Source organism: Streptomyces afghaniensis (genome assembly GCF_044327915.1).
Classification (GTDB): Bacteria; Actinomycetota; Actinomycetes; order Streptomycetales; family Streptomycetaceae; genus Streptomyces; species Streptomyces afghaniensis.
Window position 1 is genome coordinate 825189 of the sequence record NZ_JBIRGJ010000002.1, and the last position, 55781, is coordinate 880969.

54 protein-coding genes and 1 tRNA gene (1 of these 55 only partly in view) are annotated in these 55781 nt (G+C 71.1%); 18 read left to right on the forward strand and 37 right to left on the reverse strand.

Annotated elements, in window-relative coordinates; translation table 11 throughout:
• Window positions 1-142: 142 nt before the first annotated feature.
• Window positions 143-592, reverse strand: coding sequence for a hypothetical protein (locus ACH4G3_RS09925; RefSeq protein WP_397623985.1), 450 nt, complete (start codon window positions 590-592; stop codon window positions 143-145).
• Window positions 593-1052: 460 nt separating this feature from the next.
• Between ACH4G3_RS09925 and ACH4G3_RS09930 the strand changes: the two genes are divergently transcribed.
• A tRNA-Leu gene (locus ACH4G3_RS09930) sits at window positions 1053-1127 on the forward strand.
• A 47-nt stretch (window positions 1128-1174) separates the two neighbouring features.
• On the opposite strand, the gene rdgB is transcribed toward ACH4G3_RS09930, so the two are convergent.
• From rdgB to ACH4G3_RS09950, 4 genes are all read right to left on the reverse strand, one after another.
• Window positions 1175-1777: an RdgB/HAM1 family non-canonical purine NTP pyrophosphatase gene (gene rdgB, locus ACH4G3_RS09935; protein ID WP_397623986.1), complete on the reverse strand. Its 603-nt coding sequence runs from the start codon at window positions 1775-1777 to the stop codon at window positions 1175-1177.
• An 81-nt stretch (window positions 1778-1858) separates the two neighbouring features.
• A complete protein-coding gene (locus tag ACH4G3_RS09940) occupies window positions 1859-2257 on the reverse strand; it encodes a hypothetical protein (RefSeq protein WP_010039997.1) in 399 nt (132 codons plus the stop codon).
• A 142-nt stretch (window positions 2258-2399) separates the two neighbouring features.
• On the reverse strand, window positions 2400-3137 hold the full coding sequence (rph, locus tag ACH4G3_RS09945; RefSeq protein WP_020272543.1) for a ribonuclease PH: 738 nt from the start codon (window positions 3135-3137) through the stop codon (window positions 2400-2402).
• A 113-nt stretch (window positions 3138-3250) separates the two neighbouring features.
• Window positions 3251-3484 (reverse strand): PTS sugar transporter subunit IIB, encoded by a 234-nt coding sequence (locus tag ACH4G3_RS09950; RefSeq protein WP_020270294.1) that lies wholly within the window; start codon window positions 3482-3484, stop codon window positions 3251-3253.
• 284 nt (window positions 3485-3768) lie between these two features.
• On the opposite strand from ACH4G3_RS09950, the gene ACH4G3_RS09955 reads away from it, so the two are divergent.
• Window positions 3769-5031: a PTS transporter subunit EIIC gene (locus ACH4G3_RS09955; protein ID WP_397623987.1), complete on the forward strand. Its 1263-nt coding sequence runs from the start codon at window positions 3769-3771 to the stop codon at window positions 5029-5031.
• A 61-nt stretch (window positions 5032-5092) separates the two neighbouring features.
• Here ACH4G3_RS09955 and ACH4G3_RS09960 read toward each other — a convergent pair whose 3' ends face one another.
• On the reverse strand, window positions 5093-5845 hold the full coding sequence (locus ACH4G3_RS09960; RefSeq protein ID WP_010039988.1) for an MBL fold metallo-hydrolase: 753 nt from the start codon (window positions 5843-5845) through the stop codon (window positions 5093-5095).
• 212 nt (window positions 5846-6057) lie between these two features.
• On the opposite strand from ACH4G3_RS09960, the gene ACH4G3_RS09965 reads away from it, so the two are divergent.
• On the forward strand, window positions 6058-6501 hold the full coding sequence (locus tag ACH4G3_RS09965; protein ID WP_397617660.1) for a type II toxin-antitoxin system PemK/MazF family toxin: 444 nt from the start codon (window positions 6058-6060) through the stop codon (window positions 6499-6501).
• Between the two features lie 89 nt (window positions 6502-6590).
• Here ACH4G3_RS09965 and ACH4G3_RS09970 read toward each other — a convergent pair whose 3' ends face one another.
• From ACH4G3_RS09970 to clpS, 7 genes are all read right to left on the reverse strand, one after another.
• Entirely contained in the window at window positions 6591-7541 is a 951-nt protein-coding gene (locus ACH4G3_RS09970; protein WP_397617659.1) for a PLP-dependent cysteine synthase family protein, read from the reverse strand.
• Window positions 7542-7547: 6 nt separating this feature from the next.
• Window positions 7548-7826, reverse strand: a complete 279-nt coding sequence (locus ACH4G3_RS09975; RefSeq protein ID WP_010039982.1) for a MoaD/ThiS family protein — start codon at window positions 7824-7826, stop codon at window positions 7548-7550.
• 114 nt (window positions 7827-7940) lie between these two features.
• The gene (locus ACH4G3_RS09980; RefSeq protein WP_317926516.1) at window positions 7941-8036 is read right to left on the reverse strand and encodes a putative leader peptide; all 96 of its coding nucleotides are present in this window, start codon (window positions 8034-8036) and stop codon (window positions 7941-7943) included.
• A 107-nt stretch (window positions 8037-8143) separates the two neighbouring features.
• Window positions 8144-8566, reverse strand: a complete 423-nt coding sequence (locus ACH4G3_RS09985) for a M67 family metallopeptidase (RefSeq protein WP_397623988.1) — start codon at window positions 8564-8566, stop codon at window positions 8144-8146.
• 134 nt (window positions 8567-8700) lie between these two features.
• A complete protein-coding gene (locus tag ACH4G3_RS09990) occupies window positions 8701-10125 on the reverse strand; it encodes an amino acid permease (RefSeq protein WP_397623989.1) in 1425 nt (474 codons plus the stop codon).
• A gap of 341 nt (window positions 10126-10466) precedes the next feature.
• Window positions 10467-11075, reverse strand: a complete 609-nt coding sequence (locus tag ACH4G3_RS09995) for a DUF2017 domain-containing protein (protein WP_397623990.1) — start codon at window positions 11073-11075, stop codon at window positions 10467-10469.
• Window positions 11076-11107: 32 nt separating this feature from the next.
• A complete protein-coding gene (gene clpS / locus ACH4G3_RS10000; protein ID WP_338779420.1) occupies window positions 11108-11425 on the reverse strand; it encodes an ATP-dependent Clp protease adapter ClpS in 318 nt (105 codons plus the stop codon).
• Between the two features lie 97 nt (window positions 11426-11522).
• On the opposite strand from clpS, the gene ACH4G3_RS10005 reads away from it, so the two are divergent.
• Window positions 11523-12869, forward strand: coding sequence for a nicotinate phosphoribosyltransferase (locus ACH4G3_RS10005; protein WP_397623991.1), 1347 nt, complete (start codon window positions 11523-11525; stop codon window positions 12867-12869).
• A 115-nt stretch (window positions 12870-12984) separates the two neighbouring features.
• A complete protein-coding gene (locus tag ACH4G3_RS10010; RefSeq protein WP_397623992.1) occupies window positions 12985-13575 on the forward strand; it encodes an isochorismatase family protein in 591 nt (196 codons plus the stop codon).
• Between the two features lie 18 nt (window positions 13576-13593).
• On the opposite strand, the gene ACH4G3_RS10015 is transcribed toward ACH4G3_RS10010, so the two are convergent.
• A complete protein-coding gene (locus ACH4G3_RS10015; protein WP_397623993.1) occupies window positions 13594-13938 on the reverse strand; it encodes a hypothetical protein in 345 nt (114 codons plus the stop codon).
• Window positions 13939-14072: 134 nt separating this feature from the next.
• A complete protein-coding gene (locus tag ACH4G3_RS10020) occupies window positions 14073-16430 on the reverse strand; it encodes an immune inhibitor A domain-containing protein (RefSeq protein ID WP_397623994.1) in 2358 nt (785 codons plus the stop codon).
• Between the two features lie 437 nt (window positions 16431-16867).
• Here ACH4G3_RS10020 and ACH4G3_RS10025 point away from each other — a divergent pair, with 437 nt between their 5' ends.
• Window positions 16868-17146, forward strand: coding sequence for a hypothetical protein (locus ACH4G3_RS10025; protein WP_391090275.1), 279 nt, complete (start codon window positions 16868-16870; stop codon window positions 17144-17146).
• Between the two features lie 40 nt (window positions 17147-17186).
• Here the strand turns inward: ACH4G3_RS10025 and ACH4G3_RS10030 are convergent, their stop codons facing one another.
• Window positions 17187-17912 (reverse strand): RDD family protein, encoded by a 726-nt coding sequence (locus ACH4G3_RS10030; RefSeq protein ID WP_397623995.1) that lies wholly within the window; start codon window positions 17910-17912, stop codon window positions 17187-17189.
• A 123-nt stretch (window positions 17913-18035) separates the two neighbouring features.
• Window positions 18036-19736, reverse strand: coding sequence for an RDD family protein (locus tag ACH4G3_RS10035; protein ID WP_397623996.1), 1701 nt, complete (start codon window positions 19734-19736; stop codon window positions 18036-18038).
• 244 nt (window positions 19737-19980) lie between these two features.
• Here ACH4G3_RS10035 and ACH4G3_RS10040 point away from each other — a divergent pair, with 244 nt between their 5' ends.
• Window positions 19981-20391, forward strand: coding sequence for an SsgA family sporulation/cell division regulator (locus ACH4G3_RS10040; protein WP_020277690.1), 411 nt, complete (start codon window positions 19981-19983; stop codon window positions 20389-20391).
• A gap of 13 nt (window positions 20392-20404) precedes the next feature.
• Here the strand turns inward: ACH4G3_RS10040 and ACH4G3_RS10045 are convergent, their stop codons facing one another.
• Window positions 20405-21811, reverse strand: a complete 1407-nt coding sequence (locus ACH4G3_RS10045) for an FAD-binding oxidoreductase (RefSeq protein WP_397623997.1) — start codon at window positions 21809-21811, stop codon at window positions 20405-20407.
• 92 nt (window positions 21812-21903) lie between these two features.
• Here ACH4G3_RS10045 and ACH4G3_RS10050 point away from each other — a divergent pair, with 92 nt between their 5' ends.
• Complete coding sequence (locus ACH4G3_RS10050; protein WP_397623998.1) at window positions 21904-23319, forward strand: tetratricopeptide repeat protein; 1416 nt, start codon at window positions 21904-21906, stop codon at window positions 23317-23319.
• 33 nt (window positions 23320-23352) lie between these two features.
• On the opposite strand, the gene ACH4G3_RS10055 is transcribed toward ACH4G3_RS10050, so the two are convergent.
• Entirely contained in the window at window positions 23353-24012 is a 660-nt protein-coding gene (locus ACH4G3_RS10055; protein ID WP_397623999.1) for a class I SAM-dependent methyltransferase, read from the reverse strand.
• 130 nt (window positions 24013-24142) lie between these two features.
• Window positions 24143-25288 carry a 4-hydroxyphenylpyruvate dioxygenase gene (gene hppD / locus ACH4G3_RS10060; RefSeq protein ID WP_397624000.1) on the reverse strand — a complete coding sequence of 382 codons (1146 nt, stop codon included), beginning with the start codon at window positions 25286-25288 and terminating at the stop codon, window positions 24143-24145.
• Window positions 25289-25411: 123 nt separating this feature from the next.
• Here hppD and ACH4G3_RS10065 point away from each other — a divergent pair, with 123 nt between their 5' ends.
• The 7 genes from ACH4G3_RS10065 to ACH4G3_RS10095 all read left to right on the forward strand — a co-directional run bounded on the left by ACH4G3_RS10065 (window position 25412) and on the right by ACH4G3_RS10095 (window position 30427).
• Window positions 25412-25882: an Lrp/AsnC family transcriptional regulator gene (locus ACH4G3_RS10065; RefSeq protein ID WP_020277695.1), complete on the forward strand. Its 471-nt coding sequence runs from the start codon at window positions 25412-25414 to the stop codon at window positions 25880-25882.
• A gap of 19 nt (window positions 25883-25901) precedes the next feature.
• A complete protein-coding gene (locus tag ACH4G3_RS10070) occupies window positions 25902-26549 on the forward strand; it encodes an ABC transporter permease (RefSeq protein WP_397617648.1) in 648 nt (215 codons plus the stop codon).
• Window positions 26542-27801, forward strand: coding sequence for a betaine/proline/choline family ABC transporter ATP-binding protein (locus ACH4G3_RS10075; protein WP_397624001.1), 1260 nt, complete (start codon window positions 26542-26544; stop codon window positions 27799-27801). The genes ACH4G3_RS10070 and ACH4G3_RS10075 overlap by 8 nt, the downstream gene beginning before the upstream one ends.
• Window positions 27798-28619: an ABC transporter permease gene (locus ACH4G3_RS10080; protein WP_397624002.1), complete on the forward strand. Its 822-nt coding sequence runs from the start codon at window positions 27798-27800 to the stop codon at window positions 28617-28619. Before ACH4G3_RS10075 ends, ACH4G3_RS10080 begins: the two co-directional genes overlap by 4 nt.
• Window positions 28616-29590 (forward strand): glycine betaine ABC transporter substrate-binding protein, encoded by a 975-nt coding sequence (locus ACH4G3_RS10085; RefSeq protein ID WP_397624003.1) that lies wholly within the window; start codon window positions 28616-28618, stop codon window positions 29588-29590. The genes ACH4G3_RS10080 and ACH4G3_RS10085 overlap by 4 nt, the downstream gene beginning before the upstream one ends.
• 68 nt (window positions 29591-29658) lie before the next feature.
• A complete protein-coding gene (locus tag ACH4G3_RS10090) occupies window positions 29659-30243 on the forward strand; it encodes an ArsR/SmtB family transcription factor (protein WP_397624004.1) in 585 nt (194 codons plus the stop codon).
• A gap of 1 nt (window position 30244) precedes the next feature.
• Entirely contained in the window at window positions 30245-30427 is a 183-nt protein-coding gene (locus ACH4G3_RS10095) for a hypothetical protein (protein WP_397624005.1), read from the forward strand.
• On the opposite strand, the gene ACH4G3_RS10100 is transcribed toward ACH4G3_RS10095, so the two are convergent.
• From ACH4G3_RS10100 to ACH4G3_RS10115, 4 genes are all read right to left on the reverse strand, one after another.
• The gene (locus ACH4G3_RS10100; RefSeq protein WP_397624006.1) at window positions 30424-31215 is read right to left on the reverse strand and encodes a S16 family serine protease; all 792 of its coding nucleotides are present in this window, start codon (window positions 31213-31215) and stop codon (window positions 30424-30426) included. The genes ACH4G3_RS10095 and ACH4G3_RS10100 overlap by 4 nt on opposite strands.
• 76 nt (window positions 31216-31291) lie before the next feature.
• A complete protein-coding gene (locus ACH4G3_RS10105; protein WP_354736468.1) occupies window positions 31292-31933 on the reverse strand; it encodes an IclR family transcriptional regulator in 642 nt (213 codons plus the stop codon).
• Between the two features lie 278 nt (window positions 31934-32211).
• A complete protein-coding gene (locus tag ACH4G3_RS10110) occupies window positions 32212-34011 on the reverse strand; it encodes a DEAD/DEAH box helicase (RefSeq protein WP_397624007.1) in 1800 nt (599 codons plus the stop codon).
• A 227-nt stretch (window positions 34012-34238) separates the two neighbouring features.
• Complete coding sequence (locus ACH4G3_RS10115; protein WP_397624008.1) at window positions 34239-35702, reverse strand: MFS transporter; 1464 nt, start codon at window positions 35700-35702, stop codon at window positions 34239-34241.
• Window positions 35703-35855: 153 nt separating this feature from the next.
• Here ACH4G3_RS10115 and ACH4G3_RS10120 point away from each other — a divergent pair, with 153 nt between their 5' ends.
• Window positions 35856-36476 (forward strand): dihydrofolate reductase family protein, encoded by a 621-nt coding sequence (locus tag ACH4G3_RS10120; protein WP_397624009.1) that lies wholly within the window; start codon window positions 35856-35858, stop codon window positions 36474-36476.
• Window positions 36477-36495: 19 nt separating this feature from the next.
• Here ACH4G3_RS10120 and ACH4G3_RS10125 read toward each other — a convergent pair whose 3' ends face one another.
• Window positions 36496-36984: a DUF6083 domain-containing protein gene (locus tag ACH4G3_RS10125; RefSeq protein ID WP_397624010.1), complete on the reverse strand. Its 489-nt coding sequence runs from the start codon at window positions 36982-36984 to the stop codon at window positions 36496-36498.
• Between the two features lie 209 nt (window positions 36985-37193).
• Here ACH4G3_RS10125 and ACH4G3_RS10130 point away from each other — a divergent pair, with 209 nt between their 5' ends.
• On the forward strand, window positions 37194-38429 hold the full coding sequence (locus tag ACH4G3_RS10130) for an LAETG motif-containing sortase-dependent surface protein (protein ID WP_397624011.1): 1236 nt from the start codon (window positions 37194-37196) through the stop codon (window positions 38427-38429).
• 11 nt (window positions 38430-38440) lie between these two features.
• Here the strand turns inward: ACH4G3_RS10130 and ACH4G3_RS10135 are convergent, their stop codons facing one another.
• The 10 genes from ACH4G3_RS10135 to ACH4G3_RS10180 all read right to left on the reverse strand — a co-directional run bounded on the left by ACH4G3_RS10135 (window position 38441) and on the right by ACH4G3_RS10180 (window position 52141).
• Complete coding sequence (locus ACH4G3_RS10135; protein WP_397624012.1) at window positions 38441-39607, reverse strand: SUKH-4 family immunity protein; 1167 nt, start codon at window positions 39605-39607, stop codon at window positions 38441-38443.
• Between the two features lie 291 nt (window positions 39608-39898).
• Window positions 39899-42217 carry a xanthine dehydrogenase family protein molybdopterin-binding subunit gene (locus tag ACH4G3_RS10140; RefSeq protein WP_397624013.1) on the reverse strand — a complete coding sequence of 773 codons (2319 nt, stop codon included), beginning with the start codon at window positions 42215-42217 and terminating at the stop codon, window positions 39899-39901.
• Complete coding sequence (locus ACH4G3_RS10145; protein ID WP_397624014.1) at window positions 42214-45117, reverse strand: 2Fe-2S iron-sulfur cluster-binding protein; 2904 nt, start codon at window positions 45115-45117, stop codon at window positions 42214-42216. The genes ACH4G3_RS10140 and ACH4G3_RS10145 overlap by 4 nt, the downstream gene beginning before the upstream one ends.
• Window positions 45114-46007 (reverse strand): FAD binding domain-containing protein, encoded by an 894-nt coding sequence (locus ACH4G3_RS10150; RefSeq protein WP_354736491.1) that lies wholly within the window; start codon window positions 46005-46007, stop codon window positions 45114-45116. Before ACH4G3_RS10150 ends, ACH4G3_RS10145 begins: the two co-directional genes overlap by 4 nt.
• A 259-nt stretch (window positions 46008-46266) precedes the next feature.
• Window positions 46267-47877 carry a beta-N-acetylhexosaminidase gene (locus ACH4G3_RS10155; protein WP_397624015.1) on the reverse strand — a complete coding sequence of 537 codons (1611 nt, stop codon included), beginning with the start codon at window positions 47875-47877 and terminating at the stop codon, window positions 46267-46269.
• A 15-nt stretch (window positions 47878-47892) separates the two neighbouring features.
• Complete coding sequence (locus tag ACH4G3_RS10160) at window positions 47893-48738, reverse strand: carbohydrate ABC transporter permease (protein ID WP_397624016.1); 846 nt, start codon at window positions 48736-48738, stop codon at window positions 47893-47895.
• Complete coding sequence (locus tag ACH4G3_RS10165; protein WP_397624017.1) at window positions 48735-49733, reverse strand: carbohydrate ABC transporter permease; 999 nt, start codon at window positions 49731-49733, stop codon at window positions 48735-48737. Before ACH4G3_RS10165 ends, ACH4G3_RS10160 begins: the two co-directional genes overlap by 4 nt.
• A gap of 5 nt (window positions 49734-49738) precedes the next feature.
• Window positions 49739-51046, reverse strand: coding sequence for an extracellular solute-binding protein (locus ACH4G3_RS10170; RefSeq protein ID WP_397624018.1), 1308 nt, complete (start codon window positions 51044-51046; stop codon window positions 49739-49741).
• 211 nt (window positions 51047-51257) lie between these two features.
• Window positions 51258-51539: a DUF3039 domain-containing protein gene (locus ACH4G3_RS10175; RefSeq protein WP_010039914.1), complete on the reverse strand. Its 282-nt coding sequence runs from the start codon at window positions 51537-51539 to the stop codon at window positions 51258-51260.
• Window positions 51540-51568: 29 nt separating this feature from the next.
• Complete coding sequence (locus ACH4G3_RS10180; protein ID WP_010039913.1) at window positions 51569-52141, reverse strand: YqgE/AlgH family protein; 573 nt, start codon at window positions 52139-52141, stop codon at window positions 51569-51571.
• Between the two features lie 252 nt (window positions 52142-52393).
• On the opposite strand from ACH4G3_RS10180, the gene murA reads away from it, so the two are divergent.
• Complete coding sequence (gene murA / locus ACH4G3_RS10185; RefSeq protein WP_020274546.1) at window positions 52394-53734, forward strand: UDP-N-acetylglucosamine 1-carboxyvinyltransferase; 1341 nt, start codon at window positions 52394-52396, stop codon at window positions 53732-53734.
• Window positions 53735-53836: 102 nt separating this feature from the next.
• On the opposite strand, the gene ACH4G3_RS10190 is transcribed toward murA, so the two are convergent.
• Both ACH4G3_RS10190 and ACH4G3_RS10195 read right to left on the reverse strand, forming a co-directional pair.
• Window positions 53837-54118: an HU family DNA-binding protein gene (locus ACH4G3_RS10190; protein ID WP_003990598.1), complete on the reverse strand. Its 282-nt coding sequence runs from the start codon at window positions 54116-54118 to the stop codon at window positions 53837-53839.
• Between the two features lie 311 nt (window positions 54119-54429).
• Window positions 54430-55781: the 3' portion of an NAD-dependent malic enzyme gene (locus ACH4G3_RS10195; RefSeq protein WP_397624019.1), read on the reverse strand. 79 nt of this gene lie beyond the right edge of the window; the window shows 1352 of its 1431 coding nt (coding positions 80-1431); its start codon lies off the right edge, out of view — the gene reads right to left on this strand; it ends in the stop codon at window positions 54430-54432.

Here is a 55781-nt window from a genome sequence, read left to right on the forward strand (position 1 = left end):
TGCGGGGGGCGCGGGGCGCCCCCGCGGGGGGGGGGGGGGGGGGGGGGGGGGGGGGGGGGGGGGGGGGGGGGGGGGGGGGGGGGGGCCCCGGGGGGGGGGGGGGCCCCCCCGGCGGGCCCCCCACCACGCTGCAGATCACTGATCAGGAATCGGCGAGAGAGGTGTCGACTCCCGCGTAGGTCGCCCACAGCAGGCAGCACGCGTTGCTTCCGCCGCCGACGTTGTCGAGCTGGAAGAAGTAGTCCGACTCCTGGGGCAGGCCGTTGTACTCGCCCCGGCTCGCGTAGGTCGAGCCGTTGAAGCAGTTGGTGAACGTCTTCTCACCGTAGAAGTCGTTGGACGACAGCGCGTCGTAGTCCCACAGCTCGACCCCGGTGGTCTTGCTGCCACCCTGCACGGTGCAACCCTTGAAGATGATCTCCGAGTAGCTCTCGTCCGCCCAGTAGCGGGACTGGCCGTTGCTGCCGCCGCCGTCCGTCCACGAGTTGATGCTGCTCGACCAGTTGGCCCAGGCACCAGAGGACAACGCGAGGGTGAAGGCTGACGCCATGGCGATCACGGCGGACGCGCGCTTGGAGGATCTGCCCGACATGCGGGAACTCCGAATCTCCCACCCGATGCGGCCCCCCATGAGGCCTGTCCACATCAGGCGAGGCGTGGAAGCTATCGAACAGATGATCTTTAAGTCAATGTGGCGTAAAAATCTTGTGCCTCTCGCCGCCGGTCCGGGAAGGCCAGGTGAAGGGTATGGCCGGCCTGCGCGAATGGGGTGATCCGCGTGGTCGCGCACAGCGGTTCGCGAAGGAATCGCCAGGTCCCGCGGGTGGCGACGGCGGTCCGGCATCGCGGTCGCAGCGGCCGGCCGCACGATGATCCGGCTCGGACAGTGACGGAGTGGCAGGTGATCCAGACCTCCTGAAGCACCGGCTCCGGCGAGGCCGACCGCAGCATTTCGGCCTCTCCCGGTTTTTCGCGAACTTCCAGCTGTGGTAAGGGAGTTCAGTCCCCCAGCGCTCGCCAAGCAGGGCTGCTAGTAGAGTAGGCAGCGCTGTGGGCCCGTACCCCAGCTGGCAAGAGGGCGCCGGTTTAGGTCCGGTGTGTCGTGGGTTCGAGTCCCACCGGGCTCATTCAGGAAGGGCGCACCACTCTTGGTGGGGCGCCCTTCGCCATGCCGTCAGCCGAGCAGTTCCCGCACCACCGGCACCAGCGCCCGGAACGCCTGTCCCCGGTGGCTGATCGCGTTCTTCTCCTGGGGGGTCAGTTCCGCACAGGTCCGCGTCTCCCCCTCCGGCTGGAGGATCGGGTCGTAACCGAAGCCCCCCGAGCCCGTGGGCTCGTGGCGCAGGACGCCCCGCAGCCGGCCTTCCACCACCCGCTCCGTGCCATCCGGCAGGGCCAGCGCCGCCGCGCAGGCGAAGTGGGCGCCGCGGTGTTCGTCGGCGATGTCCGAGAGCTGGGCGAGGAGCAGGTCGAGGTTGGCCTTGTCGTCGCCGTGGTGGCCGGACCAGCGGGCGGAGAAGATGCCGGGGGCGCCGTTCAGAACGTCGACGCAGAGGCCGGAGTCGTCGGCGACGGCCGGGAGCCCCGTCGCCCGGGCCAGGGCGTGGGCCTTCAGCAGCGCGTTCTCCGCGAAGGTGACGCCGGTTTCCTTGACGTCGGGGATGTCCGGGTAGGCGTCGGCGCCGACGAGTTCGTGGGGAAGGCCGGCTTCGGCGAGGATCGCGCGGAGCTCGGTGATCTTTCCGGCGTTACGGGTGGCGAGGATCAGGCGGGTCATGGACCCAACAGTATTCGGCGCCCCGAAAGGGGCGCGGGGAACTGCGCGAGCAACCACGACACACCCGCAGCCGGCGCGGCGCTACGGCGTGCAGACCTTGGTCAGTTCTCCCGCCGCGTCCGTGACCGGGCTGATGTCGGGCGTCTCGTCGCCGTTCTTGACCGCCGTACGGACGTTGCCGACAGCCTGGTTGAGGTCGTCGACGGCCTTGTTGACATCCGCGTTGTCGGTCTTGTCGCCGATCTTGTCCAGGTTCTTGTCGATGGAGTCGAGGGACTCGTCGAGCTGCGTCGGGTCGTTCGCGGCGTTGTCCACGGCCTGCTGGAGTTCCGTGACGCTGTCGGCGATGGCGTCGGCGGTCTGGACGCAGTCCAGCGCCTTGTCGACGGCGGCGCAGCCGGTGGTGAGTCCGGCGGTCAGCGCGACGGCCGCCAGAGTGGCGGCGACGGCTGCGGTGCGGCGTCGGCGGCTCGCGGCCATGGAACGGTCCCTCTCGTCGGTCGGGCCGGGCGGCCCGTGTGGCTGGCCGGACGCACAGGGATGAGCCGTGCGCCCGTACTCCTTCAGACGCGAGTGTGCTCGGCACGGTTGCCCGTGCCGAGCACCTGTCTTGGCGCGCCCTTTACTTTTCGAGGACGGTATCAAGCGCCGTGCGCTGGTGGGCGGCGAGTTCCGTGCAGCCTGCGACGGCGAGGTCCAGGAGGGCGTTGAGTTCGTCGCGGGCGAAGGGTTCGGCCTCGGCGGTGCCCTGGACCTCGACGAAGCGGCCGTCGCCGGTGCAGACGACGTTCATGTCGGTGTCGGCCTTGACGTCCTCCTCGTAGCAGAGGTCGAGGAGGGGGACGCCGCCGACGATGCCGACGGAGACGGCGCTGACGGTGCCGGTCAGGGGCTGACGGCCGGCCTTGATCAGCTTCTTGCGCTGGGCCCAGGCGACGGCGTCCGCCAGTGCCACGTAGGCGCCGGTGATGGCCGCCGTGCGGGTGCCGCCGTCGGCCTGGAGGACGTCGCAGTCGAGGACGATGGTGTTCTCGCCGAGTGCCTTGTAGTCGATGACGGCGCGCAGCGAGCGGCCGATGAGGCGGCTGATCTCGTGGGTACGGCCGCCGATGCGGCCCTTGACGGACTCGCGGTCGCCGCGGGTGTTGGTGGAGCGGGGCAGCATGGAGTACTCGGCGGTGACCCAGCCTTCACCGCTGCCCTTGCGCCAGCGCGGGACGCCTTCGGTGACGGAGGCGGTGCAGAAGACCTTGGTGTCGCCGAAGGAGACCAGGACGGAGCCTTCGGCGTGCTTGCTCCAGCCGCGTTCGATGGTGATCGGGCGGAGTTGCTGGGGGGTGCGGCCGTCGATTCGAGACATGCCGCTGAGCCTATCCGTACATACGGAAGGGGCCCCTCCCGCGGTGGAAAGGGGCCCTCACGACTGATCTCGCGGGTCCGTCAGGGGGTGAAGCCCGGGACGATCCCCGCACTTCACATCAGGTCTTCGATCTCCGCGGCGATGGGGTCGGCGTCGGTGCCGATGACGACCTGGATCGCGGTGCCCATCTTGACGACGCCGTGGGCGCCGGCGGCCTTCAGGGCGGCCTCGTCGACCTTGGCGGGGTCCACGACCTCGGTCCGCAGGCGGGTGATGCAGCCCTCGACCTCTTCGATGTTGTCGATGCCGCCGAGCCCGGCAACGATCTTCTCAGCCTTGGTGGCCATGTTCGTTCTCCCTGATCGAACCGCTTTGTCGCAGTAACCCACAGTTGGGGCAACAGGTCTACACCACGAGCCCGCCTCTCCACAAAGGGGCCGGGAGCCGCAGCCTCCAGTTCGTCACAGCGGGCGGAATTGGCGGGTTCCACTCGTTCGGCCTACCGTGCTACAACTGGTCTACACCACTCACTGGTGGAGGTCGCGCGGTGGAGACCGCGTTCCCCTTTTGAGACGCCGCCGTCCCCCGTCGAACCCTTCCTGGGCGGCGCCGTGCCCCATGGAGGAAGTTCATGTCCACAGCCACAGCCGCGCCCGCGAGCCCGAAGAAGGGTTCTGCGGTGATGGCGGTCCTGCAGCGTATCGGCCGCAGCCTCATGCTGCCCGTCGCCGTCCTGCCGGCCGCCGCCCTCCTCGTCCGCCTCGGCAACACCGACATGCTGGGGCGGGAGTCGTTCCCGGAGTTCATCACCAAGATCGCGGGCTTCATGACCGCGGGCGGCAACGCGATCCTCGACAACATGCCGCTGCTGTTCGCCGTGGGCATCGCGATCGGCTTCGCGAAGAAGTCGGACGGCTCGACCGCTCTCGCCGCCGTCGTCGGCTACCTCGTCTTCAAGAACGTGCTGGCCACGTTCACCGACCCGAACCTGCCCAAGGTGGCAACGGCGGTCGACGGCAAGGTCGTCATGACGGACGCGCCGGTGGACGCCAAGGTGCTCGGCGGTGTGGTGATGGGCCTCGTCGTCGCCCTGCTCTACCAGCGCTTCTACCGCACCAAGCTGCCCGACTGGGCGGGCTTCTTCGGCGGTCGCCGCCTGGTCCCGATCCTGTCCGCCTTCGCGGGCCTGGTCATCGGCATCGTCTTCGGCTACATCTGGCCGGTCCTCGGCACGGCCCTGCACAACTTCGGCGAGTGGCTGGTGGGCTCCGGGGCCGTCGGCGCGGGCATCTTCGGTGTCGCCAACCGCGCGCTGATCCCGATCGGCATGCACCACCTGCTGAACTCCTTCCCCTGGTTCCAGGCCGGCACCTACGAGGGCAAGAGCGGCGACATCGCCCGGTTCCTGGCGGGCGACCCGAGCGCCGGACAGTTCATGACCGGCTTCTTCCCGATCATGATGTTCGCCCTGCCGGCCGCGTGCCTGGCGATCGTGCACTGCGCCCGGCCCGAGCGCCGCAAGGTCGTCGGCGGCATGATGATCTCCCTCGCGCTGACCTCGTTCGTCACGGGCGTCACCGAGCCGATCGAGTTCACCTTCATGTTCATCGCCCCGGTGCTGTACGCGATCCACGCCGTGCTCACCGGTGTCTCGATGGCGCTGACCTGGGCCCTGGGGATGAAGGACGGCTTCGGCTTCTCGGCCGGCGCGGTGGACTTCTTCCTGAACCTGGGCATCGCGACCAACCCATGGGGCCTGGCCCTGGTGGGCCTGTGCTTCGCGGCGGTCTACTACGTGGTCTTCCGCTTCGCGATCACCAAGTTCAACCTGCCGACGCCGGGCCGCGAGTCCGACGAGGAACTCGCCGAGCTCCAGAAGGCGGAGGCGAAGTAGCCCGCACATGGCGAAGGCCCCGGAACCGCTTCGGTTCCGGGGCCTCTTCGTGCTCGGGTGCTCAGATCTCGTACGTCTGCCGGGGTGCCGCGAGGTCCACGGGACCGTCGTACACCGCGCGGGCGTCGGCGAGGTTGGCCTGCGGGTCCGTCCACGGCGGGATGTGGGTGAGGACCAGACGCCGGGCACCTGCCCGGGCCGCCGTCTCGCCCGCCTCGCGGCCGTTGAGGTGCAGGTCGGGGATGTTCTCCTTGCCGTGCGTGAACGCCGCCTCGCACAGGAACAGGTCGGCGTCCCGGGCGAGTTCGTCCAGGGCGGGGCTCACGCCGGTGTCGCCGGAGTACGTCAGGACCTTGCCGTCGTGTTCGACGCGGATGCCGTAGGCCTCCACGGGGTGGGCCACGCGCTCGGTGTGCACCGTGAACGGGCCGATCTCGAAGGTGGACGGCTTGACCGTGTGGAAGTCGAAGACCTCGCTCATGGAGGAGGCGGAGGGGGTGTCCGCGTAGGCGGTGGTCAGCCGGTGTTCCGTGCCTTCCGGTCCGAAGACGGGGAGCGGATCGCAGCGGCCGCCGTCGTGGCGGTAGTAACGCGCGACGAAGTACGCGCACATGTCGATGCAGTGGTCGGCGTGCAGGTGGCTGAGGAAGATCGCGTCGAGGTCGTAGAGACCGCAGTGGCGCTGCAACTCGCCCAGGGCACCGTTGCCCATGTCGAGAAGCAGCCGGAAGCCGTCGGCCTCGACGAGGTAGCTCGAGCAGGCCGATTCCGCGGACGGGAACGACCCCGAGCAGCCGACGACGGTGAGCTTCATGAAGCAGAAACCTCCGCTGGCGGGAATGTCTGAGAGGGGCGTCGGGGGTCGTGCGGTGCGTCGAGCGTAAGGCGCAAAACCTCCGGTCGCTCCTCCGCCAAGGGCTGTTGTGGGCGAACTCACCTGTGCTGTCACCGGTTCGGCTGGCAACGCCGGGGGTGATCCTCGGGAGAAGGGCGCGGGGGAGGCGATGGCGCCGGTAACGTCTCAGTATGGACACGTCCTGGTGGCTGGCGCTCGCCGCGGTGGTACTGCTCGCGCTCGTCGCAACGCTCGTCGACGGCTGGGGGCGGCGGTCGTCGGCGCGGCGGGGCCGGACCGCGGCCGGGACCGCCGCGGTGGCGGGGCAGCCGCAGCCGGCGGAGATCTGGTGGGCGGACGTCCCCTACGAGGACGAGGCGCGCACGAAGGACCGGCCGTGTCTGGTGCTGGCGGTGCGCGGGGAGCGGGCGACCGTCGCGAAGATCACCACCCGGTTCCGGCACGAGCGCACCGGTGTGATCCCCCTCCCGCCGGGCACGGTCGGCGACCCCCAGGGCCGCGCGAGCTTCCTGGAGACGGACGAGCTGCGGGAGGTCCCGGTGTGGGGCTTCCGGCGACGGGTCGGGGTGGTGGACCCGACGCTGTGGGACCAGGTGCGGTACCTGACCGGCTGACAGCCGGATCAGCCGGAAACCCGGAAGGGCCGGAAACCAAAAGGGCCGGAGTTCTCGCTCCGGCCCTTCTCGTGTGGTCTGCCGTCGGGTTACGCCCAGAGCTGGCCCTGGAGCGTCTCGATGGCCTCTTCCGTCGTGGCCGCCGTGTAGACGCCCGTCGACAGGTACTTCCAGCCGCCGTCGGCGACGACGAAGACGATGTCGGCCGGCTCACCGGCCGCCACGGCCTTCTTGCCCACGCCGAGCGCGGCGTGCAGCGCGGCGCCCGTCGAGACGCCGGCGAAGATGCCCTCCTGCTGGAGCAGCTCGCGGGTGCGGGTGACCGCGTCCGCCGAGCCGACCGAGAAGCGGCTGGTGAGGACCGACGCGTCGTACAGCTCGGGGACGAAGCCCTCGTCGAGGTTGCGCAGGCCGTAGACCAGGTCGTCGTAGCGCGGTTCGGCGGCGACGATCTGGACGTCCGGCTTGTGCTCGCGCAGGTAGCGGCCCACGCCCATGAGCGTGCCGGTGGTGCCGAGGCCGGCCACGAAATGGGTGATCGAGGGCAGGTCCGCGAGGATCTCGGGGCCCGTCGTCGCGTAGTGGGCGCCCGCGTTGTCCGGGTTGCCGTACTGGTAGAGCATCACCCAGTCCGGGTGCTCGGCCGAGAGCTCCTTGGCGACGCGCACCGCGGTGTTGGAGCCACCCGCCGCCGGGGAGGAGATGATCTCGGCGCCCCACATGGCCAGCAGGTCACGCCGTTCCTGCGAGGTGTTCTCCGGCATCACGCACACGATGCGGTAGCCCTTGAGCTTCGCCGCCATGGCGAGCGAGATGCCGGTGTTGCCGGACGTCGGCTCCAGGATGGTGCAACCCGGCGTCAGGCGGCCGTCCTTCTCCGCCTGCTCGATCATGTGCAGGGCCGGGCGGTCCTTGACCGACCCGGTCGGGTTGCGGTCCTCCAGCTTCGCCCAGACACGGACGTCGGCGGACGGCGACAGCCGCGGCAGGCGCACCAGGGGGGTGTTGCCGACCGCGGCCAGGGGTGAGTCGTAGCGCATCGGTGATCAGACCATGCCGCCGGCCACGGCCGGCAGGATCGTGACGTTGTCGCCGTCCGTCAGCTTGGTCTTGATGCCGTCGAGGAAGCGCACGTCCTCGTCGTTCAGGTAGACGTTGACGAAACGGCGCAGCTGGTCGCCGTCGACGATGCGGGCCTGGATGCCGGCGTGCCGCGTCTCGAGGTCGGCGAACAGCTCGGCGAGGGTGTCACCGCTGCCCTCCACCGCCTTCTGACCGTCGGTGTACTGGCGGAGGATGGTCGGGATGCGGACCTCGATGGCCATGGCTCAGGGCTCCTGTCGGGAGTAGTCAGTCGGGCGCGCGGCAGCGCAGGAACAGCGGGATGGTGCGTGTGTGCAGCGCCGCGGCTCACGGCCGTACGGCGGCAGGGATCGGCGTCAACAGATGGCGCTGGCGAGCCTGCACAGGTCGACGTGCAGCCGCGCGACGAGCAGCGTGCCCGGCGTCTTGTCGCTCACGTCGTGGAAAACCATGCGCTCATCGTATCGATTCCCGGTCCGGGTACTGGAATGTGATCCCACATCTCGGACGATTTCGGGCCGGAGAGTGAGACCGCCCTGTTCAGCCCCGTGCAGACCTCTCAGTACGCCTCGACGATCTGGACCTCCTCCTCCGTGACCTCGCCCTCAACGATCCGGAACGAGCGGAACTGGAACTCGCCGGCCCCGTCGGTGTCGGCCGTGGAGACGAGGACGTAGTGCGCGCCGGGCTCGTTCGCGTACGAGATGTCGGTGCGCGAGGGGTAGGCCTCGGTCGCCGTGTGGGAGTGGTAGATCACCACCGGCTCCTCGTCGCGGTCGTCCATCTCGCGGTAGAGCTTGAGCAGGTCGCCGGAGTCGAACTCGTAGAACGTGGGTGACATGGCCGCGTTCAGCATCGGGATGAAGCGCTCGGGGCGGTCCGAGCCCGCGGGGCCCGCGATCACGCCGCACGCCTCGTCGGGGTGGTCCTTGCGCGCGTGGGCGACGATCTGGTCGACGAGGGCCTGGGTGATGGTCAGCATGCTCGTCAGGATAAGCAGAAGGGCCGTTCCGTACCGATGGATGGTACGGAACGGCCCACATGCCGGACGTCCTGAGCGGCAGCCGCCGGGGGCGCCACGAGTGCTCCCGGCGGCTGGACGTCCTTGCGGGTTGGTCAGCCGACCTTCTCGAACTCCGCGTCGCGGCGTTCGGCGATCTGCGGGTTGCGGCTCTTGAGGATCGCCCAGCCGATGGCCAGGGCGACGGCCCAGCCGGCCGCGACGTACAGGCAGATCCGCGCGTCCTTGTCGTACGCGATCATGCAGGTCACGCCGATGAGGAAGAGGAGCGCGACCCAGCTGAAGAGCGCTCCGCCGGGAGCGGGGAAGGACGAGGCGCGCAGCCGGCCCGCGTCGACCGCGGCGCGGTAGCGGATGTGGCTGACGAGGATCATCATCCAGGTCCAGATGCCGGCCGCGGTGGCGACGGAGGTGACGTAGAGGAACGCCTTCTCCGGGACGACGTAGTTCAGGACGACGCCGATGCCCATGAGCGCCACGGAGACCGTGATGCCGACGGCGGGCGTCTTGCGGGCGTTGAGCTTGCCGAACGCCTGCGGCGCCTCACTGTTGGCGGCCAGGTCGCGCAGCATCCGGCCGGTGGAGTACATGCCCGAGTTGCAGGACGACAGGGCCGCGGTGAGCACCACGAAGTTGACGATGCCCGCGGCGAGCGGGATGCCGATCTCGCCGAAGGCGTGCACGAAGGGGCTCTCGCCGGCGGAGAACTCGGTCCACTTGACCACGGAGAGGATCACCAGCAGCGCGCCGACGTAGAAGACGATGATGCGCCAGGGCAGCGTGTTGATGGCCTTGGGCAGGGTCTTCTCGGGGTTCTCGGACTCGCCCGCGGTGACGCCGACGAGCTCGACGGCGAGGTAGGCGAACATGACGCCCTGGAGCGTCATCAGGCTGGAGCCGATGCCGTTCGGGAAGAAGCCGTCGTGCGACCAAAGGTTGGAGACGGCGGCGGTGTCACCGGCGTCGGAGAAGCCGAGGGTGAGCACGCCGAGGCCGATGACGATCATGCCGATGATGGCCGTGACCTTGATCATCGAGAACCAGAACTCGACCTCGCCGAAGATCTTGACGGAGATCAGGTTGACGCCGAAGAGCACCACCAGGAACACCAGGGCGCTGACCCACTGCGGGATCTCCGGGAACCAGAAGTGGATGTAGATCGCGGCGGCCGTGAGCTCGGCCATGCCGGTGACCACCCACATGAGCCAGTACGTCCAGCCCGTGACGAACCCGAAGAACGGGCCGAGGAACTCGCGGGCGTACTCGGCGAAGGAGCCGGAGACGGGCCGGTACAGGAGCAGTTCGCCCAGCGCCCGCATGATGAAGAAGATGACGACGCCCGCGAGGGCGTACATGAGGATGATGCTGGGGCCGGCCTTGGCGATGTTCGCTCCGGCACCCATGAACAGGCCGACGCCGATGGCGCCGCCGATGGCGATCATCTGGACCTGGCGGCTGCCGAGGCCGCGCTCGTACCCCTCTTCGGGCACGTTTTCCGTGTCGACCTGCGCAGAGGTCATGTGTGGTGCGCCTTTCTCCATGCCGACCCGGACCTTCGTCGGCCTCGGATCGGGTCTCGATCCCCCCGGATAAATGGAGCGGTGCCTGGCCGACGGTTGTCGGCTCGGTGGCGCACCCGGCCGGACATTCGGGTGGTGTCGGCCGGGCGGTCGTGAAGATTTATCACGGCCGCAATACTGATCACAGGGGCGCGATGTGGCGCACCACACAGGTAAACCGGACAAAGCGCACCCGAAAGAGGCCATAGGAGGCGGGTGCGGTGACGCGATCGTTATCCGGATTTGAGTGTCCTCTGAGCGAACACCGATCGGTCACCCGGCAGTCACAGAACCTGCACGGATCAGGGCATAAGGGTTCCGACCAGCGTCTCCTGGAGTCCACCCAGCCACAGGTAGGCCATCACCATCGGCTTGCGCGGGTCGTCGTCCGGGAGGCGGTAGAGCAGATCGGTGTCCTCGTCGTCGGTGATCTCCAGCCGCGAGCCGATCGCGAGCCGCAGGTCGTTCAGGGCGCTCAGCCACCGCTGTGACTCCTCCACCGACAGCTTCAGCACCGCGCCGCCCTCGCCGGCCGAGGCCGAGGAGAGCGCGTCCAGGGAGCGGATCACCGCGAGGGCGTTGTCCCGCTTGCCGGCCCGCAGGTCGTTCTCGGTGTAGCGGCGGAACTCGGCGGAGTACGCCCGCTGCTCCTCGGCGTCCCGGGGCGAGGCGGGCTGCTCGGGGTCGCTGTAGGCGTCCGGGAACAGGCGCCTCAGCACCGGGTCGGCGGGCGGCTCGCTCGGGCCTTCCGCGAACAGCTCGGCGAGCGGGTCCTCGGGGGCGTCCTCGGCGGGGCCGGGGCCGATGAGTTCCAGGAGCTGGACGGCCAGCGACCGGATGATGGAGATCTCGACGTCGTCGAGGGCGACGGCCGCGCCGCCGCCGGGAAGCGGTTCGAAGGTTCCGGGCATGAACGCCTTTTCGCTGCTGGGCGGGGAGCTGGCTACTTGCGGTCCTGCTGGAGGGTGGCCCACAGGCCGTAGCCGTGCATGGCCTGCACGTCGCGTTCCATCTCCTCGCGGCTGCCGCTGGAGACGACCGCCCGGCCCTTGTGGTGGACGTCGAGCATGAGCTTGGTGGCCTTGTCCTTGGAGTAGCCGAAGTACGCCTGGAAGACGTACGTCACATAGCTCATGAGGTTGACCGGGTCGTTGTGGACGATGGTGACCCAGGGGAGGTCCGGCTCCGGTACGGCGAAAACCTCCTCCGCCGACTCGGTCCGTTCGATCTCCAGGGGCGCGGGTGACGTCACACTGCCCATGCTGCCACCCGAGGGGGGTAGTCGCACAAATGGGCCTGGAAACCGGGGACCTTGATGAAAATCGTCAAACTGACGAAATGGGGGTACGATCCCGCTCATGAACACAGCGGACCTTGGGCTGCCGGTGGATGTTCCCTCGACGGCGCTCTTCACGGACCAGTACGAGCTGACGATGCTGCGGGCCGCCCTGGAGGCGGGCACGGCCGAGCGGCGGAGCGTCTTCGAGGTCTTCACCCGGCGCCTGCCGAACGGGCGCCGCTACGGCGTCGTGGCGGGCACCGGACGGGTGCTGGACGCGGTGGAGAACTTCCGTTTCGACGCGGGCGTGCTCGACTTCCTGCGCGAGCGCGAGATCGTCGGCGGGGAAACCCTCGAATGGCTCGCCGGCTACCGCTTCAGCGGGGACATCTGGGGCTACCCCGAGGGCGAGGTGTACTTCCCGGGCTCGCCGATCATGCGGGTCGAGGGCACCTTCGCCGAGTGCGTGCTGCTGGAGACCGTGATCCTTTCGATCCTCAACCACGACTCGGCGATCGCCGCGGCCGCCTCGCGCATGTCGTCGGCCGCCGGGGACCGGCCCCTGATCGAGATGGGCGCCCGGCGCACGCACGAGCTGGCGGCGGTGGCGGCGTCCCGGGCCGCGTACGTGGGCGGTTTCGCGACCACCTCGGACCTGGCCGCCGGGTTCCGCTACGGCATCCCCACCGTCGGCACCTCCGCCCACGCCTTCACCCTGCTGCACGACAGCGAGCGGGACGCCTTCCAAGCCCAGGTGAACACGCTGGGGCGGGGCACGACGCTGCTGGTGGACACGTACGACGTCGCCGAGGCGGTCCGTACGGCCGTGGAGGTCGCCGGACCCGGGCTCGGGGCCGTGCGGATCGACTCCGGTGATCTGCTGCTGGTGGCGCACCGGGTGCGGCAGCAGCTGGACGAGCTGGGCGCGGCCGACACGAAGATCATCGTGACCTCGGACCTGGACGAGTACGCGATCGCCTCGCTCGCGGCGGCGCCCGTGGACGCGTACGGCGTCGGTACGCAGCTGGTGACCGGGTCCGGGCACCCGACGTCCTCGATGGTCTACAAGCTGGTCGCGCGGGCCGAGTCCGCGGAGCCGGACGCGCCGCTGGTGCCGGTGGCGAAGAAGTCGAGCGGGGGCAAGACGTCCGTGGGCGGGCGCAAGTGGGCCGCGCGGCGGCTGGACTCCTACGGGGTCGCCGAGGCCGAGGTGATCGGCACGGGGCCGGTGCCGGCGGAGCTCGCGGACCGGCAGCTGCTGGTGGAGCTGGTCAAGGGCGGCGAGGTCGTCGCCCGTGAGCCGCTGGACGCGGCGCGGGACCGGCACACGGCGGCGCGTGCGGGGCTCCCGATGTCGGCCACGCAACTCTCGCGCGGGGAGCCCGTCCTTCCGACGGAGTACGCGCACGGTGCCTCGGGTAGCTAATTGCGGTGTGCCGCGATGCGCCGACTCGTGCCCCCTCCCGTCTCCTCCTCCATGTCAATAGGCTCGGAAGCGCACCGGCCGGGCTTGCCGACCTCATAGCCGAAGGACACCGACCATGCGCCGCGCCTTGATCGTCGTAGACGTGCAGAACGACTTCTGCGAGGGGGGCAGCCTCGCGGTGGCCGGCGGTGCCGACGTGGCTGCCGCCGTCACCGAGCTGATCGGCCAGGCGGCCGGGTCCGGCTACCAGCACGTCGTGGCCACCCGCGATCACCACATCGCTCCCGGCGGCCACTTCTCCGCCAACCCCGACTTCGTCCGCTCCTGGCCCGCGCACTGCGTCGCCGGCACGGAGGGCGTCGGCTTCCACCCGAACTTCGCCCCCGCCGTCGCGTCCGGATCCATCGACGCCGTGTTCGACAAGGGCGCGTACGCGGCGGCGTACAGCGGCTTCGAGGGCACGGACGAGAACGGCACGCCCCTGGCCGACTGGCTCCGTTCCCGTGAGGTCACCGAGGTCGACGTGGTCGGCATCGCCACGGACCACTGCGTACGCGCCACGGCCCTGGACGCCGCGAAGGAGGGCTTCCGCACCCATGTCCTCCTCGACCTCACGGCGGGCGTGGCCCAGGAGACCACCGAGCGCGCCCTGGAGGAGCTGCGCGAGGCCGGCGTGGAGCTGTCGGGCAAGCCGGTCGTCCAGTGACCCGGTAGCGCCCGGGGGTCAGGTCTGGGCCGTCGGGCGTCGCAGGAGGGCCCTGATCGGCCGCCACAGCTCCAGGGCGAGGTCCGGAGCGGCCACGACACCGTTGTCAGGGGCCGTGCGCCATATCAGGCCGTCGGGGTGGTGGAGGACGGCCGTGATCTCGTCGGGGGACGGCGGCGCGGCGTTGCCGCGCAGGTAGACCGCGCGCAGGCCGAGGTTGCGGAGCCTGGTCAGGGCTCGGGCGCGGTTCGCCGCGTGGACGAGTACGCGGACGGAGCCGGGGCCGTCGGTGGCGGGGCTGGGCAGGTTCAGCGCCACCACCACGGTGCCGTTCGGCAACTTGCAGAAGCCTCCTGCGGCCATGCGGTCATACCCCCGTGTCGGTCGGTGCGTCGGTCGGTGTCAATAAGAGAACCACAGGACGCACCTAAACACGGATCGGCGGCGACCCGCCAGGGGGTCGCCGCCGATCATGCTCTGACCTGCGAAAATGCGTTTTACTTCGCTGCGGGGCCTACTTCGAGCTCGATCGTCGAGCCGTCCTTGGCCTCCTTGATGATCTTGATCTTGGTGTTGGTGTCAGTGATCTTGACGCCGGCGGTCTTGTTCGTCTCGTCGTAGTAGGTGTTCACCCGGTCGTTGAAGACCGACACCCCCTTCGACGACGGGATGCGCGTCGCGACGTCCGCGTTGTGCAGCTCGATGCCGTCCGTGCGGTACAGGCTGAACGGCGAGTCGTAGGACTGGATGCGGTTGCGCATCAGCGTGCCGTCGGTCCACTTCAGCGGCTTCGGGTGCGAGTCGACCGGCAGCAGCAGACCCGAGCCCGGGTGGACGCTGGTGTTGTTGTCCGCCTGGGAGGTGTCCCACTTCCAGATCAACAGACCGTTCTGGTACGGGTAGTGCTCCACCCAGTCCGGACGGGTCTTGGAGAAGCCGAAGTTGTACGGGCCGACCTTGAGGGTCTTGTCGTACGACACGTACTGGCGGTTCTCCGCGAGGTAGTACTGCGCGTAGTCCTTGGTGAAGGACGCGCCCATGCGGGAGAAGCCGGCCGCCTTCCAGGCCGCGTCCGCGGACTCGGCGTCGTCGGAGAAGACCGCGGCGCCGTCGGCGGTCACGGTGATGCGGTCGGCCGTGAAGCCCTTCTGGGCCACGCCGCCGTCGGTCTGGTAGCGGAAGCGCAGGTCGATCTTCTTGCCCGCGTAGGCGTCCAGCGGGAACGCCAGCTTCTTGTACGCGCCGGAGGTGCCGGTCAGGGCAGGCTTGTCGCTGCCGTCACGCGGGAGCGGCTGGCCGTCCACCGTGCCGTCGAGCGCCGTCCAGTTGGCGCCGCCGTCGGTCGACACCTCGGTGTAGAGGTAGTCGTAGTTGGCCTCGATGTCGTACCAGCCGTCGAGCGTCAGGGACGCCGACTTCTTGCCGGTGAGGTCGACCGAACGGGCCAGCGTGTTCTTGAGGTTGTCGCCGCTGCCGCTCCACCACTGCTTCGAGCCCTGCGCGGGCGCCACGATCTCGGTGGTGACCTTCTTCTTGGGCAGCTCGACCACGAGGCCCTGCTTGTGCTTCGTGTTGTACTCGGCGACGCCCAGCTTGTGCCACGAGTTCGTCGCGGCCTTCGCGGTGTCGTACTTGAGCCAGCCCAGCTGGAGCTTGTCCCAGGCGGTCATGTCGCCGGGCAGGTCACCGATCTCGTTCTTGCCGGTGCCCAGCCAGGAGCCGGAGGACATCAGGGTCCAGAAGCCGGTGGAGTTCTCACCGCCGCCGGAGGTGTCGTAGTGGTCCGGCAGGCCGAGGTCGTGGCCGTACTCGTGGGCGTAGACGCCGAGTCCGCCGTTCTCCGGCTGGACGGTGTAGTCGCCGACCCAGATGCCGGTGTCGCCGATCTTCGCGCCGCCGAGCTTGTTGTCCTCGGGGCCGGTGGCGCCGGCGTCGGTGCCGAAGGCGTACCAGCGGTGGGCCCAGATCGCGTCCGTGCCCTGGGCGCCGCCGCCCGCCGACTCGTCCTCACCGGCGTGCACGACCTGGAAGTGGTCGATGTAGCCGTCGGACTCGTTGAAGTCGCCGTCGCCGTCGAAGTCGTAGCGGTCCCACTGGTCGTACTGCTTGACGTCCGCCTTGATCTCGGCGTCGGTCTTCCCAGCCGCCTTCTGCTGGGAGACCCACGCGTTCAGACCGTCGCTGACGACGTTCCACACGCTCGGGCAATTGGTGCTGCCGCACGCGTTGTTGCCGTAACGGGCCTCGTTGTAGGGGACCTTGACCCAGTCGGAGACCTCGCCCTCGACCGAGTAGCGGCCGGAGGACTGCTTCTCGTAGTACTTCTTCACCGACTCGGTGTTCTTGCCGGTGCCGAAGTAGAGGTTCTCGAAGTACTTCTGGTTGTAGTCCGCCCGCCAGGCGGTGGAGTTGTCCTTCTTGCGGTCCGGCTTGGCTATCTGGTTGTGCAGCGGGCCGGGCGTGCCGCCGAACTCGCTGGTCTTGTCGCCGAACTCGACCAGGACGGTGAAGATCTTGTCGGTCTTCTCGCGGCCGAGCTCGACGTACTTGCTGTCGCCCTTCTTGCTCTTGAGCTGGACGACCTTCGAGCCGTCACGGTTCTTCACCGTGGACTTGCCGGATATGACCTGCTTCAGGGCCTCCTGTCGCTGGGCCTCCTGGGTCTTGCTCAGCGGGCCTTCGAGGTCGTGCTCGTCGTGGTGGCGATCCGCCGGGTCGTGCCGGTCCACGGTGGTGGACCTGGGAGCGGAGGTGTCGTCGGCCTGGGCCACGCCGTATGCGGAGACGGTGGCCGTGGCCGCCGCGAGCGCCACGCCGATGGCGGCCGCTCTGAATGTCCAGGGTCTACTGGTCACTTGAGTTCCTCCCCCGCGTTCGAGCGCGCGGAAGGAAGGGGTCCTGGTCGTGGAAGGTCCGCGCGCGCGTGATCAACGCGTGTAGTCAAGTGACGACATTTGACTAGAGGTTTAGAAGAAAAGACAGACCTTGACTTGGACAGGTCAAGTGCACTATGCGGAGTCGACGTTCGCTTTACGGACAACCGACCCGGCGCCCGACAGCCACCTGCCGACGTCCGGCAGGCACGTGCCACCGTCCGGTGGGCGCGCGCATATGTCCACTACCTGGACGCCATGACTCCGTGCGCCCCCTGTGCTCCGGGCCTGTTGATTAGGTCACGCTTACCGTTCGTTCCACTCGGGCACCCTGCCGATTAGAGTCGATTGGCGGAACGCCCGGAAGCTGGCGGAATGCCAGGCCGACACCCCCGTGGACCCCCACTTTCGAGGACATGATGGCCATGCCCCGTCCGACTGCCGCACAGCTCGCCTACGGTTCCTGCACCGTGATCCTCTCCACCCTCGCCATGCTGCTGCTGTCACAGACGAGTTCGGGCGCGGGGATCGCGATCATCGCCGTCGCGGCGCTCGCCCTCGGGCTGCTGGTCGCCATGACGGTGCCGCTGCCCGGGAAGCGCCCGGCCGCGGTGGAACAGCCCGCGCCCGAGGAACCCGTACGGGCCTCGGTCGCCGCGCCGGCCCCGGAGCCGGTGCGGGAGCGGGCGGTCTCCTGACCGCCGGCTGATCCGTCTGCGCCTCGATCGGTGAGGTGCCTCAATTCGTGCTGACCACGACCGTTTTGGCCGCCTTGTCGTGCAGGCCCTGCTTGTAGGGCCGGTCGAAGAGGCTCCAGCCGCCCGAGACCGCGAGCCAGACGCAGAAGCAGCAGAAGAAGCACGGGACCCAGAGCACCGCCGCGCGCATCAACGCGTTCTGCACGGAGGGCGTGGCGCCGTTGTCGAGGTTGGCCACGCGCAGGTGCAGCAGTTTCTTGCCGAGGGTCTGGCCGGTCCGCGCGGTGAGGAAGGTGTCGTAGGCGAGGTAGAGGACGGTGGCGACCGCCGACTGCCAGAAGGACTTGCCGGCCTCGATGCGGTCGCCGTCCACGTCGTACTCGCTGACGCCGAAACCCCAGGTGATCAGCCACACGACGACACCCACCACGATGATGTCGATGATGCGGGCGAGCGCGCGCTTGCCGCTGTCGGCGAGCGGGGGCATGCCGGCGAGGGGGTCGGTGGGGTAGGAACCGCCGCCGTAGGGGCCACCGGCTTGGCCGCCACCGGGAGGACCGTCGTAGGGACCGCCGCCTCGGCCGCCACCGGGAGGACCGTCGTAGGAACCGCCGCCGGGAGGGACACCGCCGGGGCCGCCGCCCGGGTGTCGCGGGTCGTAGGGCGAGCCCGCGCCCTCACCGGGCTGCTCGCCCGGGGGCCGCTTCCTGAACGGATCGTCTTCCGGGGGCTGCTGACCTGAGCCGGGGGGCGGTTCACTGCTCATGGCCCGAGTCGACCGCGAACCCCCCGGCTCCGCATCCGGCAGGCGGCCGTCCGAGGTACGGATTCACCTGCTGCCGCAGCGGTACGCCGCGCCGCCGTCCCGTGGCGGACGCGGGCGTGCTGCTCAGCCGGCCACGAACGTGTGCGCCGCCTTGTCGTGCCAGCACTGGCGCCACGGCTTGTCGAAGAGGCACCAGGCGATGCCGACGATCCCGACGACGAGGAGTCCGGGCACGCTGTAGACCAGCCAGCGGCGCAGGGCCGCGCCGAACTCCGGGGCGTCATGGCCCTCGATGTCCCGCACTTCGAGACCCATCAGCTTCTTGCCGAGGGTGCGGCCCCACTTGGCGGTCGGCAGCACCTCCGAGACGACGCCGACCAGCAGCAGGACGGCCACGACGATGCCGAGGTACGCCGACGTGGTGCCGTCGAGCAGCCAGACCGTGACGGTCTCGCCGGAGAGCTTGGCCGCGTCGATCTTCTCGTTGACGTGGTCGACCGCCTTGATGCCGAGCGGTACGGCGACCCCGGCGGTGGCGCCGGCGAGGACGAGCGTGTCCAGCAGCCGGGCGGCCAGCCGCTTGCCGAGCCCCGCCGGGCGGGCCGACGCCTGGCGCCGGGCGGCCGCCTGGAACACGTCCTCGGTCGGCGGCTTCCAGGGCGCGACGGGCTGCTCGTCGCCGCCCGCTCCGGCGAGCCGGTGCACCTGCTGCGCCCAGGAGGACTGACCGCCCCCCGGGCCGGCGCTGAGGGGGGTGGCGGAGGCGGCCGGGCCGGGCTGGGGCCCGCCGGACTGCGGAGGGACGGTGGGCGCCGACTGGGGCCCGGACAGCGCCGTCGGGACGGCCGCGGAGGCCTGGGCGCCGGGGTCGGTCTGAGCGGCCCGGGCGGCGGCGGCCTTCCCGGCACCGAAGCCGGGGCGGTTCGAGGCGTCGCCGGAGGCAGCCCCGCCGCCCTGCGCGCCGAAGGCGGGTCCCGCCGGACCGGCCTGGGCCCCGAAACCGGGCCCCGGCGAGCCAGCGGCCGCTCCCGGCGGGCCGAATCCAGGCCCTGACGGGTTGCCGCCGGATCCGCCCGGCCCGCCCTGCGCACCGATCCCGGACCCCGCCGGGCCACTGCCCGAACCCGCGGAAGCGGCCGGCTTCGAGGCGCCGCCGGGGGCGGCCGGGCCCTGACGCGGCGACACCGCGCGGAACGTCATCGTGCCCTCGTCGGGGGCATCGGCGGAGGCCCCTCCTGCGCCCTTCCCCGTAGGGCGGCTCCCCGTAGGGCGGCGGAAGACGAACGTGCTGCCGGCCGCCGCGGCGTTCGCCTCCTGGTCGGCGGGAGACGGGGGCTCCCCCTGTGGGGCGGACTCCCCGGCCGGCTGCCGGTCGGCGTGCGGCACCCTCGGGTCCGCGCCCTGCTGAGCCGCTCCCTGCTGAGCCGCTCCCTGCGCGCCCTGCGGTGCGCCCCACGAGACGCGGCGGTCCTGGTCGCCGCCGAAACCGGACTGCCGGGAGCGGTCGGCGCCCCAGGCGGACGCGGGTTCGGGACGGCTGCCGTGCTGGAGGTCGGCAGGGGACGGCTCATCGGCCGGGTCCTCGTCGAAGAAGTGCGGACCGGTTTCCTCGACCGCGCCGGAAGCGGGGGCGGAGCCGGCGGCGCCGGACCGTTCCGCACCGGGCGGCGGCGCGAGCGTCTCGCCGTCCTTGGGTGCGGGACGGCTGGTGCCCGGTACCCAGGAGGCACCGTTCCAGTACCGGACATATCCAGGAATGGACGGGTCCGGGTAATAACCTTCGCGGGGCCTGTCGTCACCGGGGGCCGGGGTTGGGGCGCTCATCTCCGTCGTCCCGTATCTGCTCGAGGGCCAAATGGGGGCCTCCACATCTATCAGACGTGCGCAACCCCCACCGCCGCTCCCACCGGACCCACCCCTTTCGAGCACTGATGTGCTACGCATCGCGCGGCCCGGCGCCTCCCCCTGCGAAAAAACTTCCGGCGACGCGCGTAATGCCGCCGCCCCCGCGTGCTCTCTCCTCCCGACCGGCCCTCGCGGGCAGCCGTGCAGAGAAGGGAACACCGCCATGCGCACCGTGGTGGAACGCGAACTGGAGCTGAAACTCGTCCTGTCGCCCGAGCGCCGGATCCCGGTGCCGGCCCGGCTCGGGTACGTCACCGACGATCCGTACGCCGTCCACGTCACCTTCCACATCGACTCCGCGCACCCGGTGCACTGGACGTTCGCCCGGGACCTGCTGGTGGAGGGCGTGTTCCGGCCGTGCGGGCGGGGGGACGTACGGGTGTGGCCGACGAAGGCCGAGGGGCGCAGCGTCGTGCTGGTGGCGCTGAGTTCACCCGACGGGGACGCCCTGCTGGAGGCCCCGGCGGCCCCGGTGTCGGCGTGGCTGGAGCGCACGCTGCGGGTGGTCCCGCCGGGGACGGAGGGTGAGCAGCTCGGTCTGGACGACGAGCTGGCCGAACTGCTCGCCCGGTGAGGAGGCGCGACCTTCAGAACAGCTTGCCCGGGTTGAGGATGTTCAGCGGGTCGAAGGCCTGCTTGACGGCCCGCTGCATCTCCATCCCGACGGGGCCGAGCTCGCGCGCCAGCCACTCCTTCTTCAGCACGCCGACGCCGTGCTCGCCGGTGATGGTGCCGCCGAGTTCCAGGCCGAGGGCCATGATCTCGTCGAAGGACTCGCGGGCGCGCCGGGACTCGTCGGGATCGGCCGGGTCGAAACACACCGTCGGGTGGGTGTTTCCGTCCCCCGCATGAGCGACGACCCCGATGGTGAGCTGGTACTTCTCGGCGATCCGGTCGACCCCGTCGAGCATCTCGGCGAGCCGGGAGCGGGGCACGCACACGTCGTCGATCATCGTCACGCCTTTGACGCCCTCCAGCGCGGTGAGCGACAGCCGGCGCGCCTGGAGGAGCAGCTCGGACTCGGCCGCGTCGTCGGCCGGGACGACCTGGGTGGCGCCGGCGGCCTCGCACAGCGCTCCGACGGCGGCGAGGTCGGCGGCCGGGTCGGTGGTGTCGAAGGCGGCGAGCAGCAGGGCCTCGGTGCTCTCCGGGAGGCCCATCTGCGCCAGGTCGTTGACGGCCTTGACCGTCGTACGGTCCATGAGTTCGAGGAGTGACGGGACGTGGCCGCCCTCCATGATGCGGCACACTGCGTCGCAGGCGGCGGCGCCGGAGGCGAACTCGGCGGCCAGCACCAGCTGCTCGGGCGGCTTGGGGCGCAGGCCGAGCACGGCCCGTACGACGATGCCGAGCGAGCCCTCGGAGCCGACGAACAGCCGGGTCAGGTCGTACCCGGCGACGCCCTTGGCGGTGCGGCGGCCGGTGGACATGAGCCGCCCGTCGGCCAGCACCACGTCCAGTCCGAGGACGTACTCGGCGGTGACCCCGTACTTCACGCAGCACAGGCCGCCCGAGGCCGTGCCGATGTTGCCGCCGATGGTGCACATCTCCCAGCTGGAGGGGTCCGGCGGGTAGTACAGGCCGTGTTCCCCGACGGCCCGGGAGAGGGCGGCGTTGATCACGCCGGGCTCGACGACGGCGACGCGGTCGACCGGGTTGATCTCCAGGATCCGGTCCATCTTGGTCAGGGACAGCACGATGCAGCCGTCGGAGGCGTTCGCGGCACCGGACAGTCCGGTGCGGGCGCCCTGCGGGACGACCGGGACGCGCAGGGCGGTGGCGGTGCGCATCACGTGCTGCACCTGCTCGACCGTGCGGGGCAGGACGACCGCGGCCGGGGCGCCGGCCGGGCAGAAGCTCGCCATGTCGTGGGCGTAGGAGGCCGTGACGTCGGGGTCGGTGAGGACAGCCTCGGCGGGCAGGCCGCTGAGCAGCAGGTCGACAAGGTTGCCGGTCGTTTCGTCGCTGGGCGCTTCGATACGGCTCATGATCACAGGTTCGCACCCGGGGCCATCGGTGTGAACCCCGTCGGCGGCACCCTTCACCTGCCCGGGTGTGGTCGTCGTACTGACGCACAGTGAGCGCCATGGAGAACCAGCAGAAGCCCCCTGAGGGCCGCTTCCGCACCCGGCGGGTGGTGCTCGCCTCCGTCGCGGGCTGTGCCGTGCTCGGCGGAGTGCTGGTACTGCTGCCCTGGGAGCGGCCGGCCGAGCCCGCTTTGCCGTCGCCGGGGGCGCTGGCCATGGCGGCGGTCGACGCCGGGGTGCCGGCCGCCCTGCCCGATCTGGCGGAGCTGATCGACGAGCGGGAGAAGAGGCTGCGGGCGCATCCACGGGACGCGCGGTCCTGGGCGGTGCTCGGGGCGGCCTACGTGGAGCAGGGGCGGCGGCTGGCGGATCCGGCGTACTACCCGCGCGCGGAGAGGGCGTTGCGTACGTCGCTGAAGGTGCGGCCGGAGCGGAACACGCGGGCCCTGGCCGGACTGGCGGGGCTGGCCAACGCGCGCCGGGACTTCCCCGCCGCGCGCCGCTGGGGCGAGGCGGCGCTGAAGCTGGAGCCCCGGCGGTGGACGACGTATCCGCTGCTCATCGACGCCTACACCGGGCTCGGCGAGCACGCGGCGGCCAAGCGGACGCTCGACCGGCTGACGGAGCTGCGCTCGGGGCCCGCCGTGCTGGCGCGGGCCGCGGCCGTCTACCGGGACCGGGGCTGGCGGGAGGACGCGGCGGCCTCGCTGGCGGACGCGGCGGCGGGCGCGCGGGCACCGGCCGAGCGGGCGGCGTATCTGGAGCGGGCCGGGCAACTGGCCTGGGAACGCGGGGACCTTCAGGACGCGCTGCGGCACTTCGAGGAGGCGGTGCGCCTCGACCCGGACCAGCGGGCGGCGCAGGCCGGGCAGGGCCGGGCGCTGGCGGCGCTGGGCCGGACGACGGAGGCGCTGAACGCCTACCGGGTGGCCCTCACCAAGCAGCCCTGCCCCCGGTACGCCCTGGAGCTGGGCGAGTTGTACGAGTCACTGGGCATGCCGGAGGCGGCCCGGGTGCAGTACGACCTGCTGCGGGAGCGGGTGCGGGGCGCCGCCGCGGGCGGGGCCGACGAGGAGCTGGTGCTGGGTCAGTTCGAGGCGGACCACGGCGATCCGCGGGAGGCGGTACGGCGGTTGCGGGCGCAGTGGCGCCGCCAGCCCGGGACCGAGGTCGCCGACGCACTGGGCTGGGCGCTGCACCGGGCCGGGCGGTCCGAGGAGGCGTTGCGCTACGCCGTACGGGCGACGGACGGAGAGCGCGGGGGCGGGGTGCGCAGCGCGGCGTACGCGTACCACCGCGGCATGATCGAACGGGAGCTGGAACGGTACGGCGCGGCCCGGCGGCGCCTCGCGGAGGCGCTGCGGATCAACCCGCACTTCTCACCGCTGCATGTGCCCGCGGCCCGGGCCGCGCTGGAGGCGCTGGGCGAGCCGCCGGTCGATGAGCTGCCGGAGATGGAAGGGGAGCCGGGCTGACTCCCCGCTGCCGGGCGGTTGGGCCAGGACCGGTCAGAGGGGGCCGGTCGGCGGTTCAGCGATGCCGACGAGGCTGCCGTCCAGAGCCCGGACGCTGACCGTCCATCCCCGTGCCGTGAGGTCGCCCGTGAGGGTCCGGGCGTCGTGGAAGACCTTCACGATGCGGTACCGGCTGCCGTCATCGAGTCGGCGCAGCACCGTGGGGACGGGCCCGTCCGTGACGCCTTCCTCGCTCGCGGCGGCGGCGGGTCCGTCGTCGATGAAGATCGCTTTGCCACCTGGTGCGAGCACGGCAGCGATGGTGTCCCAGAAGCCGGACAGCCGCGCCGGCGGGACATGGGAGAGCCAGAAGGCGAAGAACACCGTGTCGAAGCGCCGCGACGGCTGCCACTCGAACAGATCGGCCTGCAGGAATCGGACGTTGGGGAAGGGACCGCGCGCACGAGCGACGGCCAGCACCTCGGCTGCCGCGTCGACGGCCGTCACCGACCGGGCGCGGGCGGCAAGCCTCGGGGTCCACTGTCCTGTACCGCAGGCGAGCTCCAGCAGGTCGCCGCTGACGGGAAGGTCGTCGACCACCGTCAACAGCCGCTGCAGTCGCTCCAGCTCCGCGTAGGGCCTGTCGTACTCGGCCGCCGCCGCGCGGTAGTAGGCCTTCTGCTCCGCCAGGAGGGCATCGTCGTCGCTGCTCATGACCGGAAGGGTCGGGTCTGCCCCTGAGGGAGGGTCAACCCCTGTGCCGAGCCGGCCGCGAGCGCTCCGGCGACCGCCGGTCCGTGCGGGTGCCCCGTGACACCCGCACGGACTGGTATGGGCGTCGGGGTCACAGGTTGCCGCGGCGGGCCTGCTCTCGTTCGATCGCCTCGAACAGGGCCTTGAAGTTGCCCTTGCCGAAGCCCATCGAGCCGTGGCGTTCGATGATCTCGAAGAAGACGGTCGGGCGGTCCTGGACCGGCTTGGTGAAGATCTGCAGCAGATAGCCGTCCTCGTCGCGGTCGGCGAGGATCTTCAGCTCGCGCAGGGTGTCGATCGGGACCCGGGTCTCGCCGACCCACTCCCCCAGCGTGTCGTAGTACGAGTCGGGCGTGTTCAGGAACTCGACACCGGCCGCGCGCATGGTGCGGACCGTCTGGACGATGTCGTTCGTGTTGAGGGCGATGTGCTGGACGCCCGCGCCGCCGTAGAACTCCAGGTACTCGTCGATCTGGGACTTCTTCTTGGCGATGGCCGGCTCGTTGATCGGGAACTTGACCTTGAGCGTGCCGTCGGCGACGACCTTCGACATCAGCGCGCTGTACTCGGTGGCGATGTCGTCGCCCACGAACTCCTTCATGTTCGTGAAGCCCATCACCTTGTTGTAGAAGCCGACCCACTCGTTCATCCGGCCGAGCTCGACGTTGCCGACACAGTGGTCGATCGCCTGGAAGGTGCGCTGCGCGGGCGGCTCGACCATCGGCTGGGCCGCCACGAAGCCGGGCAGGTACGGGCCGTCGTAGCCGGAGCGCTCGACGAGGGTGTGGCGGGTCTCGCCGTAGGTGGCGATGGCGGCCAGGACGACCGTGCCGTGCTCGTCCTTCAGCTCGTACGGCTCGGCGACCGAGCGGGCGCCGTGTTCCAGTGCGTACGCATGGGCGGCGCGTGCGTCCGGCACCTCGATGGCGAGGTCGACGACGCCGTCGCCGTGCTCGGCCACGTGCCGGGCGAGGAAGTGGCCCCAGTCGCTGGACGGCTTGATGACCGAGGTGAGGACGAAGCGGGCGGAGCCGTTCTCCAGGACGTACGCAGCGGTCTCGCGGCTGCCGTTCTCCGGTCCGGAGTAGGCGACCAGCTTCATGCCGAAGGCGGTGGAGTAGTAGTGCGCCGCCTGCTTGGCGTTGCCCACGGCGAAGACGACCGCGTCCATTCCCTTGACCGGGAAGGGGTCGGCCTGCCGGGCGGTGTCGGGAGTGTGGTGTGTGGTCTGCGTCATAGCCGCAGGGTCTCCCCGACCGGCAAGGTGCGCAATAGTTTGCGTTTCCGCTGGGCAATCTGTTCAGCAATACGGCCGTATCGGCGGCCCTTCTGTACAGGATGACCATGCCGGGAGGCTGCTGTGGCGATCGATCATCTGGACGGCCGGATCATCCTGCTGCTGGCCCGGGAGCCCCGGATCGGGGTGCTGGAGATGTCCCGGCGGCTGGGCGTGGCCCGGGGCACCGTGCAGGCGCGGCTGGACAGGCTTCAGTCGAACGGAGTCATCCGCGGCTTCGGTCCGGAGGTGGACCCGGCGGCGCTCGGCTACCCGGTCACGGCGTTCGCGACCCTCCAGATCCGGCAGGGCCAAGGCGCCGATGTGCGGGCCCACTTGGCGACCGTGCCCGAGGTGCTGGAGCTGCACACCACCACCGGCAGCGGGGACATGCTGTGCCGGCTGGTGGCCCGCTCGAACGCCGATCTCCAGCGTGTGATCGACCGGGTCGTCGGTTTTGATGGCATCGTCCGGGCCTCCACGGCGATCGTCATGGAGAACCCCGTTCCACTGCGGATCATCCCGCTGGTGGAGCAGGCCGCGGAGGAGACCTGAAGTCTAGGGGTGAGCGCGTGTGAACTTCTGGGAGTACGTGGCGGGCCGGCACCAGCAGCTGCTCACGGACGCCTACCAGCACGCGAGCGCCGTCTTCCAGTGCATGGTCGTCGCGGCCGTGCTCGGCGTCCTGATCGGCGTCGCAACCTACCGCAGCGAGTGGGCCGGGAACCTCGCCACCACGGCCACCGCCACCATTCTGACCGTGCCGGCGCTCGCCCTGATCGGTCTGCTCATCCCCGTCGTGGGGCTGGGCGTACCGCCGACGGTGATCGCGCTGACGCTGTACGGGCTGCTGCCGGTCGTGCGCAACGCGATCGTCGGGCTGCGCGGGGTCGACCCGGCGCTGGTGGACGCGGCCACCGGCATCGGCATGTCCCGGTCGGCCCGGCTGCTGCGGATCGAGCTGCCGCTGGCCTGGCCGCCGATCCTGACCGGGATCCGGGTCGCGACCCAGATGCTGATGGGCATCGCGGCCATCGCGGCGTACGCCTCCGGCCCCGGCCTAGGCAACGTCATCTTCCGCGGCCTCGCCTCACTCGGCAGCGCCAACGCGCTCAACCAGGTCCTCGCGGGCACGCTCGGCATCATCGTCCTGGCGCTGCTGTTCGACGCCGCGTACGTCCTGATCGGGCGGCTGACCATTCCCGGGGGGATCCGTGCCTGAGACCGGTGACCACGGGGCCTCGATCGAGCTGGAGGGCCTGACCAAGCGGTACCCCGGCAGTGCGCAGCCGGCCGTGGACAACGTGAGCATGGAGATCAAGGCGGGCGAGGTCGTCGTCCTCGTCGGGCCCTCGGGCTGCGGCAAGTCGACCACGCTCAAGATGATCAACAGGCTGATCGAGCCGACCGGCGGCCGTATCCGCATGGGCGGTGAGGACGTCACCGACATCGACCCGGTCGGGCTGCGCCGCAAGGTCGGTTACGCCATCCAGTCCGCCGGGCTCTTCCCGCACATGACGGTCGCGCAGAACATCGCGCTCGTACCGAGGATGATCGGCTGGCCGAAGGCCCGGATCAGGGCGCGCACCGAGGAACTGCTCGACCTCGTCGGCCTCGACCCCGGCGAGTTCCACGGCCGTTACCCGCGCCAGCTCTCGGGGGGCCAGCAGCAGCGGGTGGGCGTGGCCCGGGCCCTCGCCGCCGATCCCCCGGTGCTGCTGATGGACGAGCCGTTCGGGGCTGTGGACCCGATCACACGGGAACATCTCCAGGACGAGCTGATCCGGCTGCAGCACGAGCTGCACAAGACGATCGTCTTCGTCACGCACGACTTCGACGAGGCGATCAAGATCGGCGACCGGATCGCCGTGCTGCGCGAGCGGTCCCACATCGCACAGTTCGACACCCCGGAGGCGATCCTCACCAACCCGGCGGACGACTTCGTGTCGGGCTTCGTCGGCGCCGGGGCGGCCCTGAAGCGGCTGAACCTGACCCGCGTACGGGACGTGGAGATCACCGACTATCCGACGGTGACGATCGACGACCCGTTGCAGCAGATCTTCAACCGGCTGCGGGCCGGCGGCACCAACGAGGTCCTGCTGCTCGACCGGCGCGGCCGCCCCTACAAATGGCTCAGGCGCGGCGACCTGATGCGGGCCCGGGGCTCACTGGCCCGCGCCGGGACGCTGGTGCACGACACGGTCACCCGGGACGCGACCCTGCGGGACGCGCTGGAGGCGGTGCTCACCGACAACACCGGGCGGGTGGCGGTCACGGGGCGGCGCGGTGAGTACACCGGGGTCGTCGACATGGAGACACTCCTCAACTCCGTGCACGGCATGCTGGAGGCCGACCGGCTGGACGCGCTGGAGCACCAGCACCAGCTGGAGGAACTGCGCGCGGCGCAGACGCACGCGGAGCAGGAGGGCGACGGGAGCGTCACGGGCGTGGGCGGCTTCGGAGGGACGCGGTGACCGCTCCGGGGCACGTGCACACCGCCCCCGGACCGGCGGACGAAGACGAGGCCGAGGCGCCCCGGACGCCGCCCGGCCCGCCGCCCCGGCACGTCGGCCGGCAGCAGCTGACCGTGCTGCCCGCCGTCCTGGTGGCCGTACTGCTCGCCACCTGGCTCTGGTTCCGGCAGGCCGACCTGGACGCGCTGACCCGGAACGCCCTGTCGGGCGGCCAGGTCTCCAAGGCCCTGTGGCAGCACATCCAACTGACCGCGATCTCCACGTTCTTCGTGCTGATCATCGCGATCCCGCTGGGGATCCTGCTGACCCGGAGGGCGTTCCGCAGGGCCACTCCGGTGGCGATGGCGCTCGCCAACATGGGCCAGGCGACGCCCGCGATCGGCCTGCTGGCGCTCCTGGTCATCTGGCTGGGCATCGGCCGCAGGGCCGCCCTGATCGGCATCATCGCCTACGCCGTGCTGCCCGTGCTGTCGAACACGATCACCGGGCTGAAGGCGAACGACCCGACGCTGCTGGAGGCGGCGCGGGGCATCGGCATGTCGCCGGCGGGAGTCCTGACCCGGGTCGAACTGCCGCTGGCGGTACCGCTGATCCTGGCGGGTGTCCGCACGGCCCTCGTGCTGAACGTCGGCACGGCGACCCTGGCGGTCTTCGGCGGGGGCGGCGGACTGGGCGTACTGATCACGACCGGGATCACCAACCAGCGGATGCCGGTGCTGGTGCTGGGATCGGTCCTCACGGTGGTGCTGGCGCTGCTGGTGGACTGGCTGGCCTCGCTGGCGGAAGTGCTCCTGCGGCCGCGGGGGCTCCAGCCATGAGACGGCGCCTGTGCCTGGTGGCAGCGGGGCTGCTGGTCGCGGGACTGCCGGTCGCGGGCTGCGGACTGACCAGCGGCTCCCCCATGGCGGACGACGTGCGGCCCGGGTCGGTCGGGCGGGGCGAGCCGCTGAGGGGCGCGAGCCTGACGGTGACGTCCAAGTCCTTCACCGAGGGGCTGATCCTCGGCGCGATCATGGGTATCGCCCTGGAGGCGGCCGGGGCGGAAGTGCTCGACCGCACGGGCATCCAGGGTTCCATCGGCAGCCGCGAGGCCGTCCGCAAGGGCGACGCCGACGCCGGGTACGAGTACACGGGCACGGCCTGGATCACGTACCTGGGGAACAGCAAGCCGATCACCGATCCGCGCGAGCAGTGGGAGGCGGTGCGGAAGGACGACGCGGCGAACGGGCTGACCTGGCTGCGGCCGTCGTCCCTGAACAACACCTACGCGCTGGCGATGAACCAGGAGAACGCGAAGAAGTACGGCACGAAGACCCTGTCGGACGTGGCGGAGCTGGCGAAGTCCGACCCGGGGGCGGTGAAGCTGTGCGTGGAGGTCGAGTTCGCGAACCGGGCGGACGGGCTGCCGGGCATGCAGCGGGCGTACGGGATGGAGCTGCCGGCGCGCAACGTCACACAGATGGACACGGGGATCATCTACACCCAGACGTCGAAGGGGAGTTGCCCGTACGGGGAGGTGTTCACCACCGACGGGCGCATCAACTCCATGAACCTGGCGGTCATGGCGGACGACAGGAAGTTCTTCCCCAACTACAACGCCGCGCCGATGATCAACGCGAAGACCCTCAGGCGGTGGCCGGCGATCGCGGATGTGCTGGACCCGGTGACGGCGAGGCTGAACAACACGGTGGCGCGGACGCTGAACGCGAAGGTGGATGTGGAGGGGGAGGATCCGCACCAGGTGGCGCTGGAGTGGATGGTGGAGGAGGGGTTGGTCAGGGAGGGGTGACCGGAGCAGATGGAGAGAGTTGCAAAGAAACCCTTGCAAGGCTTTCTTTGCAAGGATAGCTTTGCACTGTGACCGAATCCCAGAACCCACAGGTACGGCAACTCGACGCCCGATCCCTGCGCGGACTCGCGCACCCCCTGCGGATGCAGTTGCTGGACGCCCTGCGCTTCGGCGGCCCGGCCACGGCCTCGCAACTGGCCGCCAAGCTGGGCGAGTCCAGCGGCGCCACCAGCTACCACCTGCGTCAACTCGCGGAGTACGGCTTCGTCGAGGACGCCCCCGAGCGGGGCAAAGGCCGCGAGCGATGGTGGCAGGCGGTCCACCACGGGCTGCGCTTCGACGACGCCCTGCTCAACGACTCCGACCCGACCGTACGCGGCGCGGCGGACATGTACCTCCACGAGGTCGCCACCACCCAGACCAGGGAACTGTCCACATGGCTGGGCAACCGCGACTCATGGCCCGAGGAGTGGAGCCGCTCCTGGGACATGAGCAGCGCGACCCTGCGGCTCACGCCCGAACTGACGCGGGAGCTCGTCGAGAAGATGCACGCGCTGGTCGAGACGTACCGCGACCGCGCGAGCGCCGAGGACACCCCCGGCTCCGAGCAGGTCCGCTTCCACACCCACGCCTTCCCGATCAGGACGGACTGAGATGCACCCCGACATCCACCTCGCCCTGCACCACGCCCGCGCCGCCGAACTCCATGCCGAAGCCGACGTCCCTCGCCCCGCCGCACGGAACAGCCATGGCCTCCGCACCCGCCTCGGCTGGACCCTCGTGGAGGTCGGATTAAGGCTCGCCACCCGGCCGGGGACGGCAGCCGCCGCCCACTAACAGCTGGGCACGGACCCCTTCCCCGTCTCCAGGGCCACCAGTGAACTCACCGTGCTCTTCAGCGTGGTCACCGGAATCAACCGCAGGCCCTTCGGCAGTTCGGCCCGCGCGTCCGCGCACTCCGCCTTCGGGACGAGGAACACGGTCGCCCCGTCCCGCTTGGCGGCCTGGGTCTTGAGGGCGACGCCGCCCACCGCCCCGACCGTGCCGTCGGCGGCGATCGTGCCGGTGCCGGCGATGACACGGCCCCCGGTCAGATCACCACCGGTGCCGTCGCCGTCGAGCTTGTCGATGATCCCCAGGGAGAACAGCAACCCCGCACTGGGCCCGCCCACGTCCGCGAGCCGCAGGCCGACCTTGACGTCCTTGTCGTCGAGGCCGAGATAGTTCAGCGCGGCCTGCGTCGCCGCGTCCTGGGACTCCTTCATCTGCTTCTCGTTGTGCCGCTCGATCTCCTGGACGGTGTCGCCGCTCGGGTAGATCGCGTCGCGCGGCATGACCGCCCGGTCCGTGCGGAACCAGTTGTCGATGATGTCCGGGAGCGAGACCCGGGTGTCCGGTGAGGTCGCGACGATGGTGGTCATACGCAGCTGACCAGGCGTGTCCCGGGTCGGCGCGCCCGAGATCGTGATCACCGGGGCGCCCTTGTCCTCGCCGAGCACGTTCGTCGTCTGCCCGGGCTGCGCCACCGAGAACGGCAGCGGCGCGAACACCGCCGTGGCGAGCAGAGCCACGACGGGCAGGGCGCAGACGGCGATGGCCTGGGGGCGCGTGAGGCGAGAGAACACGGGATCAATCTAACTCGGGCACGGAACCGGGCCGGGCCCAGGTCGCCCGGGGCCCGACAGGAGGGATCCGCGCACGTCAGCGCAGCGCGTCCGCGACCTCTCGTGCCGCCTCGACGACCCTGGCCCCCACGCGCTCCGGCACCACGTCCGCCAGCATGACCACGCCCACGCTGCCCTCGACCCCCGTCACGCCCAGCAACGGGGCCGCCGCCCCGCACGCACCGGCCTCCAGCTCCCCGTGAGTCAGGGTGAAGCCCGGGTCCCTCATCGGGTGCTGCCGGGCCGCGAGTATCGCCTTGCCCGCGGCACCCCGGTCCAGGGGGTGGCGGAACCCGGCCCGGTAGGCGACGTGATAGTCCGTCCAGGTCGGCTCCACCACGGCCACGGCGAGCGCGTCCGCGCCGTCGACCAGGGTCAGGTGCGCCGTCGCGCCGATGTCCTCGGCCAGCGACCGCAACGCCGGCATCGCGGCCTCCCGTACGAGGGGATGGACCTGCCGCCCCAGACGCAGCACGCCGAGCCCGACCCGGGCACGTCCGCCCAGGTCACGGCGTATCAGCGCGTGCTGTTCCAGCGTGGCGAGCAACCGGTACACCACGGTGCGGTTGACGCCCAGTTTGAGGGAGAGCTCGGTCACGGTCAGCCCGTGGTCCGTGTCGGCGAGCAGCTTGAGGACACGCAGTCCCCTGTCGAGCGTCTGGGAGGTCTCCGCGGTCACGACGCCCACTCCTTAGTGGTGAGGTCGACGGCCCCCTGGTCGGCGGATGCGTCACCGAGTCCCGTCGGCGACGCGCTTCAGAGGCCGCCGATCGGCCGGCGGCCCGGCCTGTCCGGGCCGCGTCGCTTCACGGCTGCGCTCCGCGGCGGCGCTGCCACGGGGCGTATGCGTAGCCGGACAGTAGCGAAGGGAGTTCGCTGAGCGGAAGGCTCCGTCCAGAATCCGGGCACGCCCGGCACCGACTGGTTCCCTTTGCCCGCATACGTACGACACGGCGGTCACTTCATGCGCGTAGCCCACTCCTGCACCTTGGCGATCCGCTGCCGTAGCTGCCCCGCCGTCGCCTCCGCCGCCGGAGGCCCCCCGCACACGCGCCGCAGCTCCGTGTGGATCACGCCGTGCGGCTTGCCGCTCTGGTGGACGTACGCGCCGACCATCGTGTTGAGCTGCCGCCGCAGCTCCATCATCTCCTTGTGCGAGACGACCGGCCGCCGCTCGGCGGGGACTTCGAGCAGGTCGGCCTCCTCGTCCGGCTTCTTGCGGCTGTGCGCGATCTGCCGGGCCTGCCGCTTCTGGAGCAGCAGCTGGACCTGGTCGGGCTCCAGCAACCCGGGGATGCCGAGGTAGTCCTGCTCCTCCTCGCTCCCCGGGTGGGCCTGCATGCCGAACTCGGCGCCGTTGTACATGACCCGGTCGAAGACGGCCTCGGACTCCAGCGCCTCGAAGGAGAACTGCTCCTGCTCGCCGGTGTCCTCGTCCTGCTCCTTGTTCGCCTCGTCCATCTCCTTCTCGGATTCGGCGTACGGGTCCTCCTCGCCCTCCTTCTTGGGCTTGTCGAGGACGTGGTCCCGCTCGCGCTCCATCTCGTTGGCGAAGGAGAGCAGGTCCGGCACTGTCGGCAGGAACACGGAGGCCGTCTCGCCGCGCCGCCGGGACCGTACGAAACGCCCGACGGCCTGCGCGAAGAAGAGCGGGGTCGAGATGGTGGTGGCGTACACGCCGACCGCGAGCCGCGGCACGTCGACGCCCTCGGACACCATCCGCACGGCGACCATCCACCGGTCGGTGTTCGCGCTGAACTCGTCGATCCGCTCGGAGGCGCCGGCGTCGTCGGACAGCACGAGGGTCGCCTTGCTGCCGGTGATCTCGCGGATCAGCTTGGCGTACGCACGCGCCGAGTCCTGGTCGGAGGCGATGACGAGCGCCCCGGCGTCCGGGATGGCCTTCCTGACCTCGGTCAGGCGCTGGTCGGCAGCGCGCAGCACGGCCGGCATCCACTCACCGCGCGGATCCAGGGCGGTCCGCCAGGCCTGGCTGATCGCGTCCTTGGTCATGGGCTCGCCCAGCCGCGCGGCGACCTCGTCACCGGCCTTGGTGCGCCAGCGCATGTTGCCGCTGTAGGAGAGGAAGATGACGGGCCGGACGACGTTGTCGGCGAGGGCGTTGCCGTAGCCGTAGGTGTAGTCGGCGGCGGACCGACGGATTCCGTCGTTCCCCTCCTCGTACGTCACGAAGGGGATGGGGTTGGTGTCGGACCGGAAGGGCGTACCGGTGAGGGCGAGCCGGCGGGTGGCGGGCTCGAAGGCCTCCAGACAGGCCTCGCCCCAGGACTTGCTGTCACCGGCGTGATGGATCTCGTCGAGGATGACGAGGGTCTTGCGCTGCTCGACCCGGTTCCGGTGGAGCATCGGCCGCACACCGACACCCGCGTACGTCACGGCGACCCCGTGGTACTCCCGGCCGAGCGGCCCGGCGCTGTACTCCGGGTCGAGCTTGATGCCTATGCGGGCCGCGGCCTCCGCCCACTGCTTCTTCAGGTGCTCGGTCGGGGCCACCACGGTGACCTGCTGCACGACGTGATGGTGCAGCAGCCAGGACGCCAGCGTCAGCGCGAAGGTCGTCTTGCCGGCGCCGGGGGTGGCGACCGCCAGGAAGTCCCGCGGCTGCTCCTGGATGTACTTCTCCATCGCGCCCTGCTGCCAGGCGCGCAGCTTGCTGGCGGTACCCCAGGGGGCGCGGCCGGGGAACGCCGGGGACAGGTGGTGCGAGGCAGAGCTGGTGCCGGCGGTGGTAGTCACGGTCTCCGTTGGGGGTCGGGCGGCTCGTTCGAGGGGAGCCTGACGGCTCGGCTACGTATGACAACCGGGCCACCCTACCGGCGCCCCACCACTGCTCATGCGCGGACAAGCCCGGGTCATGCCGGGGTGGGATCCACGTCACAGCCGCCGCAGGCGCTCGGCGAGTCGCGAACGGGCGACCGTATTGCAGCCCGCCCCGTGCCGAACCGCCCATCGCCCACCGGCTCTCACCGCTCCCGCAACCGCGTGGTCACCCACGCCCCCACCAGCGCCACCACCGCCATCGGCAGGAACACCGCGGCAAAGGCGGCCGGGTGGGAGCCGGTGGCGTCGGTGGAGGTGTGGTTGACCGTGCCGCCGCCGAGGGCGGCGAAGGTGGCGCCGCCGGCGGAGAGCAGGACGACGTTGGAGAGGCCGTCGGAGATCTGGAGGGCCGCGGAGTTGGTGCCGGCCTCCTCGGGGGCGGAGAGCTTGAGCAGGAGCACGCTCGTGGAGGAGATGACGAGGCCCATGCCGAAGCAGCCGAACGCCCAGGCGACGGCCAGGGTCCAGACGGGCACGGAGTCGATCAGCACACTCGGCGCGGTGGCGATGGCCGCCGCCACCAGCAGCATGCCGAGCGTCGTCAACCGCTCCCGGTACGCCTCGAACCGCGACCGCGACTGCACCCACGAGCCCAGCGCCCACGTCCCGCCGCCCGCGGCGAGCGAGAACCCGGCCAGCGTCGGACTGAGCCCGCGCTGCGTCACCAGCATCAGCGGCACGAAGGACTCCGCGGCGATGAAGGACCCCGCGGCCACGCCGCGCAGCAGCACGACGGACGGCAGCCCGCGAGCGGCCCGGTAGGTGCCCCTGGGCAACAGTCCGAGCACGGCCGGCACCAGCAGGGCCAGTCCGGCCGCGCCCGGCAGGAGCGAGAGCGGGCGCAGGTCCTGTGCGGCGTACTGGAGCAGGCCGGCGCCGAGGGAGACGGCCAGGGCCAGTCGGATGCGGCGGCGGTCGAGGGAGGGGGGTTCGCCGGAAGGGGAAGGCCCCGGCGCAGGTACCGGTCCGGCGGCCCGGCGCCGTATCTGCGGCAGTGCGAGCGCGAGTGGGAAGACGACGAGCACGGGTATCCCGATGAACACCCACCGCCACCCGAGCTGCTCGGTCACCGTGCCGGCGGCGAGCGGGCCGACGACCGACGGCAGGATCCAGCTCGCGGCGAACGCGGCCATGATGGCCGGCCGCAGCCGCTCCGGATAGGCCCGCCCGACGACGACGTACAGCGCGACGATCACCAGCCCGCCGCCGAGACCCTGCACGGCCCGCCCCAGGATGAACACCCACATCGCCCCGGCCGTCCCCGACAGCAACAGCCCGGCCCCGAAGGAGGCGATGCCCGTCGTCAACGGCCCGAGCGGCCCGCGCCGGTCCGACCACTGCCCGGACAGCACCATCCCGAACAGACTCGTCGTGAAGTACCCGGAGAACGCGAACGCGTACAGCGGCACCCCGTCCAACTCCCGCGCCGCGACGGGCATCGCCGTACCGACCGCCGTCGCCTCGAAGGCGATGAGCAGCACGACGGAGACGATCCCGAAGCTCAGCGCCCGGTAGGTCCGTCCCAGCACGGTCTCGTCCGCCGGGGGGACGGGGGTCAGGCCATCGGCTTCCACGACATCTGCGTCATACGGCTTCGGGGCTGTCATGACCGCCAGAGTAAGGGCCACACGGCACTTTGACCCCTGTCGCGAGATGGTCCCCTAGTGGGACCTTGGTCGTACGCCTCCTTGTTCACGCCGGTGCCTGGCAGCAAGCTCCCCGGAAGGCGGCGGAGGTCGCCACGAGGAGGAGAGAGAGCGATGACCGAACGAACGGGCAGAGTGATCTGCGACATCACCATCACGGCCGACGGCTACTCCGCCGGGCTCGACCAGACAGAGGAGCGCCCGTTCGGCGACGACGGCGGCGACGGCACGGGCGACAAGCTGCACGCCTGGATGTTCGACACTCCCGACGAGAACCGGGCCGAGGTCGCCCAGTTGGCCGCCGCCGGAGCATTCCTCATGGGCCGCAACATGTTCGGCCCCGTGCGCGGCGCGTGGGACCGGCAGTGGAACGGCTGGTGGGGCGACAATCCGCCGTTCCACGCGCCGGTGTTCGTGCTCACCCACCACCCGCGCGAGCCACAGCCGATGGACGGAGGCACCACGTACCACTTCGTCACCGACGGAATCGCGTCGGCACTGGAGCGGGCCCGCGCGGCGGCCGGCGACGGCGACGTCCTGATCCTCGGCGGCGCGACCACGATCAACCAGTACCTCACCGCCGGCCTGGTCGACGAACTGCGGCTGCACATCGTGCCGTTCACACTCGGCGCCGGCACGCGGCTCTTCGAGGGCGTCCCGCCGCTGAAACTGGAGCAGGTGAGGTCGCGGCCGGCGAGCCTGGTCACGCACCTGACCTACCGCGTACTGCCCTGAGCCGCGGGGTGGGTCCCCTCTAGCCGGCGTCGGGAAGCGCTCCCGGCCCGGTTTCCTCGTCCGCCTTGCGCCGCGCCCGGCGCGCGTTCACCGCCCGTACGGCGTCCAGCCGCCGCCAGAGGCCGACCTCCTCGATCCTCAGCCCGGGACAGGCGATCCGATGCGGCACCCGGCACACCGCACCGGGCGCGGGCTCGTCCTCGCGGCTGTTCCACGCCGTCCCGCCCGAGTCCACGTACCAGCGGTGCCAGGCGGGCACCATGTGCGCGGGCACCGGCATGTCCGGTTCCAGGAGGACGTGCCAGCCGTAGTAGGTGACACGCCGGTCACCGACGAGCCCGCAGTTGGGGCAGACGGGCGGAGCGGGCGGTTCGGGGCCGGTGGCGCCTTCCATCGCGGCCTGGGCCCGGTCGGTCTTCTCCCACGGTCGCGGGGCGTCCGGCGGCCGCTGCCGGTGTCCGTCGGCGTCGGGTAACGGGATGATGCTCGACTCGTCTGTGTCCCCCATGGCGCGAGCATGCGCGCGGGTCGGTGACCGGGAAAGGGCGCGTTCAGGGCGCAACGGGGCAATCCGCCGGGTGTCAGGGGTCGGTGCACGGCTCGGAGCGTGGCTCCGTGAAGTCGCGCACAACCCCCAGCGTCTCTCACGTGTCCAGGACATGACCGGTAGCCGATGTTCCGGTCGTCACGCCCACTGTTTCGACGAGGAGAACCACCGTGCACCTCCGCCCCTCGGCAGCCGTCCTGGCCGCTGCCGTGATCGCCGTCGCCGGTCCTGTCGTCGCCGCACCCCTGGCGCAGGCCGAGGAAGGCGCGCCCGAGCTGGTCGTGTCGGCCCTGCCTTCCGCGACTCCCAAGCCCGGTGAGGTGTACGACAAGTCCGTCACCCTCACCAACAAGGGCTCGGCCGCCGTGGACGGAGTCGCCTTCCGGGTCCGCCTCACGCGCGGGCTGGACTTCCCCGAGCAGGTGCAGGGTTGCACCTACTCGACCGTCGAGGACCAGGTGCGGCAGGCGCTCTGCGAGCTCGACACGGTCATCGAGCCCGGCGCCTCCGTCACCACGCCCGTCCGGTTCAAGGCGCTGGACAACGCCCTGATGGAGGCCGTCGAGTACGGCACGAGCGCCACCGGTGACGCCCCGGGCGAGGGGTACGACGACAGCTACCGGCGGCTCACCCTGACCGCGGACAACACCGCCGACCTCGTCGCGGTCGGCGAGGACACCGAGGCACTGGCGGGCGAGGAGCAGTCGGTCACGGCGACCCTGCGCAACGACGGCCCCGGCTGGGTGCAGAACCAGGAGAGCGACGACCTCCCGGGCCTGCTGGTGCAGATCCCGCCGGGCACAGTCGCCGTCGGCGTGCCGAAGGACTGCGCGCCGTTCGGGATCGACGGACCGAGCGGACCGAAGGGGACCACCGGCAAGCCCAAGTACGTGTGCTGGCCGCAGGACGGGACCCTCGACGTCGGTCAGTCCCTGGACTACACCTTCACGCTGAAGATCAAGGAGTCCGCGCAGGACACCAAGGGCGAGCTCAAGGCGTCGTCCGTCTACGACATCGCCCCCGAGTACGACGGGAATCGCGCCAACAACACCGCTCTGATCAGCATCGACCTGCCGAGCGACTACGAGCCCGGGCCGAGCCCCTCGGACGGCGCCGACGGCGGCTCCGGCAACGGCGGGAACGGCAACGGCGGGAACGGCAACGACCCGGAGGGCCAGGCCGCCGGCGGCACGGGCGCCTCGGCCTCACCTTCGGCCACGGCCTCGACCGGCACCACGACCGGTGGCTCCACGGGCACCACGACCGGCAGCACCACCGGCGGCAACCTCGCCTCCACCGGCTCCGACGGCACCCCGCTGCTCGCCGGTGCCGCTGCCGCCGCCGCGGTGATCGGTGGCGGCCTGGTGTTCGCCGTACGCCGCCGCGGCGCCGCCAACTCCGCCTGACGGCAGGGCCGTCAGAGCACTCCGCCCGCCTCGTCCTGGAACGCGTCCGTCCAGTAGTGGCGGACCGTTCTGCCGGCGGTCAGGCCCGTCGGGTCCACCGTCGACAGGACCTGGAGCATCGTCATGGCCAGCTGGTCGTACGTGTCGGTCGTCAGCTCGTGGTCGGACTGGGCGTCGATCGCCCGCTCGCGGTGCAGCAGCCAGAGCGTGAAGGCCAGGGTCGAGACGTCCGTGTTCAGCGGGAACAGCGTCGCCTCGGGCTCGCTCCAGTTCAGGACCGCGCCCGTCGCGCCGTCGACGACCAGGCTGTTGTCCTCGACGAGGTGGCCGAGGCGTATCAGGCGGTGGGCCCCGGCGGGCAGTTCCGCCGGGGCGTCGGTGTCGGCGTGGTACTCCGCGAGCGTCGCCAGCGGGACGTCCGTGTCCAGGGAGAAGACGTGGGCCTCCTCCGGGAGGCCCACCTCGCGCAGGAAACGGCGGGTCGGCTCGTGCGTGAGGGTCGCGGGGAAGTCGACGTCCTCGAAGCGGGCCACCTTGCCGGGGCCGAACTCCTGGTCCAGGAGGCGGTGCGGAAGGTCCAGGGACAGGCCGGACGCGCCGCCCCGGCCCGCGACCAGGGAGAGCGGGCGGATCAGCGCCGCCATCTTCCAGAACGGGGCCGGCTCGCCGTCCGCCCCGTCCCGGAACACCGCCAGCAGATGCCGGGAGGCCTCCGCCACCGCCTTCGGGCCGAAACGGCCCGCGTAGGAGGCGAACTGGCCGCGCAGACCCGCCAGTTCGTCCGTCGCCTCGGCGAAGCGCACCAGCGTCCGCAGCGACGGCGCCAGGGGGCGACGGTCCATCAGGTCGGGGCGGTCGTGCAGGAGGTACGTCGTCGAGATCTCGCCCGTCGCGCCGTCCAGCAGGACCGACTCCGTCTCCAGGCCTCCGGGGCCGAGCAGTCCGCCTATCACGAGCTGCTCGCGCAGCTCCGCCGACAGCCGGTCCTCCGGATCGCCCGTCGAGTCCGCTACCGTGCGCAGCCCTTCCCGGCCCAGCCCGGCGAAGCTCAGCACGCCGCTGTCGCACGGCAGTCCGGGCCCGGTCAGCCAGTGCCGCGTCGACGCGTGCGTCACCCACGGATCCAGCTCGGACTCGGTCAGGGTGATCACCGCGGAACCGGTGTCGGTCGTACTCATGGGCTCCCCCGCATGTGCTTGCTCACCGTCCCCTGGCGGAGCACGGCAGTCCGCCCGGCCAGGCCCGGCAGCCGTCCCCCACTGCCCAGAACAGTACGCCCCACCACTGACAACGCCCCGGAACAGCGACGCGCCCGGCGACGGCGCGTCCACCCCATCAGACGCTCGGAGCACCCCCGCGCGTTCCCTTTCCGCCGAAATCGCTTTCATCCTCTGGCGCAGCGTCAGTTTCATGCGGGCGGAGCGGAGTCCGGTGCGCGGGGTCCGGGCCGCCCCGGGGCGGCACCGGCGTCAGGACCGTTCCGTGACCACCGCGGCCTGGGGGCGGATCGGCAGGCGGTTCACGGGGCGGCCCGTGGCGGCCCGTACGGCGGACGCGATGGCCGCCGGGGACGTCACCACCGGCACCGCGCTGACCGCCTTCGCCCCGAAGGGGGCGACGACGTCCCGCTCCTCGACCAGCCTGACGATGCGGATGTCGGGCGCGTCGAGGGCCGTCGGGAGGGCGTAACCGGTCAGGTCCGGGTGGCGGATCAGGCCGCGCGGGGTGCGGAGGTTCTCGGTCAGCGCGATGCCCACGCCCTGGGTCACGCCCGCCTCGATCCGGGCGGCCAGCTGGGCCGGGTTCAGGACCCGCCCCACGTCCTGGGCGACGGCCAGTTCCACGACCCGTACGGAACCGATCTCGATGTCGACGTCCACCACCGCGCGGATCGCGCAGAAGGACATGCCGACGAACGCGTCGCCCTGGCCGGCCTCGTTCAGCGGCTCGGTCGGGTGCGGGCGGCACTGGGCGGTGGCCCACAGTTCCTTGCCGTCCAGCGCCTCGGTGACGGTCGTCGACAGGACGCCGTCGTACGACGTGATCTTGCCGTCGGTGATCTGGAGCAGCTCCGTGGACATGCCGAACTTGTGGGCGAGCGGCTGCAGGAGCTGCGTGCGGACCATCTTGGCCGCGCGCTCCACCGCGCCGCCCGACACCCAGGTGTGCCGGCCGCGGCAGCCCGCGCCCGCCGGGGGCTGGTCGGTGTCGACCGGCGCCACGTGCACCTCGTCTATGCCGAGCGTCTCCTGCACGATCTGCCGGGCCAGGGTCGTGAAGCCCTGACCGGTCTCGACGGCCGCGCACAGCACCGTCGCCACGCCGTCGTGGACCTTCACCGTCGCCGTGGAGACCTCGTCCGCGCCCTCCGCGCCGAGCATGTGCACCATGCCCACGCCGTAGCCCACGCCCCGGCGCACCGCGCCCGGTTCGCCCGCGCCCTCGGGGCCGCCGGGCAGCAGCCACTCCTCCTCGGGGGTGTCCTTGGGCAGCGGCGGGAGCGGGAAGTCCCGCACGGCCTGGAGCAGTTCGGCGACCGGGGCCGGGCAGGTCACGGTCTGGCCGGTCGGCAGCACGTCGCCTGTCGCCATGGCGTTGCGCAGTCGCACCTCGGCCGGGTCGATGCCGAGCTTCTTGGCGATCTTGTCCATCTGCGCCTCGTAGGCGGCACAGACCTGCATGGCCCCTTCGCCGCGTACGTGGCCGGACGGGGGGTTGTTGGTGCGTACGGCCCAGCCCTCGATGAAGGCGTTCGGGACGACGTACGGGCCGCAGGCGAACGCGACGGCGGCGGCCAGGGCGTCGGCGGAGGTGTCGGCGTAGGCGCCCGCGTCGAGCAGGATCTGCGCCTCCACCTTCACGAGTCTGCCCTCGGCGTCGGCGTGGTGGCGGTAGCGCAGCAGGGTGGGGTGCCGGTGGGTGTGCCCGAGGAAGGACTCCTCGCGCGTGGCGGCGAGTTTCACCGGGCAGCCGGTGCGCAGCGCCAGCAGGCCGAGCGGGAGCTGGAAGCTCTGGTCCTCGCGGTCGGCCGTGGCGCCGGGGACACCGGTGACGACGACCTTGACCCGCTCGGGTTCCAGGCCGAAGGCGGCGGCGGCCGTGTCGCGGTCGGCGTGCGGGTCGGTGGAGGCGAGGTACAGCTCCACACCGCCGTCCGGGCGCGGTACGGCCAGGCCCGCCTCGGCACCGATGGGCGCGGGGTCCTGGCGGCCGATGCGGTACAGGCCCTCGACCACGATCTCGCCGGCCGCCTCCGGGTCGCCGTGGCGCAGCGGGATGTGCCGGATCAGGTTGCCGTCGGGGTGCAACGGCTCCGCCTCGAAGGCCTGCTCCGGGTCGGTGACCGGATCGAGCACCTCGTACTCGACGATGACGGCGGCGGCGGCCATGCGCGCGGTGTCCGGGTGGTCGGCCGCGACGGCGGCGATGGGCTCGCCGTGGTGGCGTACGACCTCGGATGCGAAGACCGGACGGTCGGCCTTGCCGCGGCCGTGCAGCGGGCTGCCGGGGACGTCCTCGTGGGTGACGACGGCGCGAACGCCGGGCATCTCGCGCGCGTGGGAGGTGTCGATGGAGACGATGCGCGCGTGCGGGTGCGGTGAGCGCAGCACGGCCGCCCACAGCAGGCCCTCGGCCCACAGGTCGGCGGCGTACGGGAACGTGCCCTCCGTCTTGGCGCGGGCATCCGCGGCCGGGAGGGAGGCGCCCAGGCCGTGCGGCAGCGGTTCGGGGGCAGGGGCGGCCTCCGCGGCCTGTGCGGCCTGAGCGGTGGCTGCTTCGTTGCTCACGCGGGGCCTCCGTCCTGGCCGTAGGGCTGGTCATGGGGGTCTGGAGTGTGCGGGTCCGGAGTGTGCGATCCCGGGGGCGAGCCGAAGGCCGACGCGTTGACGCCGCCGGCGCCCGGGCCCGCCTGGTGCGGGATACGGGGCCCGTCGGTGTCGCCGTCGGCGGGCGCGCTGTGTGCCTCGCGTTCGGCGACGACCTCCTTCACGGCGTCCACCACGCCCCGGTAGCCGGAGCAGCGGCACAGGTTGCCGCACAGCGCCTGGCGGGTCTCCAGCTCGGTGGGCGCCGGGTTGCCCTCCAGGAGGTCGTGCACGGTCATCGCCATACCGGGTACGCAGAAGCCGCACTGCACGGCGCCGCAGCGCGCGAGCGCCCGCTGCACGTCCGACGGCCGGCCGTCCTCGGCCAGGCCCTCGACGGTACGGACCTCGCTGCCGGCGGCGGTCACGGCCGGGACCAGGCAGGACGCGACGAGCCGCCCGTCGACCTGGACGTTGCACGCACCGCACTCGCCCTGCGAGCAGCCGTCCTTGGCGCCCGCGAGGCCGAGCCGCTCGCGCAGCACGTACAGCAGGGACTCGCCGATCCACGCGTCGGTGACGGGGCGGTCGGTGCCGTTGACGCGCAGCACGTAGGAGGCGAGGGGGTGTTCCTCCTGCGGGGCGGTGGAGGGCGCCTCCTGGGACGCCTCGCCCTCGGTGTCGCCCGAGTCGTGCGAGACGGCGGACGGCTCCTGCGGGGCCGGGTCGTTCGGGGTCTCGCCGTCGGCGGCCTCCGGCCCGGCGTCCGGGTCCGCCTCGGCCGGGAGGGGCCCGGCGGACGACTCGGCGGGGGCGTCAGGGCCCTCTGCGGCCTCTGGGGCGTCCTCGGCGGCCTCACCGTTGCCGGGAGCGCCCTGTGAGGCTTCCTGGGCGGCCTGCGGGTGCAGGGCGGCTTCCCCGTGCGCCTCGGGCGCGGGCTCGCCGGGGGTCTCCTCCGGGGCCTCGGGGTACGGCTGGGGGGACGCGGACCGTTCGGGAGCGTGCGCGGGGCCGTGCGCCGGGCCGTTCGCGGCTGCTCCGGGGTGTTCGGGTGCGTCATCGGCGGCAGCGAGGTGCTCGGCCGGCTCACCGACGTGCCCCGACGGCTCGGGAGCGTGTCCGGGCGTGCCGGAGGGCTCCGGGCCGTGGTGGTGCGTGAAGGCGTGCGGCTGCGGGCGGTGTTCGGTGAAGTCGGACGACTCCGAGCCGTGGTCCGCGAAGCCGGACCGCTCCGCCCCCTGGCCGGGTACGCCATGCGACTCCGGGCCGTGGTCGGCGTAGGCCGGCTGCTCCGGGTGGTGGTCGGCGAAGGTGGACGGATCCGAGCCGTGGTCCGTGAAAGCCGACTGGTCCGATCCGTGGCGGGCCACGCCGTGCGACTCGGAACCGTGGCCGGGTGCGCCGTGCGCCTCCGGGCCGTGGTCCGTGAAGCCGTGCGGATCCGTGCCGTGGCCAGGTGCGCCGTGCGCCTCGGAGCCGTGGCCGGGTACGCCGTGCGGATCCGGGCCGTGGCCAGGTGCACCGTGCGGATCCGGGCCGTGGCCAGGTGCACCGTGCGCCTCGGAGCCGTGGCCAGGTGCGCCGTGCGCCTCGGAGGCGTGGCCGGGTACGCCGTGCTGCTCGGAGGCGTGGCCGGGTGCGCCGTGCGACTCCGGGCCGTGGTCCGTGAAGCCGTGTGGATCCGGGCCGTGGTCGGTGAACGCCGGCTGCTCCGGCGCGTGGCCGGCGAAGTGGGACCGCTCCGGCCCGTGGTCGGTGAACGCCGACTGCTGCGGCGCGTGGCCGACGCCCTCGGGCGGGTGCGGCGCGTGACCGGCGCCGGGCATCTCCGGCCCATGGCCGCCCGACCCGGACGACTCCTGCCCGTGACCGCCGACCCCCGACGACTCCTGCCCGTGACCGGCGAAGCCGGACGACTCCGGCGTCTGTCCCGCACCCTCCGGCCACTGCGGCGCGTGACCGGTGCCGTCGGGCTCTCCCGGGGCGTGGCCGGCCGCCGGGTCTGCCTCCTGCGGCATGGGCCCGGCGGGCTGCTGATCCGGGGCGTGGGGGTTCCGCGCGCCCGGCTGCGGTGCGTACCCGGAGGCCGGTCCGGCAGCACCCGGCTGCCCGTGTCCGTGCCCCTCGCCCTGCTCGTGCCCGTGCGGATATCCCGGCCCGGGCCGCTCCTGCCCCGCCGTGTCCTGCGGGTCCTCCTGCCCCCACGGCCGGCCCGCCGCCTGGGTCGCCCACGGTGCGGGCGCGCCGCCCGGCAGCGTGGGCGGCGGGGTGCCGCCCCACTGTTCGACGAGCGAGGACGTGGTGAACTCGCCCGACTCGTCCGGAAGGTCGCCCCCGGCGACGGGGATGGACCACTGCCCGGTCACGTCATGGCCGGGCGCGGTCTCCGCCGCCGCGGCATCCTCGAAGTGCCACTGCCCGGTGGCTCCCGGGTTGTACGTGAAGCGGTCGTTTCCGCCGTGCCGCCCCGCCTGCGCGTCGGAGCCGTACGGCGTGCCCGATCCGTACGGCGCCTGCGAGCCGTACGACCGCTCCCCCGTGTCGTGTCCGGACTGCTGGTGACCGCCCTGCTCGTGGCCCTGCTGGTGTGCCGCGTGCGGGTCGTGCCACTGGGCGCCGTCGACGGGCACGCCGGGCACCGGCCACCCGCCCGGGGCCGCCGGGTCGGTCCCGGCGGTCGTGGGGGGGTCGACCGTTATCTGCGGCGGTACGTAGCCGTGGCCGGGCGCGGCGAGGGGACTGTCGGCGGCCAGCAGGGCGTCGACGCCCCCCTCGGGGAGTTCGACGAAGGCGGTGGCGCCGTCGTCGTACTCGCCCTGGGGCAGCGGGTCCCAGCGGCTCCCGCCCCGGGGCGTGCCCTCTCCGTGCTGGTCGTCGGTCACGACAGCGCCCTCCCCAGTGCTCGTCGGGCCAGCGCGGCGACGGTGCGCCGCAGGTGCAGTACGGCAGGCGGAAGCTGCGGTACGGAGCCGTCCTCGGCCGGGGCCGCGTCGGGGATGCAGGCCGCGGCGACGTACTCCCCGAAGGCGTTCAGCGCCTCCGGCACGAGCGCGCGGTTGTTGTCCCAGTCGATGAGCCGGCCGACCCACTGCTCGGCCTCCAGGGGCCGCAGCGGCATCGGCGCTATGGCGCCCACCGCGCAGCGCACGCCCCGGCGCGCGGGGTCCAGGACCAGGGCCACGGAAGCCACCGCGCGCCCCGGGCCGGTACGGCCGGTCGCCTTCAGGAAGACCTGCGGGGCGTGCAGCAGCGGCACGCGCACGTAGCCGATGAGTTCACCGGCGCGCAGCATGTCCATCCCGGCCAGCAGGTGTGACACCGGGAGTTCCCGGCGGGCTCCGCCCGGGCCCGCGATGATCAGGGTCGCCTCCAGGGCGGCCAGCACCGGCAGCGCGTCCCCGGTGGGGGCGGCCGAGGCGATGTTGCCGCCCAGGGTGCCCGCGTTGCGGATGTGCGGCGGGCCCGCGGCGCGCGCGGCGGCGGCGAGCGCCGGGATCAATGCCGCGAAGTCGGGGCGGCCCATGCGCGCGTGCGTGAGGCCCGCGCCGAGCAGCGCGTGTCCGTCCTGGTACTGCCAGCCGCGGATCTCGCTGATCTTGCCGAGTCCCACCAGCGCGGCGGGCCTGAGCTGCCCGGAGTTGACGGCGGCCATCAGGTCGGTGCCGCCCGCGACGGGCACGGCGGCGGGCACGGCGGTGAGTGCCGCCACGGCCTCGTCCAGCGTCGTGGGCAGCGTGACGGCCTGCGCCGCCTGCGGTGCGTGCGTGGTCAAACCGGCTGCCCCTTCCCGCTGCCCCACCTGGTCCCACCTGTGCTGCCGTACGGTACGTGCTGACAGGGCGGACGTGGCAACTCTGGCACATCTTGGCGAGAGCCGAAGACACGGGTCCGCTAGGAGGCATTCGCCCACCTCACCGGAGAGATGGTCCGTTTTCGCACGGGTTCGCCGGTGCGTGTCGATTGGCACTTTCGGTGACCCTTGTGCGCATTTTCTGTGGCCTGTTCGAGCTGTTCGGTGGCGGGGCCGGTTGCTACCGGTGGGGCGGCGGGCCGTCGATCGGGCGGCCCAGCACCCCGGGGCGCCGCTGCCAGGGCAGCGGTCCGGTGGGTGGCCGGTAGGCGACGCCGAGGGCGTCGAGCCGCCGGTAGTGGGCGGCCATACGGCGCTCGAAGCCGGCGAAGTCCCGTTCCGCCGGGACCGGCAGGGCGCTCCAGGCGACCTCGGCGAAGGCCGCGAGCCGGGGGAACGTCTGGTAGTCCACACGTGCGGGGTCCTCCATCACCTCGGTCCACACGTTGGCCTGGGTGCCCAGCACGTGCCGGGCCTCCTCGGGCGTCAGCTCCGGCGGCACGGGCTCGAACCGGTAGACGTCCTCCAGGGTGCGCACCCACCCGATCGGTACCGGCTCGTCGGGGCCCGGGTCCTGACGGTGGTCCAGATACACCTGCTGCTCGGGGCACATGACGACGTCGTGGCCGGCCCGGGCGGCGGCGATGCCCCCGGCGTAGCCGCGCCAGGAGGACACGGCCGCGCCCTTCGCGAGCCCGCCCTGAAGGATCTCGTCCCAGCCGATCAGCCGGCGCCCGCGCGCGGAGAGCCACGCGTCGAAGTGCCCGATGAACCAGGACTGGAGCTCGTCCTCGTCCGCGAGGCCGAGTTCCCTGATGCGCGCCTGGGCGGTCCCGGACCGCCGCCACTGGTCCTTGGGGCATTCGTCGCCGCCGACGTGGACGAACTCCGACGGGAACAGCTCCAGCACTTCCTCGAAGACGCCCTCGTAGAAGCGCAGGGTGTTGTCAGTGGGGGCGAGTACGTTCGGGTTGATTCCCCAGGTGTCCCAGACGGAGAGGGCGGTGGTGTCGATGACGTCGGTGTTGCCGAGTTCCGGGTACGCGGCGATGGCGGCCTGCGAGTGGCCGGGTACGTCGATTTCGGGGACGACGGTGATATGCCGCTCGGCGGCGTAGGCGACGATCTCCCGGATGTCGTCCTGGGTGTAGTAGCCGCCGTGCGGCTTCTCCTCCCACAGGGGTGAGGCCCGGTGGCCAGTTTTCGTCCGGGCCCGCCAGGAGCCGATCTCCGTCAGCCGTGGATGCCGCTCGATCTGGATGCGCCAGCCCTGGTCGTCCGTCAGATGGAAGTGGAAGACGTTGAGTTTGTGGGCGGCCATCAGGTCCAGGTAGCGCAGGACGCCGTCCTTGGGCATGAAGTGCCGGGCCACGTCGAGCATGAGACCGCGCCAGCGGAAGCGGGGGGAGTCCCGGATCTCCGTCAGGGGCAGCCGCCACGTACGGCCGGGAAGGGGTGCGCGCCGGAAGGCGTCGGAGCCGAGAAGCTGGCGCAGCGTCTGGGCGCCCCAGAAGACACCGGAGTGCGAGCCGCCCTGGATGTGGACGCCATGGGGGGCGATGACGAGGCGGTAGGCCTCGGCGTCGAGTCCGGGACGGACGGACAGATGGAGGACGTCGTGCTCGTCCCCCTTCTTGGGCGGCAGCGCGAGTCCGGTCGCCGGGCCGAGCGTCGCGCGCAGCCATCGCGCGGTGTCCTCGGTGCCCGGCCCGGCCTCGATGCCGAAGCCGTCGCCGAGTTCGAAGAAGCCCGTGGCCCGCTCCATCTGGTGAGGTGCCGGAATGAGATCCATGAATGATCAGGCCTTTCAGTCCTTGACCGCGCCGCCCAGCCCCGACACCAGCCGTCGCTGCACGAGTACGAAGAAGATCAGCACCGGAATCGTCATCACCGTCGATGCCGCCATCACGCCGCCCCAGTCCGGGTCGTCGGGCTTGTAGAAGACCAGCAGCGCCATCGGCAGCGTCGACTGGGACGTGTCACTGATGATGAACGACTTGGCGAAGAGGAAGTCGTTCCAGGCGGAGATGAAGGAAAACACGCTGGTGGCCACGAGCCCCGGCAGGACGAGCGGGAAAAGGATCTGCCACAGGAATCGCGCCCTGCTCGCCCCGTCGATGTAGGCAGCCTCCTCCAGGGCCTCCGGAACGGCTTTCACGAACCCCCGCAGCATCCAGATCGCGAAGGGCAGCGAGAAGGCGATGTGGGGCAGGATCAGCGAACCGAGCGTGTTCAGCTGACCGAAGTCCCGCATGAGGAAGAAGAGGGGGATCGTCAGTGCCTCCACGGGCACCATCTGCGCCACCAGAAACATGATCAGCAAGGTGGTCCGGAGGCGGAACCGGAATCGTGTCACGGCGGTCGCGGCGAGAAACGCGATCAACGCGGAGGCGATCACGACACAGCCCGCGACGACGAGGCTGTTGAGGAAGTAACGGCCGAATTCCTGCTGCCCGAAGACCCGCCGGAAGGAGTCCCAAGAAGGCGCGAGCGTCCACGGCCTGGGCTCGCTCGACTCGATCTCCCCGGCCGGTTTGAAGGCGCTGAGCACCATCCAGTAGAGGGGGAAGGCGACGACGACCGCGACCAGCAGAGCCGAGGCCTCGGCGGCCAGCCGCCCCGGGCGGCGCACCCGAACGCGAAGCGGGTTCACAGTTCCTCCCCCTGCCGGCGCAGCAGCCGCAGGTACACGAGCGTGACGGCGAGCAGGATCAGCAGCATCACCACGCCGATCGCCGAGCCGAGGCTGTACTGCGAGGACGCGAACGCCTGTTGGTAGGCGTAGACGTTCAGGACCAGGTTCTGGCCCGCGATGCCGCCGCCGCCCGTCATGACGTAGATCTGGGTGAAGACCTTGAAGTCCCAGATGACCGACTGGATGGTGACGACGACCAGGATGGGCCGGAGCATCGGGGCGAGTACGGAACGCCAGATGCGCCACTGCGAGGCACCGTCCAGGGCGGCGGCCTCCAGCACTTCGGCCGGTACGGCGCGAATCCCCGCGTAGACGGTCACCATCACGAACGGGAAGGAACACCACACCACTTCGAGCAGGACGAGGAAGAAGGCGCTGAGACGCCCGTACGTCCACGAGTGGTCGCCGAGTCCCAGCATCCGGTTGACCGGGCCGAAGTCCGGGTCGAAGAGGAACAGCCAGACCGTGGAACCGGTCACGGCCGGGGTGGCCCACGCGCCCAGGGCGGCCAGCATCAGCGCGAGCCGCGGTACGGCCCGGACGCGCGTGAGCAGCACGGCGAGAGCACAACCGACCGCGAGCGTGGAGACCACACAGGCCGCCGCGAACAGCACGGTGGCGAGCAGCACCTGCCAGAACTGCGGATCCCCGAACAACTCGGCGTAGTTCGCGACCCCCCGGAACCGGGTCGGTTCCCCGCCACTGACCTGGGCCTGCGTGTACTCGAAGAACGAGATCAGCCCGAGCTGATAGATGGGGTAGAGGAGCAGCCCACCGAGCACGACGAGCGCGGGCGCGAGATACAGCCATGGTGTCCAGCCGCCGGACACGAGCGGGGACCCGCCGGCCGCGCCCCGACGCGCGGCGCGGGCCTCACTTGAACCGTCCGCCGACGGAGAGCGCCCCGCGGTCGGCCCCACCGGTGCGGTGACGCTCACCCTGCTGTCGTTCATCCGGCTCACCCGGCGGAGCCGAACGCGGTGTTCATCTTCTGTGCGGCGTCCTCGGACGCGGCGGTCACGTCCTTCTTGCCCGTGATGATCTCCTGGAACATCGTGGGCAGAACGAGCGAGGAGTCGATCTGGGCCCAGGCGGGTGAGGCCGGGACGAACTTCGTGCCGGCCGAGAGGGTCTGCACGAAGGGCTTCACGAACGGTTCCTCCGCCGCGACCCGTTGGCGGACGTCCGTGAAGGTCGGCAGGAAGCCCATCGCGTCGAAGAGTTCCGTCTGGGTCTTCTTGGAGGCGAGCTGCTCCATCAACTGGACCGCGAGCGTGCGGTGGGACGTGCCCTTCAGGACGCCGATGTTGTTGCCGCCCGCGAAGGCCGGTGCGATCGAGCCGGGCTTCACGCCCGGCAGCGGGACGACGGCGTACTTGCCCTTGACCTTCCCGGCCTCGACGGCGGTGTGGCTGAAGTCGCCGCCGATCGCCATGCCCGCCTTGCCCGCGGCGAAGGCCGAGATCGTGTCGTTGCCGCCCATGCCCGCGCACTTGGCGGCCGGACAGTTGTCGGCGCCGAAGAGGGACGTGTACGCCTTGATGCCCTTCTGCGCCTGAGGGCTGTCGATGCCGGAGGCGTAGGAACCGCCCTTGCCGTTCGCGAGTTCACCGCCGTTGGCCCAGACGAAGGGCATCGCGCCGTAGGTGTAGGCGCCGCCGACCACCAGCCCGTACAGCTCGGGCTTCGCGGCGCGTATCTTGCGGGCGGTGGAGGCCAGTTCGTCCATCGACTTCGGGACGGACAGGCCGAGCTCCTTGAACACGTCCGTGCGGTAGTACAGGGCGCGGACGCCCACGTAGAAGGGGGCGCCGTAGACCTTGCCGTCGACCGTCACCGACTGCTTGGCCGTCGGGTCGGTGTCCTTGGCCTCGCTCCAGTCAGCGAACTCCTTCGTGACGTCGAGGAGTCCGCCGTCCTTCACATACCCGGCCGTGTCGGTGTTGCCGTACTCCATCACGTCGGGAGCGGAGGCGGGGTCGTTGAAGGCGGCCTTGACGCGCTGGGCGCGGGTGTCGACCGGGATGTACTCGACGTCGACCTCGGTGCCCTTGTGGGCCTTCTCGAAGGCGGTGACGACGGAGTCGACGGCCTTCTCCTTGGGGGTGTTGCCGACCTCCTGGAAGAGCCACACGCGCAGCGTGCCGGTCTTCTCGTCCTTGTCGGAGGAGGAGTTCGTGGCGGTCTGGGGCGCGCAGGCGGTGGCCAGGAGAGCGGCGAGCGCGGTGACGGCGGTGAGCCCGGTGCATCGGACGGACAGCTTCATGGAGTGCTCCTCCGAAGGAGTGTTGCAACATGCGCAATGAAGGTTTCGCTGTGCACAACACCTCGGAGGCTAGGGACTGCATGAACACGCCCACAAGAGGTCTCAACCACTCTGTGACCGGCAGACGCATCCTGCGCAACGCCCGGACAGCACAAAAGCCTCCAGAGCGCGCAAAACGCACCCTGGAGGCTTTACGCCACGCGGGTCGGGCCTACTTGTCGCCCTTGCCCTTGTCGTCGTCGCCGGAGCCCATGGACTCGTAGATCTCCTTGCACATGGGGCACACCGGGTACTTCTTCGGGTCGCGGCCCGGCACCCAGACCTTGCCGCACAGCGCCACGACGGGGGTGCCGTCGAGGGCGCTCGCCATGATCTTGTCCTTCTGGACGTAGTGGGCGAAGCGCTCGTGGTCACCGTCACCGTGGGAGGTCTGCGGCGTCGGCTCTACGAGGGTCCCCGTACCAGTCCCGCGCTCGGGCTCGAGAGTGCTCATAGGCCCAAGGGTACTGAAGGTCACAGACATCAGTTGAGCGAAGGGTCGTCCGGGTACGTCGCCACCATCGCCAGCTCGTTGCGCTGGCGGCGCAGCACCTCGCGCCAGAGCCGCTCCGGGGACGGCGAGGAGACGTCGCCGGGCTCCGACTCGACGACGTACCACGCGCCGTCCACCAGCTCGTCCTCCAGCTGGCCGGGGCCCCAGCCGGCGTATCCGGCGAAGATCCGCAGGGAGCCGAGGGCGGAGGCCAGCAGCTCCGGCGGGGCCTCCAGATCGACGAGACCGATCGCGCCGTGCACCCGGCGCCAGCCCAGCGGTGCCGCCTCCCCGGACGCGCCGCCGGGGACGACGGCGACCCCGAGGGCGGAGTCCAGCGACACCGGGCCGCCCTGGAACACGACGCCGGGTTCGCCGGCGAGATCGCCCCAGCCCTCCAGGATGTCGTTCACGTCCACCGGGGTGGGACGGTTGAGGACGACACCGAGAGAGCCCTCCTCGTCGTGGTCGAGGAGCAGCACCACCGCGCGGTCGAAGTTCGGGTCCGCCAGGGCGGGCGTGGCCACGAGCAACCGCCCTGTGAGCGAGGACACCTCGGTCATGCCAGACATGATCCCGCATCTTCCCTCCCCGTGGGGAGGCAACGGGGGGACGCGAGTGCACGCAGCTCAGGGCGCACTGATGCGTCCCACGCGCACGGACGTGACCGTGACCCCACGTGCCCGGCACGGAACGGTTCGTGTTGTGACAGATCTATGACGTGGCTGGGTCTGACTCAGGCTTACGGAAGGGGGGTGGGGGGCGATTACCCTTTCCCTCCTGGCCCCTGCCCGACTCCACGGAACGCGAGATTCATGACCGTCAACGACGATGTCCTGCTTGTCCACGGCGGAACCCCGCTGGAGGGCGAGATCCGTGTCCGCGGTGCGAAGAACCTCGTACCGAAGGCCATGGTGGCAGCGCTGCTGGGCAGCGCGCCGAGCCGACTCCGCAATGTTCCGGACATCCGTGACGTACGGGTCGTACGGGGCCTGTTGCAGCTGCACGGTGTGACGGTCCGTCCGGGGGACGAACCCGGCGAACTGGTGATGGACCCGACGCGCGTGGAGAGCGCGAACGTCGCTGACATCGATGCCCACGCGGGTTCGAGCCGTATTCCGATCCTCTTCTGCGGCCCCCTGCTGCACCGCCTCGGCCACGCGTTCATCCCGGGCCTCGGCGGCTGCGACATCGGCGGCCGGCCCATCGACTTCCACTTCGACGTGCTGCGGCAGTTCGGCGCGCGGATCGAGAAGCGGGCGGACGGACAGTACCTGGAGGCGCCGCAGCGGCTGCGGGGCACGAAGATCCGGCTGCCGTACCCGTCCGTGGGCGCGACCGAGCAGGTGCTGCTGACGGCAGTGCTCGCCGAGGGCGTCACCGAGCTCTCGAACGCGGCCGTCGAGCCCGAGATCGAGGACCTGATCTGCGTCCTTCAGAAGATGGGCGCCATCATCGCGATGGACACCGACCGGACGATCCGCATCACCGGTGTGGACCAGCTCGGCGGCTACAACCACCGCGCCCTGTCCGACCGCCTGGAGGCCGCGTCCTGGGCGTCGGCCGCGCTGGCGACCGAGGGCAACATCTACGTCCGCGGCGCCCAGCAGCGCTCGATGATGACGTTCCTGAACACCTACCGGAAGGTGGGCGGGGCCTTCGAGATCGACGACGAGGGCATCCGCTTCTGGCACCCCGGCGGCCAGCTGAAGTCCATCGCGCTGGAGACGGACGTCCACCCCGGCTTCCAGACCGACTGGCAGCAGCCGCTGGTGGTGGCCCTGACCCAGGCCACGGGCCTGTCCATCATCCACGAGACGGTCTACGAGTCCCGCCTCGGCTTCACCTCCGCCCTGAACCAGATGGGCGCGCACATCCAGCTCTACCGCGAGTGCCTGGGCGGCTCCGACTGCCGCTTCGGCCAGCGCAACTTCCTGCACTCCGCCGTCGTCTCCGGCCCCACGAAGCTCCAGGGCGCCGACCTGGTCATCCCCGACCTCCGCGGCGGCTTCTCGTACCTCATCGCGGCGCTGGCGGCCCAGGGCACGTCCCGCGTCCACGGCATCGGCCTCATCAACCGGGGCTACGAGAACTTCATGGAGAAACTGGTGGAGCTCGGCGCGAAGGTCGAGCTGCCGGGCAAGGCGCTCGGATAGCACGTGCGGTGATACCCAAAGGGGCGGCCACCCGGTTCGGGTGGCCGCCCCTTTGATGTCACTCACTGTGGTTCGCACACCATGGGCGTACGAACGGCAGGGTTACTTGCCCTTGGCGGCTTCCTTGAGCTTCGAGCCCGCGGAGACCTTCACGCTGTAGCCGGCCGGGATCTGGATGGGCTCGCCGGTCTGCGGGTTGCGGGCGGTGCGAGCGGCACGGTGGGTGCGCTCGAAGGTCAGGAAGCCGGGGATGGTGACCTTCTCGTCGCCCTTGGAGACGATGTCGCCGACCACGTCGGCGAACGCGGCCAGAACGGCGTCGGCGTCCTTGCGGGTCACCTCGGCGCGGTCGGCCAGCGCGGCCACCAGCTCACTGCGGTTCATGTTGTTACTCCCGTGTTCATCTTGCCGTTGAGGCGTCAGATCGAAGCCGATGCTGCCAGGGTCCTCCGTGAGTCCCCGGACCCGGGTCCGTCGTCAGACCCTCGCGCCCAGGGACGCATCCTGCCTCTACCTGCGGCGGGAAAGCCAATCCGGCACCCGCAGGAGTCGTGAGAACACCCTTGGGAGTCACACGAAAAGAGGGCCTGAGCCTGGCCGACACGATAGAGGGCGGCCCGAGGAGTCGGGTTCCCCGACGCGCCGTTGCCAGGCCAGTCGTGGCAATCCTCACAGCCGTCCGCAGGGCTGTCGCCCTACGGCTGCGAGGTCGCCGCCGCCGCGCCGACCGCCTTCGCGGCCTCCCGGACCGCTCCGGCGACCGCCCCCGCGACCTTGTCGTTGAAGACGCTCGGGATGATGTAGTTCGGGTTCAGCTCGTCCTCGGTGACCACGTCCGACAGGGCGGACGCGGCGGCCAGCATCATCTCGGTGTTGACCGTGCGGGACTGGGCGTCCAGCAGACCGCGGAAGACACCCGGGAAGACCAGCACGTTGTTGATCTGGTTCGGGAAGTCGGAACGGCCCGTGGCCACAACGGCCGCGGTCTGACGGGCGATTGCCGGGTCGACCTCGGGATCCGGGTTCGCGAGCGCGAACACGATGGCTCCCTCGGCCATGGCGGCCACGTCGTCGCCGTCCAGGACGTTCGGGGCCGAGACGCCGATGAAGACGTCAGCGCCGCGCACGGCCTCCTTGAGGGTGCCGGTCAGGCCCTCGGGGTTGGTGTTGTCGGCGATCCAGCGCAGCGCCGAGTCCGGGGCGGCGTCCACCAGGTCCTCGCGGCCGGCGTGCACGACGCCGTGGATGTCGGCGACGACGGCGTTCTTGACGCCCGCGGCGAGCAGCAGCTTCAGGATGGCCGTACCGGCCGCGCCGGCGCCGGACATGACGACCCGGATGTTCTCGATCGCCTTGCCCGTGACACGCAGCGCGTTCTTGAGGGCGGCGAGGACGACGATCGCGGTGCCGTGCTGGTCGTCGTGGAAGACGGGGATGTCGAGGGCCTCGCGCAGCCGGGCCTCGATCTCGAAGCAGCGGGGCGCGGAGATGTCCTCCAGGTTGATGCCGGCGAAGCCCGGGGCGATCGCCTTGACGATCTCGACGATCGCGTCGGTGTCCTGGGTGTCGAGGCAGATCGGCCAGGCGTCGATGCCGGCGAACCGCTTGAAGAGGGCCGCCTTGCCCTCCATGACGGGCAGCGCGGCCTTCGGCCCGATGTTGCCCAGGCCCAGCACGGCCGAGCCGTCCGTCACGACCGCAACGGAGTTGCGCTTGATGGTGAGGCGACGGGCGTCCTCGGGGTTCTCGGCGATCGCCATGCAGACGCGGGCCACGCCCGGCGTGTAGACCATGGACAGGTCGTCACGGTTGCGGATGGGGTGCTTCGACGCCATCTCGATCTTGCCGCCGAGGTGCATGAGGAAGGTCCGGTCCGAGACCTTGCCCAGCGTGACGCCCTCGATGCCGCGGAGTTCCTCGACGATCTCGTCCGCGTGCGCGGTCGACGAGGCCGCGATGGTGACGTCGATACGGAGCTTCTCGTGACCGGATGCGGTGACGTCGAGGCCGGTCACCGAGCCTCCGGAGGACTCCACGGCGGTGGTGA

Coding starts and splice junctions, on each gene's coding strand:
- ACH4G3_RS09925 (WP_397623985.1), bottom strand. CDS start 592: ATGTCGGGCAGATCCTCCAAGCGCGCGTCCGCCGTGATCGCCATGGCG.
- rdgB (WP_397623986.1), bottom strand. CDS start 1,777: ATGACCCGCCTGATCCTCGCCACCCGTAACGCCGGAAAGATCACCGAG.
- ACH4G3_RS09940 (WP_010039997.1), bottom strand. CDS start 2,257: ATGGCCGCGAGCCGCCGACGCCGCACCGCAGCCGTCGCCGCCACTCTG.
- rph (WP_020272543.1), bottom strand. CDS start 3,137: ATGTCTCGAATCGACGGCCGCACCCCCCAGCAACTCCGCCCGATCACC.
- ACH4G3_RS09950 (WP_020270294.1), bottom strand. CDS start 3,484: ATGGCCACCAAGGCTGAGAAGATCGTTGCCGGGCTCGGCGGCATCGAC.
- ACH4G3_RS09955 (WP_397623987.1), top strand. CDS start 3,769: ATGTCCACAGCCACAGCCGCGCCCGCGAGCCCGAAGAAGGGTTCTGCG.
- ACH4G3_RS09960 (WP_010039988.1), bottom strand. CDS start 5,845: ATGAAGCTCACCGTCGTCGGCTGCTCGGGGTCGTTCCCGTCCGCGGAA.
- ACH4G3_RS09965 (WP_397617660.1), top strand. CDS start 6,058: ATGGACACGTCCTGGTGGCTGGCGCTCGCCGCGGTGGTACTGCTCGCG.
- ACH4G3_RS09970 (WP_397617659.1), bottom strand. CDS start 7,541: ATGCGCTACGACTCACCCCTGGCCGCGGTCGGCAACACCCCCCTGGTG.
- ACH4G3_RS09975 (WP_010039982.1), bottom strand. CDS start 7,826: ATGGCCATCGAGGTCCGCATCCCGACCATCCTCCGCCAGTACACCGAC.
- ACH4G3_RS09980 (WP_317926516.1), bottom strand. CDS start 8,036: ATGGTTTTCCACGACGTGAGCGACAAGACGCCGGGCACGCTGCTCGTC.
- ACH4G3_RS09985 (WP_397623988.1), bottom strand. CDS start 8,566: ATGCTGACCATCACCCAGGCCCTCGTCGACCAGATCGTCGCCCACGCG.
- ACH4G3_RS09990 (WP_397623989.1), bottom strand. CDS start 10,125: ATGACCTCTGCGCAGGTCGACACGGAAAACGTGCCCGAAGAGGGGTAC.
- ACH4G3_RS09995 (WP_397623990.1), bottom strand. CDS start 11,075: ATGCCCGGAACCTTCGAACCGCTTCCCGGCGGCGGCGCGGCCGTCGCC.
- clpS (WP_338779420.1), bottom strand. CDS start 11,425: ATGGGCAGTGTGACGTCACCCGCGCCCCTGGAGATCGAACGGACCGAG.
- ACH4G3_RS10005 (WP_397623991.1), top strand. CDS start 11,523: ATGAACACAGCGGACCTTGGGCTGCCGGTGGATGTTCCCTCGACGGCG.
- ACH4G3_RS10010 (WP_397623992.1), top strand. CDS start 12,985: ATGCGCCGCGCCTTGATCGTCGTAGACGTGCAGAACGACTTCTGCGAG.
- ACH4G3_RS10015 (WP_397623993.1), bottom strand. CDS start 13,938: ATGGCCGCAGGAGGCTTCTGCAAGTTGCCGAACGGCACCGTGGTGGTG.
- ACH4G3_RS10025 (WP_391090275.1), top strand. CDS start 16,868: ATGGCCATGCCCCGTCCGACTGCCGCACAGCTCGCCTACGGTTCCTGC.
- ACH4G3_RS10030 (WP_397623995.1), bottom strand. CDS start 17,912: ATGAGCAGTGAACCGCCCCCCGGCTCAGGTCAGCAGCCCCCGGAAGAC.
- ACH4G3_RS10035 (WP_397623996.1), bottom strand. CDS start 19,736: ATGAGCGCCCCAACCCCGGCCCCCGGTGACGACAGGCCCCGCGAAGGT.
- ACH4G3_RS10040 (WP_020277690.1), top strand. CDS start 19,981: ATGCGCACCGTGGTGGAACGCGAACTGGAGCTGAAACTCGTCCTGTCG.
- ACH4G3_RS10050 (WP_397623998.1), top strand. CDS start 21,904: ATGGAGAACCAGCAGAAGCCCCCTGAGGGCCGCTTCCGCACCCGGCGG.
- ACH4G3_RS10055 (WP_397623999.1), bottom strand. CDS start 24,012: ATGAGCAGCGACGACGATGCCCTCCTGGCGGAGCAGAAGGCCTACTAC.
- hppD (WP_397624000.1), bottom strand. CDS start 25,288: ATGACGCAGACCACACACCACACTCCCGACACCGCCCGGCAGGCCGAC.
- ACH4G3_RS10085 (WP_397624003.1), top strand. CDS start 28,616: ATGAGACGGCGCCTGTGCCTGGTGGCAGCGGGGCTGCTGGTCGCGGGA.
- ACH4G3_RS10095 (WP_397624005.1), top strand. CDS start 30,245: ATGCACCCCGACATCCACCTCGCCCTGCACCACGCCCGCGCCGCCGAA.
- ACH4G3_RS10115 (WP_397624008.1), bottom strand. CDS start 35,702: ATGACAGCCCCGAAGCCGTATGACGCAGATGTCGTGGAAGCCGATGGC.
- ACH4G3_RS10120 (WP_397624009.1), top strand. CDS start 35,856: ATGACCGAACGAACGGGCAGAGTGATCTGCGACATCACCATCACGGCC.
- ACH4G3_RS10125 (WP_397624010.1), bottom strand. CDS start 36,984: ATGGGGGACACAGACGAGTCGAGCATCATCCCGTTACCCGACGCCGAC.
- ACH4G3_RS10135 (WP_397624012.1), bottom strand. CDS start 39,607: ATGAGTACGACCGACACCGGTTCCGCGGTGATCACCCTGACCGAGTCC.
- ACH4G3_RS10155 (WP_397624015.1), bottom strand. CDS start 47,877: ATGGATCTCATTCCGGCACCTCACCAGATGGAGCGGGCCACGGGCTTC.
- ACH4G3_RS10165 (WP_397624017.1), bottom strand. CDS start 49,733: ATGAACGACAGCAGGGTGAGCGTCACCGCACCGGTGGGGCCGACCGCG.
- ACH4G3_RS10170 (WP_397624018.1), bottom strand. CDS start 51,046: ATGAAGCTGTCCGTCCGATGCACCGGGCTCACCGCCGTCACCGCGCTC.
- ACH4G3_RS10175 (WP_010039914.1), bottom strand. CDS start 51,539: ATGAGCACTCTCGAGCCCGAGCGCGGGACTGGTACGGGGACCCTCGTA.
- ACH4G3_RS10180 (WP_010039913.1), bottom strand. CDS start 52,141: ATGACCGAGGTGTCCTCGCTCACAGGGCGGTTGCTCGTGGCCACGCCC.
- murA (WP_020274546.1), top strand. CDS start 52,394: ATGACCGTCAACGACGATGTCCTGCTTGTCCACGGCGGAACCCCGCTG.
- ACH4G3_RS10190 (WP_003990598.1), bottom strand. CDS start 54,118: ATGAACCGCAGTGAGCTGGTGGCCGCGCTGGCCGACCGCGCCGAGGTG.